Raw genomic sequence first — 55,101 nt, forward strand, 5'->3', positions numbered from 1 at the left:
TCAGGGTTTCGATATCGCCGGTCCAGATCAACTCGGAGAGCTTTTCGCCCAGAGCCTCGTCGACCTCGTCGAACACCGCCTTGGCGGCCGGATAGGCCTCTGCCAGGGCCTGTCCCATTCCGATCGCCTGGGCCCCCTGTCCGGGGAATACAAATGCGCGGCTCATGGCTCCTCCGTCGCGGTTCTGTGAACACTGGTTGCCCGTCGGGATAGCCCAGCGATGCAGGGCGCGCAATCCGGCAGACCCGCGCGCATCCCCGCAGGGGTCCTGTGCGGACAGCGCGGTTTTGGCCTGCACACAAATGCTCTAGCTTCCCCGGAAAGCTACCTGACGGAGATCGTTCATGTCCGACGCCACCCCCCTTGGCAATTCCGCCTACGCCTATGGCAATGTGACCAAGATGTTTCACTGGCTCACCGCGCTGTTGATCCTGACTGCCTTTCCCCTGGGCATGATCGCCAACAGCTGGCCCTACGACAGCTCGCAAGCCCTGCTGGTCAAGGGCGTGCTGTTCAGCCTGCACAAGACTGTCGGCGTGACCGTCTTCTTCGTGGCGCTGGCACGGATCCTCTGGGCGCTGACCCAGACCAAGCCGCACCCGCTGCATCCTGACCGCCGGATCGAGCATTTTATGGCCGAGCTTGTGCACTGGCTGCTGTATGCCGGGCTGATTCTGGTGCCGCTGTCGGGCTGGATTCACCATGCCGCAACCACCGGCTTCGCGCCGATCTGGTGGCCGTTCGGCCAGTCGCTGCCCTTCGTGCCCAAGGATGATGCCGTCGCGCATGTGTTCGAGGGCTGGCATCTGGTCTTCACCAAAGTCCTTGGTATCGCCGTGCTGCTGCACATTGTCGGCGCGGTGAAACATCAGGTCATCGACCGCGATCTGACGCTGGCACGGATGCTGCCGGGGCGGGTCGAGGCCGGGCGGGACAGCGGCGAACACAGCCGCAGCCCGTTCTGGATGGCGCTGATGATCTGGGCCGTGGCCATGACTGCCGGCACCGCCCTGGGCTGGCCCCGCGCGGCGCAGACCGAGACCCCCGCCATCGCACTGGCCCCGGCACCGGTTGCGCCCGCCGCCACCGGCTGGACCGTTCAAGGCGGCACCTTGGGGCTGAGCGTGGTGCAATTCGGCGCCGATGTGGAAGGCAGTTTTTCCGACTGGTCGGCCAGCATCGCGTTTGATCCCGAGGCGCCGGGTCCGGATCTGGGCACCGTCGCGGTCGATATCGCCATCGGCTCGGTCACCCTCGGCTCGGTCACGGCCGAAGCCGTGAAGCCCGAGTTCTTCGATGCCGCGCAATTCCCCACCGCACGGTTTACCGCCACCCTGCGCGCCGGCGACGACGGCAGGTATCTGGCCGAGGGCACGCTCAGCCTGAAAGGCGCCGACGTACCGGTCACCCTGCCCTTCGATCTGACCCTGACCGGCGATACTGCTGAAATGACAGGCCAGACGACGCTGGACCGCCGCGACTTCGACATCGGCACAGCCACCTACAAGGATGAGGCCACGCTGGGTTTCCCGGTTACCGTCTCGGTCAGCCTGACAGCACAGCGCAACTGACCCCCAGGCGCAATGGGGACGGCGGCGAAGGCCGCCGTCCCGAACCCGGCTTGCGTGGTGCGGGACCAGGCTGGCCGTGCGTCTGTACCGTATTGTGGTCCGGTCCCAGCAAGGCACGCTGGCCAGACGTCCGCGTCTGGGTCTGGTCGTCGGCATCAAGGCGGCCTCACCCGCGCCCCGGTCTTGCCGATGCTGAAACGAAAAGGGCCGCCCAAGGGCGGCCCGAAGTCGTCTGTCAGGAAGGCTTATTCGGCTTTCATCGCCTCGATCGAGATCTGCACGGCCACCTCGTCGCCCACGAAAGGCGCGAACTTGTCGACGCCGAAGTCCGACCGCTTCAGAACCGTCGTGGCATCGAACCCCAGCCAGGGCGTCTGGGCCATGGGATGCGCGCCTGCCTGGTTCAGGGTGGTGTCCAGAACGACCGCCTGGGTCACACCGTTCAGGGTCAGATCGCCGGTGATCAGCGCTGTGGCTTCGCCGGTGACCTCGATCCCGGTCGACACGAAGGTCACCAGATCGTCGTCATCAGCCCCGAAGAAATCACCCGACATCAGGTGCGCATCGCGCTCTTCCCAGCCGGTGAACATCGAGGTCACGGGCATCGACACCGACACGAAGGACGCCGCCGGGTTTTCCGCATCGAACTGGATCTCGCCTTCAAAGCCCGAGAACAGGCCATAGGTGGTCGAAAAGCCAAGGTGGTTGTAGCTGAACAGGATCTGGCTGTGGCTGGCATCCAGAACATAGGCCTCGGCATCGGCCAGAACCGGCGCGGCTAGGGTTGCAGTGGCAAGGCCAAGAGCGGCGGCGAAGGCGGTGGTTTTCATGGTCGATCCCTTGATGTGATTTCGGAACGAGCAACGTGCTCATGCCGCTAGACATCGGGTCGAAAGCCGGTTTCGGCAATTCCGCGCCAGTTCACAGACCCCGTTCGGGAATGAACAGACCCTGCGGGACCTATTCGCCGGGGCCGGGGCGCGCCAGGGCGATGTAAGCCGGATTGATGGCTGGAATGCCCCGCGCCTCGGCCAGACGCCCGAGCGTGGCCGAGGCCGCCCGTTGCAACAGGATCGGCACCGCGGCATCGTAATTGCGATACCGCCCGAAAGCCCGCCCCATCGCCGCAAAGGCCAGCAAGTCGCGCGGCATCCCACGCCGGTTCAGAAGGCCCGGCTTGGCCGCCATGCCGAACAGGGTCAGGATCACCCCGAAGGTTTCTTCGAAAGCACCCGGCTGTGGCGCCGGAAAGCGCGCGCGCTGGATATAGACCAATGGTTCGTCGCCGTCGTTCCACGGATGCACATGGCTTTGACGGGGCGGCATTTCCAGCGTGTCACCGGCAACGGCGGTATAGGCTTCGCCCTGTAGGCTGTAGGTGGCGTGCCCGGACAGGATTTCGAACGTCTCGTCCCAGTCCAGATGGACGTGTTCGGACACGTCGGGTGCGGCGCGCGGCTGGCAGGTAATCTTGATGCTGAACCCGCAAGACCCGGTTTCCGCCGCCCCTTCGAGAACCTCCCATCGGCTGCCGGTCAGCCTGTTTATGGCGATGGTGCCCCGTTCGATCATCTTTCCCCCTCCGGCTCGATGCGAACCCCGCGTGCATCCTAGCACGACCGGGCGACATTTGGGGCGCGGGGACTTGTCCCCATGGTCAAGAACTGTATAAGGGCGCGGTTCCGCAAACCATTATTCGGCGCAGCCTCTCGTGGACAGGGGCGGAACCTTGCGAGCCTGTCCTATGAAATGCGCCCTGACATAGGAGCTGATATGCCGCTTTACGAGCATGTCTTCATCTCTCGGCAGGATCTGTCGAACAGCCAGGCTGAAAGCCTGGTCGAGCACTTCTCCACCGTCCTCGCGGACAACGGCGGCAAGGTCGTCGAAAGCGAGTACTGGGGCGTGAAGACCATGGCCTACAAGATCAACAAGAACCGCAAGGGGCACTATGCCTTCCTGAAAACCGACGCTCCGTCGCCGGCCATTCAGGAAATGGAACGCCTGATGCGCCTGCATGACGACGTGATGCGCGTTCTGACCATCAAGGTCGACGAACATCCCGAAGGCCCGTCCATCCAGATGCAGAAGCGCGACGAACGCGGTGACCGCGGCGATCGCCGTCGTTGATCGGTTCAAAGAAAGGACACTAAGTCATGGCTGCAAAACCGTTTTTCCGTCGCCGCAAGGTGTGCCCGTTCTCTGGCGATAACGCGCCGAAGATCGACTACAAGGACACCCGCCTGCTGCAACGCTACATTTCCGAGCGCGGCAAGATCGTACCGTCGCGCATTACTGCCGTCTCGGCCAAGAAGCAGCGTGAACTGGCCCGTGCCATCAAACGCGCCCGCTTCCTCGCCCTGCTGCCCTACGCCGTGAAATAAGGAGACCGACCAATGGACGTTATCCTTCTCCAACGCGTGGCCAAACTGGGCCAGATGGGTGAAGTCGTTTCCGTCAAGGAAGGCTATGCCCGCAACTTCCTGCTGCCCCAGGGCAAGGCCCTGCGCGCGAACGAGGCGAACAAAGCCCGTTTCGAAGAGCAGAAAGCCCAGCTGGAAGCGCACAACCTGGAAACCAAGGCAGAAGCCGAAGCCATGGGTGAAAAGCTGGATGGCCAGCAGTTCATCGTGATTCGCTCTGCTTCCGACGCCGGCGCTCTGTACGGGTCGGTCAGCACGCGTGACGCCGCAGATGCGGCCACCGAAGCTGGCTTCACCGTGGATCGCAAGCAGGTCATTCTGGCCAAGCCGATCAAGGAACTGGGCCTGCACGACGTGCATGTGACCCTGCATCCGGAAGTCGACGTGACCATCCAGCTGAACGTGGCCCGTTCGCCGGAAGAAGCCGAACTTCAGGCCTCGGGCAAATCGATCCAGGATCTGGCCGCAGAAGAAGAAGCTGCCGCCGAATTCGAGATCGCCGAACTGTTCGACGACATCGGCTCGGCCGCTGTGGACGACGACGAATCCGGCGACAGCACGCCGCAACCGGACCTGTCCGGCGACGACGACAAAGCCTGATCACCAGATCGGACAAGACAAGAAAAGCCGCGCTTTCCAGCGCGGCTTTTTTCGTTTCGCCATGGGCGATTGTGGCTGGGCGTCGAACCCGACTTCGGGCGGCTGGGTCAGTTCATGGCCAGCCGCATCGGCTCTGACCGCTCTGCATGGCCGCCGCAGTCGCCGGCACAGTCCCGGGCGATTGTGTCCCCGCCCGCAGGCGCGGCAAGCCCGCCAGCGGCGCACAGCGCGCCTGGCTCAGGCGCAAGCGCGTAACGCAGGACCGTTGCCTTGCCGTAGCCATCAATCTCGATCTCGATCCAGCCCAACCGGATGCCGTCCGGCACCCGCAACCGCACCGGCATGTAGGCCCGTCGCGGCTCGGGCCCCTGGAACCAGTCGCCGCCGCTGCGTTCCATGTTCTGCTGGCGGCTGAAGCGGATCAGCGAGGCGCTGCGGCCGAATTCCAGGACGTTCGAGACCAGTTCGGCCTCTTCCAGCGGCGCGCCACCGGCAACCGCGGCATGCAGTGCGCTGGTCGCACGAACCCAGATATCGACCTCGTGATAGCCGAACATGTTGCGGCTTTCCCGGCGGATCAGTTCCAGCTTGATATCCTGCTCGCCGTTCTGATCCATGTCGATCCACAGGGCGTTGGAGTAATCATTGCTAAGGGTTGCATTGAGGGTGGTGATTTCGGCACGCGCCAGCCCCGCCGTTGCGAGCGACGCGACCAGGGCCATGAGGAGGGCAGACAGTCGCATAGGGTATCCAGAATGTATCTTTCGTTTGCGGGGGTCCTAACCCGCGTCCGGCCCTCCACGCAAATGCAGATGCATCGCCCTATACCAATGCAACGCAGCCCGGTTTTTACCTATCCGATTGGACACGGCCCCTACCCCAAAAATGAAAAAGGCCGCCCCTTGAGGGGCGGCCCAAACAGGCTAGCAGAGATGACGATTATTCGTCTTCAAGCGCTTTCACGGCTTCCTGCAGGTCATCCTTCGAGACTTCCTTTTCGGTCACCTCGGCCAATTCGAAGATGTAGTCGACGACCTTGTCTTCAAACAGCGGCGCGCGCAGTTGCTGCTGCATCTGCTGATTCTGCTGCACGAATTCGAAGAACTGACGTTCCTGACCCGGGTACTGACGCGCCTGGTTCATGATCGCCTGGGTCATCTCGGCGTCGGAAACCTCGACCTCGTTCTTCTGGCCAAGCTCGGCCAGGTACAGGCCAAGACGGACGCGACGCTCCCCCAGTTTGGTGTGCTCTTCGGTCGGCTCGACTTCCGGGTGGTCGTGGCCCTGCACGTCCGGGTTTTCGTCGTGCCACAGCTGGTGCGCGATCTGCTTGGCTTCGGCTTCCACCAGGCTCGGCGGCAGGTCGAAGCTGACCACGCCGTCCAGCTTGTCCAGCAGGGCGCGCTTCATCACGGCACGGGCCGCGCCGGCGTATTCGGCTTCAAGACGCTCGCCGATCTGGGTCTTCAGGGCGGCCAGATCCTCGGCGCCGAACTTCTTGGCCAGCTCGTCGTCGATTTCGGCCGCCTTGGGGGCCTTGACGGCCTTGATCTTGCATTCGAACACGGCGGCTTTGCCGGCCAGGTGCTCGGCCTGGTACTCCTCGGGGAAGGCCACCTCGACATTCACGTCGGTGCCGGCTACGGCGCCGATCAGCTGCTCCTCGAAGCCCGGAATGAACGAGTTCGACCCCAGAACCAGCGGGTAGTCCTCGGCTGCACCGCCTTCGAAAGCCTCGCCATCGACCTTGCCAAGGAAGTCGATCACGACCTGATCGTCCTTCTCGGCCGCAGCGCCTTCTTCACGATCTTCGAAATCCTGCGCGGTGGAGGCCAGGTTCGCCAGCGCTTCTTCCACGTCGGCTTCGGCGGCCTTGACCACCAGCTTTTCCAGCGAGATCGACTTGAGGTCGGCTTCCGGGATCTCGGGCAGCGCTTCGTAGTTCAGCGCCACGATCACGTCGTCGCCTTCTTTCCAGTCCTCGTTGGTCATCTTGACCTCGGGCTGCAGCGCCGGGCGATCGCCGGTTTCCTCGAAATGCGAGGACATGGCGCCATCAATGCTTTCCTGCATCGCTTCGCCCAGAACCCGCGGGCCGAACTGTTTCTTCAGCAGCGCCATGGGCACCTTGCCTTTGCGGAAGCCCTTCATTTCGATTTCGGGCTGCGCTTCGGCCAGTTTCTCGTTGACCTTACTGTCCAGCTCGGCAGCCGTCAGCGTGATCTCGTAGCCGCGCTTGAGGCCGTCCTTCAGGGTCTCGGTGACCTGCATGATGCTTTGTCCTTCATTCGTCTCATGGTGCGGGTGGAGGGACTTGAACCCCCACGCCTTGCGGCGCCAGAACCTAAATCTGGTGCGTCTACCAATTTCGCCACACCCGCGAAAATCCGCACGGGCCGCAGAGCGCGACCCGCAAGTTCCGGGCCTTCTAACAAAGGCGGAAAAGGGATGCGAGGGGGAATCGTGCGCGCGGGCGCCTTGTCAGACCCCCAATTGCGCAAAGATCGCCGGCAGCGCTTCGGGCAGGTCCTCGGCAATCAGCCCCGCCCCCAGATGACGGCCCGCCGCGCCATGCAGCCAGGCGGCGGTTTCGGCGGCCTGAAACGGCGAAAAGCCGCGCGCCAGAAGCCCCGTGACCAGCCCGGCCAGAACATCTCCCGAACCGGCGGTGGCCAGCCAGGGGGCGGCGGCCTTGCCGGTCAGATGCAGTTCGGCCAGGTGGCCCGTGGGATCGGCGATCAGCGTCACCTGGCCTTTCAGCAGCACCGTCGCCCCGCAGCGGGCCGCCGCCTGGGTGACCGCCGCTCGGCGCACTTCCAGACGGGATTCGCGGGGGTCGGCCTCCAACGCCCTGGCCAGATCCGGGAAAACCCGTGCGAATTCGCCCATGTGCGGGGTCAGCACCGCGTTCGGATGCAGCAGCGCAATAAAGGCGCGGGGGTCATCGGCAAAGGATGTCAGTGCATCGGCGTCCAGAACCACCGGGCGGCGGGTGGCCAGAGCCACGCGCACATGGTTGCGGCTGACCGTGGCAATGCCCAGCCCCGGCCCCATGCAGATGGCGTTCAGGCGGGGATCTTCCAGCACTTCTTCCAACCCGGCCGAACCCTCCAGCGGACGCAGCATGATCGCGGTCAGCTGGGCGGCATTCTCGGCCAGCGCCTCGGGCGGGCAAGCCAGCGTCACAAGCCCGGCCCCCACACGCAACGCCGCGCGGGCGGCCAGTCGTGCCGCGCCGCCCCGGCCCGGCCCGCCAGACAGGATCAACGCGTGGCCGTGATCGTACTTGTGATGATCGACCCGTTTCGACAGGCGCGCAATCAGGGCGGGGGACAATCCGGTACGCGGCATCCGGGTCAAAGCCCGATATCCGCAACGGCAATGGCCATCCCTGATTCGGCAAGCGCCTGATGCACCGGTTTGCGGCAATGGAAGGTTACGGCCAATTCCGCCGGAAAGGCGGCATCTGTGGTCAGGGTCTGGCCATCGGCCAGCACCCCGCTGGGCACATCGACCGAGACCCGGCGGGCCGTGCGCGGCACCCGGTCCATGACCTGGGCCACCTCGGGCGACAGGGGGCGGGTCAATCCGATCCCGAACAAGGCGTCGATCACCAGATCCACCCCGTCCATGGCCGAAGCCGCGGCCTGCCACGGCAGGACCTCGCCGCAAGACGTCCAGCGATCATGGTTGGCCTGCGCATCGGGGGGGAGCCTGTCGGTAGCGCCAAGCGCCGTCGCGGTCACGGCCCATCCCTGCCCCAGCAACAGGCGCGCGATGACATAGCCGTCCCCGCCGTTGTTGCCCGGACCGCACAAGATGCCGGCACGACCGGGGGCGGCCGTCAGGTCGGGCCAGTGTTGCGCGATGGCCTGCAGGACGCCTTCGCCGGCGCGCTCCATCAGTTCGAGCCCTGTGACCAATCCCGAGGCCATTGCCTGTTTTTCCAGCGCCAGCATCTGCGCGGCGGTCAGGATTTCGTCGTTTCCGCCTTCGGTCGAAGTTTTCATTATGCTCACTTGTTGTGCATTCCGCTCATTTTTTGACATCGCGACGGGGAATCCCGCAACGCGGGGAAACAGGGCGACCCTAGCCAATTGTGGCCCCCCGTTTAAAGTGTTCTCACGCTCGAAACACATTCCGGCGCGGGGGACTCAGGCATGAAAAAAATCGAAGCCATCATCAAGCCATTCAAACTTGATGAAGTGAAAGAAGCGCTGCAGGAGATCGGGGTGCAGGGCCTGTCGGTCATCGAGGTCAAGGGCTTCGGCCGTCAAAAAGGCCATACGGAACTGTACCGTGGCGCTGAATATGTCGTGGACTTCCTGCCCAAGGTGAAGATCGAGGTCGTCCTGTCGGACGACCAGCTGGATGGCGCCATCGAGGCCATTCTGAACGCCGCCAAGACCGACAAGATCGGGGACGGCAAGATCTTCGTATCGACCATCGAACAGGCGATCCGCATCCGTACCGGCGAAGACGGGGACGCGGCGCTGTAAGCCTTTCCATCAAAGACACCCCGCACGGCTGCCCCGTACGGGATCACACGTTCAACTAGCAGAGGGGAGATCCGGTCCATGAGCAAGGACGCAGTTCTCAAGATGATCAAGGATGAAGGCGTCGAGTACGTCGACATCCGTTTTACCGACCCGCGTGGCAAGCTGCAGCACGTCACCGTGATGGCCGACCAGGTGGATGAAGACTTCCTTGAAGAAGGCTTCATGTTCGACGGCTCGTCGATCGCCGGCTGGAAGTCGATCGAAGAATCCGACATGAAACTGATGGCGGACACCGACAGCGTCTACATGGATCCGTTCTATGCAGAAAAAACGCTGTGTATTCACCATTCGGTCGTGGAACCCGACACCGGCGAACCCTATTCCCGCGACCCGCGCGGCACCGCCGAAAAGGCCGAAGCCTACCTGAAGTCCAGTGGCATCGGTGACGTGTCCTACTGGGGCCCCGAAGCCGAATTCTTCCTGTTCGACGACGTGCGCTTCCAGGTCGACATCAACAAGGTGTCCTACCAGGTGGACGCGCAGGACGCGTCGTGGAACAGCGACACCGAGTACGAGATGGGCAACATGGGCCACCGTCCGGGCGTCAAGGGCGGTTACTTCCCGGTGAACCCGATCGACGATGCCCAGGACATCCGCAGCGAAATGCTGTCGACGATGAAACGCATGGGCATGAAGGTCGACAAGCACCACCACGAAGTGGCGTCGTGCCAGCACGAACTGGGCCTGATCTTCGGAAGCCTGGTTCATCAGGCGGACGAGCTGCAGAAGTACAAATACGTCATCCACAACGTGGCGCAGGCCTATGGCAAGTCGGCAACCTTCATGCCCAAGCCCATCGCCGGCGACAACGGCACCGGCATGCACGTCAACATGTCGATCTTCAAGGACGGCAAACCGCTGTTCGCAGGCGACCAATACGCCGACCTGTCGGAAGAGGCGTTGTACTACATCGGTGGCATCCTGAAGCACGCCAAGGCCCTGAACGCCTTCACCAACCCGTCGACCAACAGCTACAAGCGCCTGATCCCGGGCTTTGAAGCGCCGGTCTTGCGCGCCTATTCGGCACGCAACCGTTCGGGCTGTGTCCGTATTCCGTGGGCGGAATCGCCGAAAGCCAAGCGCGTGGAAGCCCGCTTCCCCGATCCCGCGGCCAACCCCTACCTGTGCTTCGCGGCGCTGCTTATGGCGGGCCTCGACGGCATCAAGAACAAGATCCATCCGGGCGAAGCCTCGGACAAGGACCTGTACGATCTGCCGCCGGAAGAACTGGCCGGGATCCCGACCGTCTGTGCCTCGCTGCGCGAAGCCCTGGACAGCCTTTCTGCCGATCACGATTTCCTGCTGGCCGGCGACGTGTTCACCAAGGACCAGATCGAAGGCTACATGGATCTCAAGTGGGAAGAGGTCTACGCCTACGAGCACACCCCGCACCCGGTCGAATTCAAGCTGTACTACAGCTGCTGAGTTCTGCGATGCGCAAGATTGGGGGCGTCCTTCGGGGCGCCCTTTTTCGTTGCGGGCCGGGCATGTGGCGGAAAGACCCGGCCGAACCGCACAAAGCAAAGGGGCGCCCCGAAGGACGCCCCTTGTTTTGTCTGCAATCCGGATCAGGCCGCCTTGCGCGGGCCCTTGCGGCGCGAGCGGCTGCGTGCCCCGGCAGGTTTGCCGCTGCCTTGCGGCTTGCCGCCGCCGCGCCCCGGACGCGGGCCGCCACGGCCCTTGCCGCCGCCGCCACGGGCGGGCGGGCTGACATCTTCCCACGGCGTGCCACCGGCCACCGGGATCGAGGTCTTCATGGTCCGCTCGATGTCGCGCAATTCGCCCATCTCGTCGGGCGCGCAGAAGGCCACGGCCCAGCCGTCGGCACCTGCACGGGCCGTCCGGCCGATGCGGTGGACATAGTTGTCGGCCACATTCGGCAGGTCATAATTGTAGACGTGGCGCACATCCGGAATATCAATGCCGCGCGCCGCCACATCGGTGGCGACCAGAACCTTGATCTGCCCCGCCTTGAAGGCGGTGATGGCGCGGTCGCGCTGGCCCTGGCTGCGGTTGCCATGAATGGCCGAGGTCGCAAACCCGGCTTTTTCCAGATGCCGGGCCAGACGGTCGGCGCCATGCTTGGTGCGCACGAAGACCAGCGCGCGATCTTCGTTGTGCTTGCGCATCAGGTCGATCAGCAGATCGGTCTTGGCCGCCTTGGCGACAAAATGGATCGACTGGTCCACCTTGTCGGCGGCCTTGCCCGGCGGGCTGACGGCCACGCGCACGGCGTCGGTCAGATAGGCATTGGACAGTTCGGCCATCTGCTTGGGCATGGTGGCCGAGAACAGCATGGTCTGCCGTTCGGGTGCCAGCAGCGGCGCGATCTTGCGCAGCGCGTGGATGAAGCCCAGGTCCAACATCTGGTCGGCCTCGTCCAGCACCAGGAACCGGGTCTGATCCAGGAACACGGCCTTGCGGTCGAGCAGGTCCAGAAGCCGCCCCGGCGTGGCGACCAGAATGTCGGTGCCGCGCTCAAGCCGCTTGATCTGGGCGTTGATGGACACGCCCCCCACCACCAGACCAATGCGGACATGGCCGCCGGCGGAATAGGCCATCAGGTTGTCGGCGATCTGCTTGGCCAGTTCCCGCGTGGGCGCCAGAACCAGGCCGCGCACGCTTTTGGGGGCCGGCTTCGAGCCCATGCCCGAAATCACATGCAGCAGCGGCAGGCCGAAGGCGGCGGTCTTGCCGGTGCCGGTCTGCGCCAGACCCATCACGTCGCGGCCGTTCATGGCATGCGGGATGGCCTGGGTTTGAATGGGTGTCGGGTCGGTGATGCCAAGGTCTTTCAGCTTGGCCACAAGGCGGGGCGCAAGGCCCAGCATGTCAAAATCCATGAAGGATCGTCCTTTCGGCAGGCACAACAACGCCTGCTTGTGCCGTCTGCCAGATGCAGCGGCGGTTGCAGTGGACGCCCGGATCGGCACGCGTTTCGCGCCGAATGGGGCCCTGACCCCTGCGTGAAATGGAACCAGAAAACGATGTCAGGCCTATGCCGTCGTCCCGATGCACGGGGCGGCTTACTGCTCACGCGGCAGTGGCCTTGAGGGGCAAGTGGGGCATCTGGGGGCAGATGTCAACATTTCTGCGTTCGGCCTCGCGAACTGTCACCCTTGCGTGACAGCACGGACACCGCCCTTGTCCACGGCCCAAGCCTGCCGCATCTTTAAAACATTCTTGAAACGACGGGGTCGTCATGGCGACAGAACGCTTCACTTTCGAAGGGCAGGACGGCTTGCACCTGGCGGCACGGCTGGATTTGCCGGATGGGCCGGTGCTGGCCACGGCGTTGTTTGCCCATTGCTTCACCTGCGGCAAGGACATCGCCGCAGCGCGCCGCATCGCCGGCCGCCTGTCGGCGATGGGCATCGCGGTGCTGCGATTCGACTTCACCGGGCTGGGCCACAGCGAAGGGGAATTCGAGAACACCACGTTTTCCTCGAACGTTGCCGATCTGGTGGCGGCATCGCGGGCGCTGAACGCGCGCGGCTTGCCCCCGGACCTGCTGATCGGCCATTCGCTGGGCGGGGCTGCCGTGTTGCGGGCCGCCGCACAGATCCCGTCAGCACGGGCCGTGGTGACCCTTGGCGCGCCCTTCGATCCCGGCCATGTCACCGAAAATTTCGGCGGCGCGCTGGATCGGATCACCGCTGAAGGCGTGGCCGAGGTTTCGCTGGGCGGCCGCCCCGTGCGCATCGGCAAGGGCTTTATCGAAGACATCTCGCACGCCTCGCTGACCGAGGCCATCGGCCATCTGCGCAAGGCGCTTTTGATCCTGCACGCCCCACGCGACGCCGTTGTGGGCATCGAAAACGCCGCGCAGATCTTCCAGGCCGCACGACATCCCAAAAGCTTCGTTACGCTGGACGAGGCCGATCACCTGATCTCGCAACCACAGGATGCCGAATACGCGGCCGAGGTCATCGCAGCCTGGGCCGGGCGCTATCTGGACCTGCGCCCGCCCGCGCCCCCGCCCGGCGTGCCCGAGGGAATCATCCGGGTGGCCGAGGCCGACCCGGACGGCTTCTTGCAGGATGTGTCGAGCGGCCCCAAGCATCACGCGCTGGCGGATGAACCGCTGGCCTATGGCGGCACCGACCGGGGCATGTCGCCCTACGGGTTCCTGGCTGCCGGGCTGGGTGCCTGCACCTCGATGACCATCCGCATGTACGCGCGGCGCAAGGGCTGGGATCTGGAACACGTGTCGGTGGATGTCTCGCACGACAAGATGCACGCACAGGATGCGAATGCCGGGGTGACCCCGCGCATTGACACCTTTCACCGGCTGATCCGGCTGGAGGGCGATCTGGATGACGCGCAACGCGCCAAATTGCTGGAGATCGCCGACAAATGCCCGGTGCACCGCACGCTGGAAACCGGCGCCAAGGTGGTCACCGAACTGGCCGGGGCTGGCGCCCGCGACTGATTATTCCGCCGCCAGCCGGCGCTTGGGATCCAGCATGCCCTTCAGATAGCGCCCGGTGTGGCTGCGGGCTTCCTGCGCGATCTTCTCGGGCGTGCCCTTGGCGACGATCTCGCCGCCGCCGTCGCCACCTTCGGGGCCAATGTCGATGATCCAGTCGGCGGTCTTGATGACGTCGAGGTTGTGTTCGATCACCACCACGGTGTTGCCCTGCTCCACCAGTTCGTGCAGCACTTCCAGCAGCTTGCGCACGTCTTCGAAGTGCAGGCCGGTGGTCGGCTCGTCAAGGATATACAGTGTCCGCCCGGTAGAGCGTTTGGACAGTTCCTTGGCCAGTTTGACCCGCTGTGCCTCGCCGCCCGACAGGGTGGTCGCCTGCTGGCCGACCTTGATGTAGCCCAGCCCGACCCGCATCAGCGCATCCATCTTGTCCCGGATCGACGGCACCGCCTTGAAGAACGCCTGCGCGTCCTCGACGGTCATGTCCAGCACGTCGGCGATGGACTTGCCCTTGAACTGCACCTCAAGCGTTTCGCGGTTGTAGCGCGCGCCGTGGCAGGTTTCGCAGGTCACATAGACGTCCGGCAGGAAGTGCATCTCGATCTTGATGACTCCGTCGCCCTGGCACGCTTCACAGCGACCGCCCTTGACGTTGAAGCTGAACCGGCCCGGCTTGTAGCCGCGGGTCTTGGCCTCGGGCAGCCCGGCGAACCAGTCGCGGATCGGGGTGAAGGCCCCGGTATAGGTGGCCGGGTTCGATCGCGGCGTGCGCCCGATCGGCCGCTGGTCGATGTCGATGACCTTGTCCAGATGCTCCAGCCCCTTGATGGTCTCGCAGGGGGCGGGCGTTTGACGGGCCCCGTTCAGCCGCATCGACGCGGTCTTGAACAGGGTCTCGATGGTCAGGGTCGACTTGCCGCCGCCCGACACGCCGCTGACACAGACGAAACGGCCCAGCGGAAACTCGGCGGTGACGTTTTTCAGGTTGTTGCCGATGGCCTTGACCACCTTGACCTTCTTGCCGTTGCCTTTTCGGCGCACGGCGGGCACCGCGATCTCGCGCCGTCCGGCCAGGTAGTCGCCGGTGACGCTGGTCTCGGTCGCCATGATCTGCGCGGGCGTGCCCTGGGCCACCACCTCGCCGCCATGCACCCCGGCGCCGGGACCGATGTCGAAGACATAGTCGGCCTCGCGGATGGCTTCCTCGTCATGTTCCACCACGATCACCGTGTTGCCCTGATCGCGCAGGTTCTTCAGCGTGGTCAGCAGGCGGTCGTTGTCGCGCTGGTGCAGGCCGATGGAGGGTTCATCCAGCACATAGAGCACCCCGGTCAGGCCCGAACCGATCTGGCTGGCCAGCCGGATCCGCTGGCTTTCGCCGCCCGACAGGGTGCCGGCATTGCGCGACAGTGTCAGGTATTCAAGGCCGACGTTGTTCAGAAAGCCCAGCCGTTCACGGATTTCCTTCAGGATGGCGCGGGCGATCTCGTTCTTCTGCTTGCTCAGGTGGTTCGGTGCGTCCTCGACCCAGTCCAGCGCCTGCCGGATCGACAGTTGCACCACCTCGCCCACATGCTTGCCCGCGATCTTGACCGCCAGCGCCTCGGCCCGCAGGCGGTAGCCTTCGCAGGTGTGGCAGGGGCGGTTGTTCTGGTAGCGTTCGAATTCCTCGCGCACCCAGTTGCTGTCGGTTTCGCGATAGCGGCGCTCCATGTTGGGGATGACCCCTTCGAACACGCGGGACACCTGATAGACCCGGCCGCCGTCGTCATAGCGGAACTCGATCTCTTCCTCGCCCGAGCCGTGCAGGAACACCTGCTGCACGTGCGCCGGCAGATCCTTCCACGGCGTCGCCTTGTCGAATTCATAGTGCCGGGCGATGGCCTCGATGGTTTGCAGGAAATAGGGCGACTTGCCCTTGCGCCAGGGCGCCAGGGCCCCGTCATACAATTGCAGGGTCTGGTCCGGCACCACCAGCCGTTCGTCGAAGAACAACTCCATCCCCAGCCCGTCGCAATCCGGGCAGGCCCCGAATGGCGCGTTGAAGGAAAACAGGCGCGGTTCGATTTCGGGGATGGTGAAGCCCGACACCGGGCAGGCGAAACGTTCCGAAAAGGTGATCCGTTCGGGATCCCCTTCTTTCGGGGCGGTTTCCAGAATGGCAATGCCATCGGCCAGATCCAGCGCGGTGCGCAGGCTGTCGGCCAGTCGGGTTTCCAGCCCTTCGCGCACGACGATCCGGTCGACGACCACGTCGATGTCATGGCGGAACTTCTTGTCCAGCTTCGGCGGCATGTCCAACTCGTAGAACTCGCCATCCACCTTGACGCGCTGGAAGCCCTGCTTGCGCAGCTCCAGCATTTCCTTGCGGTATTCACCCTTGCGGTCGCGGATGATCGGGGCCAGCAGGAAGCCGCGCGTGCCCTCTTCCATCTCCATGATCCGGTCGACCATATCCTGCACCTGCTGCGCCTCGATCGGCTTGCCGGTGGCGGGCGAATAGGGCGTGCCGGCACGCGCGAACAGCAGCCGCATGTAGTCGTAGATCTCGGTCACCGTGCCAACGGTCGAGCGCGGGTTCTTCGAAGTGGTCTTCTGTTCGATGGAGATCGCCGGGCTGAGGCCCGAGATGTGATCCACGTCGGGCTTTTCCATCATGTCGAGGAACTGCCGGGCATAGGCCGACAGGCTTTCCACATAGCGACGCTGCCCCTCGGCATAGACCGTGTCGAAAGCCAGCGAGGATTTTCCCGACCCCGAAAGCCCGGTGATGACCACCAGCTGATCGCGCGGAATATCCACGTCGATGCCCTTCAGGTTGTGCTCGCGCGCGCCGCGCACCTCGATGTTCTTCTGCTCGGCCATGACCCACCTCGACGATATCCGCATAACCTAGGGGATCGGCAGCGAGTCTCCAACGAGAAACTGTGAACAAAGGGTGAACTTCATGCGCAATTGCGCCACGGCGCGCCCCGTCAGCCCTTGTCGCGCCACCGGTTGACGATGGGATAGCGGCGATCCAGCCAGAAGGCGCGTTTTGACAGGCGCACGCCGGGGGCGGCCTGGTGGCGCTTGTATTCGCTGATGTAGAGCAGATGCTCGACCCGCTTGACGGTTTCGCGGTCAAAGCCTGCCGCCACCACCTCGGCGACCGAGGCATCCTCGTCCACCAGCATTTCCAGGATGCGGTCCAGCACCTCATAGGGGGGCAGGCTGTCCTCGTCCTTCTGGTCGTCGCGCAATTCGGCCGAGGGCGGCTTGTCGATGACGCGGGGCGGGATGACCTCGCCCGCCGGGGCCAGCATCCACGGCGCGTGGTTGGCATTGCGCCAGCGGCACATGGCAAAGACGCGGGTCTTGTAGAGATCCTTGATCGGGTTATAGCCGCCCGCCATGTCGCCATAGATCGTGGCATAGCCCACCGCGACCTCGGACTTGTTGCCGGTGGTCAGCAGCATTTCGCCGAACTTGTTGGACAGGGCCATCAGCAGCAGGCCGCGCATCCGCGATTGCAGGTTTTCCTCGGTCAGGTCGGGCTGGGTGCCTTCGAACAGCGGCATCAGCGTTTCGGTTGCCGCATCGACCGGGCCCGAGATCGGCAAGTCATCCAGACGACAGCCCAGCCCGGTCGCCACGCCCGCCGCATCCTGAAGCGAGGTCTGCGAGGTATAGCGCGACGGCAGCATCACGCAGCGCACGTTTTCGGGGCCAAGCGCATCGGCGGCGATGGCCGCGACCAGCGCCGAGTCGATGCCCCCCGACAGGCCCAGCAGCACCTTGGAAAAGCCGCTTTTGGCCAGATAGTCCCGCAGGCCGATGACCATGGCGTGGTAGTCCTGCGCAAGGCTGTCGGGCCGCGTCGGGCGGTCGCCTTCAAGGATGCGCCAGCCGGCGGGGGTTTCTTCCAGATCCACATGGGTGATCGAAGTGTCGAACAGCGGCATCTGGAAGGCCAGCACACCACCGGGGTTCAGCCCGAAGCTGCCGCCGTCGAAGACCTGGTCATCCTGCCCGCCGACCATGTTCAGATAGATGATCGGCAGCCCGGTCTCGATGGTGCGGGCCACCATGTGGTTCAGGCGTTCGTCATATTTTTCGCGATGATAGGGAGAGCCGTTGGGCACCAGCAGGATCTCGGCGCCGCTTTCGGCCTGGGCCTCGGCCACATCCGGGTGCCAGGCGTCCTCGCAGATGGGCGAGCCGATGCGCAGCGGTCCGATCCGGTAGGGGCCGGAAATCGCGCCCGAGGAATACAGCCGCATTTCGTCGAACACGGCCGAATTGGGCAGTTCGTGCTTGAACACCCGCGCCACAACGTGGCCGTCCTTCAGAACGTGATAGCCGTTATACAACTTGCCCTCGGCCATCCAGGGTGCCCCGATGGCCAGCGCCGGTCCGCCGGTCAGATCGCGTGCCAGCGTTTCAAGCGTGGCCATGCAATCGGCCACGAAGGCCGGTTTCTTCACCAGGTCCTGCGTCTGATAGCCCGACAGGAACATCTCGGGCAGCGCCACCATGTCGGCCCCCGCCTCGCAGCCGGCCTCCCACGCCTGCCGCGCAAGGGCGGCGTTGTCGTCCAGCGCGCCAAGGCTGGGGTTCATCTGGGCCAGGGTCAGGCGAAAGGTCTGCGGCATGGGCGGTCTCCTGCTCTTGCTCCTTCCTTAAATTGCCGGCGCGGTAAGGGGAAGCGCCTGATCCGGGCATGTTGCTCCACCCCGCGCGATGATCTAGCACTTGGGCACGAGAACCGGGAAGGCAGGCAGGTCATGATGGGGCGGAAACGCGCGGTACGGGCATTAGCGGCAACGGCACTGGCGGCACTGGTCGCAATTGCGGTCGCGGCGCAGGATCTGGGTCCGGTGGTGACGCAGCAGTATACCAACGGCGGCGTCTACGAAGGCACCATGAAAAATGGCAAGCCCCATGGACTGGGCCGCTATACCCTGCCCAACGGCTATGAGTACGACGGCAGCTGGGCCGATGGCGAGCGCACCGGCACCGGCACCACGAAATTCGTCGATGGCAGCATCTACGAGGGCGAGGTCGTCTCTGGCCTGCCGCAGGGCACCGGCCAGGTGGCGCTGCTGGACGGATCGGTCATTATCGGCACATGGGTCGAGGGCGCGCTCAGCGGCGAGGCCACGGCCACCTACGCTGACGGGTCGGTCTATATCGGCACCTTCGAGAACAACCAGCGCCACGGCACCGGCACCTGGACCCGCCCCGACGGCTATGTCTACGACGGCGGTTGGGAGGCGGGAAAGCGCAGCGGCAGCGCCACCATCACCTTCCCCGACGGCGCCCGCTATGAGGGCGAGATGCGGTCGGACAAGCGCAATGGCAGCGGGCTGCTGACCATGCCCGACGGGTTCACCTATGACGGCGCCTGGATCGATGACCAGATGAACGGCTTTGGCCGCGTCACCTATGTCAACGGCGACGTCTACGAAGGCGTGCTGGTGCAGGGCCAGCGGTCGGGCAACGGCAAGATGACCTATGCCAACAGCGACATCTACGAAGGTGCCTTCGTCGCGGACGAGCGCAACGGCACAGGCACCTTCATCGGCACCGATGGCTATCGCTACGATGGCGAATGGGTGGCGGGCACCCATCACGGCCAGGGTCGGCTGACCTATCCCGATGGCTCGGTCTATGAAGGGACGTTCGACAACAACCTGCCGCACGGCGCGGGCCGCGTCACCTATGCCAATGGCGATGTCTACGAGGGCGACTGGCGGGCAGGCGAGATCAACGGTCAGGGGGCCAGCCGCTATGCCAGCGGCGTGGTCTACGAGGGCAGCTTTCAGGCCGGTGTGCCGCAGGGCCAGGGAACCCTGACCGGCCCCGACGGCTATCGCTATGCCGGCGGCTGGGACGCCGGCGTGCGCGACGGCGCGGGCGAGGTCACCTATCCCGACGGCTCACGCTATTCCGGCACCTTCCGCAACGATCAGTTCCACGGTCCCGGCCGCTGGGAAAGCGCCGATGGCGTGATCTATGACGGGGTCTGGCAGGATGGCGCCATCACCGGCGAGGGCCGGGTGACCTATGCCTCGGGCGATGTCTATGAGGGCGCGCTGGTGGACGGCAAGCGCGAGGGACAGGGCACGCTGACCTACGCCTCGGGCGAGGTGCTGACCGGCCTGTGGCGCAACGGCGTGATGATCGAGGGCGAGACCCTTCCCGCGCCGGAGCCTGCGCCTGAGGCCACCCCTGCCCCCGACGCCGCACCCGACAGCACCCCCGTAACGGACCCGCAATAAAGCGCGCCGCGCCCGCGAAAGGACATCTCATGCCCATCACCACTGTCGTCTTCGACGCCTATGGCACGCTGTTCGACGTGACCGCCGCCGCCCGCACCGCCGCGCAGTCGCCCGAGTTCCCGCAACTGGCCCCGGTCTGGCAGGCGCTGGCCCGCGACTGGCGCGCCAAGCAGTTGGAGTATTCCTGGCTGCGCGCCGTCACCGGCAATCACACCCCATTCTGGGAGGTCACGCAGGACGGGTTGGACTGGGCGATGGAGGCCAACGGGCTGCAAGGCGAGGAACTGCGCGCCCGCCTGCTGGCCCTGTATTGGGAATTGGACGCCTACCCCGAGGTGCCGGACCTGCTGCAACGGCTCAAGGCCGAAGGGCTGACCACGGCGATCCTGTCCAACGGCTCCCCCGAGATGCTGGAGGGGGCGGTGAGCTCCGCCAGCCTTGAAGGCTTGCTGGACGGGGGGCTGTCGGTGGAAAGCTGCGGCGTCTTCAAGCCCGACGCGGCGGTCTATGACCTTGTGCGGGATCAACTGGGCACACGCGCCGACGAGGTGCTGTTCGTCTCGTCGAACGGCTGGGATGTGTGCAGTGCGACGGCCTATGGGTTCCAGACCCTCTGGGTCAACCGCATGGGCCAGCCGCTGGATCGGCTCCCTGAGCCGCCCGCCGCCATCGAGCCCGACCTGAGCCGCATTCCCGACCTGCTGGCCTCGGGCCGCTTCACCCGCCCCGACCTGCATCCCGAACCGCAATATTTCACCGCCTCGGACGGGCTGAAACTGGCCTATCGGGACGAGGGCGACGGCCCGGCCCTGTTGTGCCTGTGCGGGCTGACCCGCAACATGGCGGATTTTGACTTTGTCGCGCGCGACTTCGCGGATCGCGCCCGGATCATCCGGCTGGACACCCGCGGGCGCGGCCAGTCGGATCATGATCCGACCTATCTGAACTACAATCTTGGCCGCGAAGGGCAGGACGCGCTGGACCTGCTGGATCACCTTGGCCTCGACAAGGCGGCGATCCTGGGCACCTCGCGCGGGGGGCTGATCGCGCTGACGCTGGCCGTCACCCACAAGGACCGCCTGACCGGCGTCTGCCTGAACGACATCGGCCCCGAGATCGACCCCGAGGGGCTGGCTTTCATCTTCGGCTATCTCGGCATCGAACCCACGTTCCAGACCTATGACGAGGCCGCCGACGCGCTGGTCAAGACCACCGCCGCCCGGTTTCCCGGCGTGCCGCGCGCCCGCTGGCGGCTGCACGCCGAACGGATCTGGACCCAGACCGACGACGGGTTGCGCATCCGCTATGACGCCAAGCTGCGCGACGCGGTGATCGAGCAATCGGCCACCGGCGATGTGCAGGATCTATGGCCGTTCTTCGATGCCTTCGCCGATTTGCCGCTGGCCCTGATCCGGGGCGAGCATTCGGACATTCTGCCCGCCAAAACCGCCGCCGAAATGCGCCGTCGCCGCCCCGACATGATCCATGCCGAGGTGCCCCGGCGCGGCCATGTGCCGTTTCTGGATGAACCCGAAGCCCGGCGCGCCCTGTCCCAGTTCATCGACAGGTTGTCATGACCCCCGACGCCATTGCCGCCGCCGAGGCCCGCATCCGCCCGTTCCTGCGCCGCACCCCGCTGCTGGAATCGCCGCAGCTCAACGACCTGGCCGGTCGCCGGGTGCTGGTGAAGGCCGAATGCCTGCAACACACTGGCTCGTTCAAGTATCGGGGCGCAAAATCCGCCGTGACTGCCATCGCTGCCGAAGGCGGCTGTTCCGGCATTATCGCCTATTCCTCGGGCAACCATGCCCAGGGTGTGGCCCGCGCCGCGCAGGAAGCCGGGCTGCCGGCGGTGATCGTGATGCCTTCGGATGCTCCGCGCGCCAAGGTCGAGGGCACCCGCGCCTACGGGGCCGAGGTCGTGCTTTACGACCGCTGGAACGAAAGCCGCGAAGAGATCGGCGCGCATCTGGCCGCAACCCGCGACCTGCGGCTGGTGCGCCCTTATGACGAGCCCGAGGTAATCGCCGGACAGGGCACCTGCGGGCTGGAACTGGCCGAACAGGCGCGCGCGGCGGGCGTCACCACCGGCCAGGTTCTGGTGTGTTGCGGCGGCGGCGGGCTGACCTCGGGCATCGCGCTGGCGCTGGAACAGCAGGCCCCCAGCCTGCGCGTGCGCCCGGTCGAACCCGCGGCTTTCGACGATGTCACCCGGTCGCTGGCCGCTGGTGAAATCCTTGGCAATGCCCCCGGCAGCACCAGCATCTGTGATGCCATCGTCACACCCCAACCCGGCGACCTGACCTTCCCGATCCTGCAACGTCTGTGCGGACCCGGCCTGACGGTCAGCGATGCCGAGGCCCTGACCGCGATGGCGGTCGCCCTGCGGCACCTGAAGATCGTGGTGGAGCCAGGCGGCGCGGTGGCATTGGCCGCCGCCCTGCATCGCGGTGCAGATCTTGGCGCGGATCCGGTGATTGCGGTGGCCACGGGCGGCAATGCCGATCCGGAGATCCTGGCCCATGCGGTCGCGGCGATCCCCTGATCAGCCGCTGCCCAGCCCGTTGGGCGCAGTGATTGTCAAGTGGTCAAGAAGTGTTTATATTCACTTCGAGCGTTTTATACCGCTGCACCGATAGGTTTTTCCCGCGACCCATAGTTTCGAAAGAATGTGCCGTCAGGAATGCCTGCGGCAGGGCTGCCTGTCCAGATCGGACGTTCTGGCGAAGACCGTAAACGGGGCAGATCGGGCGGCGTGGTGGCGTATGTGCAGGAACAGAAAGGTCACGTGAGCGTTATGAACAAACTCGCGTCAGTCGAAATCGATATTGGCAACGGGGATCCGTTGCCGCCGGAAATGGCGACCCATTCCGCCCATGCTGCGGCTTTCCTCAAGGCGCTGGCCCATGAAGGCCGGCTGCTGATCCTGTGCCATCTCAATTCGGGCGAGAGATCGGTGACCGAGCTTGAAAAGCTCCTGGGCCAACGTCAGGCGGCGGTCAGCCAGCAATTGGCGCGCCTGCGGATGGAAGGGCTTGTGCGCTCGCGCCGGGATGGCAAGACCATCTACTATTCGCTGGGCGACGAACGGGCCGAGCGGATGATCGGGCTTCTCTACGACATGTTCTGCGCGTCGGACGCCGACTGACTTCGCCCGCGCGGCCCTGGATGACAACGACGCCCACCGTGTGAGGCGCCGCAGGAAAGATCGCATGCCATGTCGCCCTCCCCCCGGGACCTAGCCCAGACCATTGCCAACCGACTGCCGACGCCCGCCCGGGCGCAACGGTTGCTGGTGGCCATCGCCGGCCCGCCCGCATCCGGAAAATCCACGGTCTCCGAGGCGTTGGTGGACCATCTGGGGCCAGAGGCCATACTGGTGCCGATGGACGGGTTTCATCTGGACAACCGAGTGCTGGAACGTCGCGGATTGCTGCCCCGCAAGGGCGCGCCCGAGACCTTTGACGCGGCGGGGTTCTGCCACGCCATCGGGCGCCTGAAAACCGAGCCTTCGGTCATCCTGCCCAGCTTTGACCGGTCCCGTGACCTGTCGGTCGCCGGGGCGATCGAGGTGGAACCGCAGCATCGGATTGCCGTGGTCGAAGGCAACTACCTGCTGTTCGACGCCGACCCCTGGCGGGCGCTGACGGACCTGTGGGACTTTTCGGTCTGGACCGCCCCGGACGAAGCCGTCCTGCGCACCCGGCTGATCACGCGCTGGCGCGATCACGGTCTGGCCCCCGATGCCGCCGAGGCGCGGGCCGAGGCCAACGACCTGCCCAACGCCCGCCGCACACTCGCGTCCCGCCTGCCCGCCGATCTGGTGGTCTGAGGACCCTACTTCGGCCCGGCGAAATACCAGATGATCAGGCCGATGACAGGCAGGATCGCGACCACCAGCACCCAGATGATCTTTTGCAGGCCGGTGGCACCGGACTGGAGGATTTTCACGATCGCGTAAACATCCGCAATGAGGATGAGAAGGCCGAGAATGGCTTCCATGTGACGTCTCCCTTGGAAATTTCACCTTCAGTCTAGCGCTACACGGCCCGGCTGTCGCGGTCAGAAATCAGGCAACGCGCACCATCAGCAGCAGGGCGGCCAGCGCACAGCCGATGCCCGCCACTTCGCGCCAGGCCACAGGCTCGTCAAAGACCACTGCGCCGATGACGCAAAGCGCCAGCAGGCTGAACATGGCAAAAGCCACCCCCGCCTGCCCCAGCGATATCTGTTGCACGGCCAGAAACCAGAATATCCCCGACAGGACATAAAGCGACAGCCCGGCCAGTCCGGCCGGCGCGTGCAACGGTTGTCCCTGATCCGCAGTCAGCTTGATCAACGTGTCCCCGAAGATCACCACAAGCGCACAAAGCAGCGCGCTGCCGTAGCCAATGACGATCTGCATGGTGCCCCTCCCGCCTTGATGCCCTTTGACAGAGGTTAACATGCCCGGAGCATCGGGTCAGGGCGGGCATTCCGGAACCCGGATATCGACGGCGCGCGGGCCGGGACAGTCGGCTTGCGGCCTGCCGCCCCTAGCCCGGATTGAGCGGCGGCAGCGCCTCGACACGATGGCTGGCACCGGCAAGGCGTCGCTGGCGGTCGGCCTGGAAGGCCGACGACACCGCTAACCAGTCCCCGCCGGTGTCGGGCGCGTCACGATAGCGGCCCGCCCCGATCCCGGCCAAGGCGTTCTCAAGATCCTGCGCGGCGTGTCCCGGACATCGGTCGGCCCAGGTGGCAAGCGCACGATGGGTGGCGGCAAGATCCTTCTGCGCGATGGCCTGACGGACCTGCCGTGCGGCATAGGCTTCGCTGGCTTCCCACGCGGCCTTTCTCTTGTCCCGAAGGCGGCGCAGCGGCGGCAGCGCGTACAGGCGGATCCCCTGCGCCGCCAGCAGCAGCAGGATCGCCCCGCCCACCAGCAAGGCGATCTGGCGCGGCGAAAATCGTGCGGCCACCGGCGGTCCCGGCGCGTCCACTTCCAGGGTCACGCCCTCAAGCTGCGCGGTTTCCACCGTTCCGGTTTCGGTGTTGAACCAGTCGATCGAGATCGGCGGCAACTCGACACTGCCCCCGTATTGCGCGACATAGCTGACGGTTTCCGTCCGGCTGCCCGACAACACGCCCCGGTCAGAGGCCTTCGCGATGCTGGGATCCTTGGGATAGGCCCGCACCGCCTCGGACTCGACGGGCGGGATCAGCGAGGGGATGAACAGCGCCGAGGTGCCGGAGATTTTCGCCGTCACGCTGCGGCTGGCCGCATCGCCTTCGCTCAATGGGCCGTCCGCGCCTTCGATGTTCTGTTCCAGCGTCAGGCCGCTGGCAAGGATCAGGGGATCAAGCCCGGCGGCCCCCTCGGGTACGGTCGCGGTGAAACGGACCGGATCGAGGCTGGCCTCGAACGTCACAGGGGCCGAGGTGTCCGGGTCGGCGTAGGTCACCGTGATGGTCTGGGCCGGCAGGCTGACCTCGCCGGGCACCATGGGATAGAGCCGATAGGCGCGGCTGACGCCGGACCACGTTTCGCCCCCCACGGATTCGCTGATCGGCCCCGAAGCCCCCTCGGGCAGGCGCACGATCACATTGGGCACATCCAACGCCGGGAAACCGGGCGGATCGGGCAACCATGTCGGCACCAGCACCTTGATCCGCAGCACCAGAGGCTGTCCCACGACGGCAGTGTCCGGGGTCAGCTCTGCAGTGACCTGCGGTTGCACGGCCTCGGCGGGTGCCGGGACGGTGACCGTGTCATCTTGCGCAACCAGGGCGGTTGGAGACGCGAGAGCCAGCGCCACGGCGATCAAGGACAACAGGCGTCCCTGCGACCGGTGGCGGGGGAATGACGGCACAAGGATCATTCGCGCGCTCCCGCCGCGTTTTCCTGCAGGAATCGGGTTCGCAGGAAATCGCCCATGTCTGTATCGACCGACCGCATCCATTGCTCGGTGGTCTGGAACTCCGGCGCGGCGTCTTCCTCGGAAAAATCGGTCTGGGTGTCGGCACCCCGGTTGGCCTCGTTGTCGAAGACCACGTCGTCCGCCCCGATGCCGGAGTCCTCGCCCGTATCGCTTTCCTCGCGGGCGGTCTCGACAAACTCCAGAATGGCGCGTGTCACCGCGAGGTTCCATTCGGCCTGAGGAAAATCAGGGCGCAGTTGCAAGGCTTTCTCATAGGCCGCGATGGCGGGCCGGTATTCGCGGTTGCGGGTCCGCGCCATGCCCTCGGCAAAGGCCGCCTCGGGCGTGTCCAGCCGCGAATAGAGATCGGCGGCTTCCGGATACTGGCCCGCGCGGAACAGTGACAGGCCGCGCCACATCGGATTTTGGAACAGCGCGGCGGCGTCGGAAAACCGTGTGGCGCGATAGGCCTGCATCCCCTGCTGGTCGGGGGTGAAGAACCAGTCCACCACATCGGCCTGCGCCGGACCGGGGGCGGTCAGACCAGTGGCCAGCCCGACAACCAGCGCCCACCGCATGGTCCAGCCCCGCCGGAACCACAGCAGCAGAAGCGGCATCGCCAGCCATGCCAGAATCCAGCCGCGATCGTCCCAGTCCAACCGCTCGTCCCCCAGCAGGGCGGCGCGATAGGCCGAGGCCGCGGCGCTGTCGATGGCCTTCAGGTCCGTGTCATCAGCGGTCAGTTGCACGACCGTCGCGCCGTCCAGTTGATCCAGTGCGCCGCGCGGGCTGCCGTCTGGTGCGGCCACCAGGAACAGGATCGGCGTTTCCTCGGCCTGTGCGTCGCGGAAGGCGCTCACATCGGCCTCGCTCAACTCGTCCAGAACGAACAGAATGGCGCCGGGAGTTTCGGATTTCGCCAGTTCGGCGCCCGCCAGCGTCAGCGCCGCGGTGGCATTGTCGCCTTCTTCGGGCATGACTTCGGGCGTGAGCGACTCCAGCATCGACCGCAGGATATTCGGATCTTCGGTCAGCGGTGCGACACGATGGGCGGTGCCGGAATAGGCAATCAGCGCGGTGCGGGCCCCGGCGCGGCGTTCCACCAGATCGAGGATCTTGAACTTGGCCCGGTCCAGCCGGTTGGGCGGCAGATCCGGCGCCTCCATCGAGCGGCTGACCTCCAAGGCCACCACCATCGGCGCGGTCTGGGCCAGCAGCGGGTTCGGCACCCGGCTCCACGTCGGGCCGGCGGCCGCCAGCGTCAGCAGCACCAGACAGGCCGCGACCCCGTCGATGGGCTGCACCCGCCGTCGTCCGGTATCGCCCACAATCAGCGCCTCGGCCAGATGCGGGGCAATCCCGCGCGAGGGGGCGGTGGTGGTTGTCGCCGTCCCGCGTCGGGCGCGCCACCACAGCGCGGCGATGGGCAGCAGGGCCAGAAGCCACAGCGGGCGCAACAGGTGCAGCGCCGCAAGCGCATCGAGAAACGCCGCCATCACGCCGCCCTCCGCGATGTGGACAGTTGCAGCCAAAGCAGGGTCAGCGTGGCAATGACCACCGCCAGGGCAAAGGCGATCCAGGCCAGGGGTCGCTTGGGCTGGAAGTTGACGGTTTCCGTGACACGCGGGTTCAGACGGTCGATCTCGGCATAGATCTCCTGCAATCCGGCCCCGTCGGTGGCATAGTAGAAGGCCCCGTCGGCACGCTGCGCGATGTCTTCCAGGGCCTGAAGATCGACCTTGTCCTCGCCCGCGCCCTCGGGATTGCCAACGCCGATGGTAAAGATCCGCACCCCCTGCTGCTGCGCGATCTCGGCGGCGTTCACAGGCGACATGCGGCTGGAGGTATCGGCCCCGTCGGACAGCAGCACAAGCAGGCGCTGTTCAACCTCCGAGGTCTCGAAGGTGCGGATCGACAGGCCGATGGCATCGCCGATGGCCGTGTCCGGCCCGGCCATGCCCACGGTCGTACCGTCAAGCAATTCGCGCACCGAGACGAGATCCTCGGTGAAGGGCGTCTGAACGAAGGCGCGGCTGCCAAAGACGATCAGCGCGATACGATCTCCGTCGCGGGCTTCGATGAAGTCGCCGACCACATCCTTGACCACCTGCAGGCGCTGCGCCTGCGTGCCGTCCGGACCTTCCATGTCGCGGGCATCCATCGACCCGGAAATGTCCACGGCCAGCACCATGTCGCGCGCTGCCTTTTCCACGGTGATCTTCTGGCCCAACTGTTCGGGGCGGGCGAGGCCGAGCACCAACAGCCCCCAGCACAGGATCGCGGTGATCATCTGGATCCGGGCGCGCCGCAGCACCAACGCACCGGGCTTGGGGTCCAGCCCCGCCGCCTCGGTTATCTGCCGGAAGAACGGGATCCGAACCGCGGTCGTCTGGTGGCGATAGCGGGGCGCGAACCGCCAGACCAGCCAGGGCAGCGGCAGCAACAGAACCGCCCAGGGGAAGGCGAAGGAGTAGCTCATGCCGAGGCCTCCCGGCGATGCGCCTTCACCCAGTGCCGGGCCAGACCGGTCACGCGCGGATCGGGCGGCGTGTCCCGCCACGGTGCCTGCAGCAGGATTGCGCCCGCATCTCCTGAAAAGCTGGTCCCCGGACAGGTTTCGGACAGGAACGCCAGCCAGTCCTGCCCCAGCAACCCGACCACCTTGCGGCGGGGATAGGCGGCCAGCGCGGCGCGACGCAGGATGTCGGCCACCTTTGCCGGGTCATCGCCCGCAGCCTCCAGCTCGTTCAGCGCAGCACGACGATAGGCATTGGCCTGCCAGTGCCGCGCTGCCCGCCAACTCAGCCAGACAAGCGCGGCCAGCACCGCAAGCGACAGCCAGATCCAGCCCTGTGTCGCCGGGATCATCGAGATCGGTTCGGGTTCGGGGATCGGCTTGAGCATGTCGAGCATCTCGACAAGGTTCTTGCCCTCGGTGTCGGGGGTTTCTGCCATCAGCGTCGCCCTCCCGGCAGCCCCATGAGATCCAGCAGTTGCGGCAGGGTTTCGCGCCCCGCGCTCAGCGGCAGCACCGGGATGCCATAGGTGCGGGTCCAGCCGATCGCGCGGTTGACCCGCGCGCCGAAGGCCTCTTCCACCCGGTGCCTGATGTTGCTGTCCGCGCTGTCCAGCTCCACCTGCAACTGGCCATCCGAGGCAACGATGCGGAAATCGTCGGGCAGCCGGGTGCCGGTGGGATCGGTGACCGGGAACAGGATCACGTCGTTGTGCTGGGCCAGCCGCCGCACAAGCCGTTCGGTCTGATCATCCACCTCGCCAAAATCCGAGAACACGAGGATCAGGTTGCCCGTCGTGGCAATGCGCGCCGCCGCCTCCAGCGGACGGTTCAGCGGCATCGACACCGGCACATCCAGATCCGCCCGCAACCGGCAATTCGCCTCGGACAGGGTCGCGATGAAGCGGTTGAGCGCAAGGTTCGACGCCCGCGGCCGCAATTCGGCCACCGCATCATCCGAGAAGATGACGCCGCCGACCCGGTCGCCCTGCGCGCGGATCCGGTAGGCCGCCAGCGCCGCCGCTTCTGCCGCTGTCACCGATTTCATGTTGAGTTGCGTGCCATAGAACATCGACATGCGCTGATCGACCAGCAACAGCGCCGGGCGGTCGCGCTCTTCGGTGTAGACCCGCACATGCGGCTCGCCGGTGCGGGCGGTGACTTTCCAGTCGATGGTGCGCGGGTCGTCACCCACCTGGTAGTTGCGCAATTCCTCGAAGTTCAGCCCCCGGCCCCGCAGGCGCGAGGCATGGCGGCCGTTGAACGCGGATCGGGCCGGTTGGCGCGGCAGAAACGACAGCGCGCGCGCCGATCCTGCCAGCCGGCGCAAATGCTGCAGGTCCGTATGGATACGCGGGTCGGTCTTGCGCGGCACCTCGGGCATGATCCGGCCTCAGGGCAGCGCCACGAGGGACACGATTTCATCGACCACATCGTCGGTGGTCTTGCCTTCGCCCTGCGCCTCGAAAGACAGCGCAATCCGGTGGCGGAAGACGTCATGCACGATGGCGCGCACATCCGCCGGATCGACATAGTCGCGCTGCTTCAGCCAGGCATGGGCGCGGGCGCATTTGTCCAGCGCGAGGCTGCCGCGCGGACTGGCGCCGATCTCGATCCAGCGCGCCAGATCCTCGGACAGGGCGGCGGGCGTGCGGCTGGCCTGCACCAGGTCGGCCATGTAGCGATCCATCGCATCGGACACATGGATGCGCCCGATCTCGGCCCGCGCGTCGAACACCGCCTGCTGCGGGATGGCGTCCGGCGGGGTGGTGGCGTCTCCGGAAGATGCAGCCTGTTCCTCGCCGCGCACCAGGCGGATGACCTCCACCTCGTCCTCGACCGGCGGATACAGCACCTGCACATGCATCAGGAAACGGTCCATCTGCGCCTCGGGCAGCGGATAGGTGCCTTCCTGTTCGATCGGGTTCTGGGTCGCCATCACGATGAACAGCGGCGGCATCTTGTGGGTCGTGCCGGAAACGGTCACCTGCCGCTCTTCCATCGCTTCCAGCAGGGCGGCCTGCACCTTGGCCGGGGCGCGGTTGATCTCGTCCGCCAGCACGATGTTGGCGAAGATCGGCCCCTGTTCGAACCGGAACTGGCTGCCTTCGGGTCCCTGATGATACACCTCGGTGCCAGTGACATCCGACGGCAGCAGGTCCGGCGTGAACTGGATGCGCGAGAAATCGGCCTCCAGGTTCGTGGCCATCGCCTTGACCGCGCGGGTTTTTGCAAGGCCGGGCAGGCCCTCGATCAACAGGTTGCCATTGGCCAGAAGCCCGATCACCAACCGTTCGATCACGTCCGTCTGGCCGATGATGGACTGCCCCATGCGGTCCTGAAGGGCGGTGATCTGTTCTAGCGCGGTCATGGCCAAATCCTGCAATCGTCGTTTCGATGGAACACTGGTCGAACTAGCCCGCGAAGATTGCGTGACAAAATCACGACGGGCGTTTCCGCAGCATGGACCACCGCGCCTGACGGTTGCAACACCCTGAAGACCGGGGCAATCAGCCGTGCAGGCGTTTCGCCAGACGGTTCTGCCGTTCGATCACATTCGGCAGGTCGATGGTGACCATCTGACCGTCGCGGACGATCTGGCGGCCATCCACGAAGGAATGCTTGACCCGCGTCGGACCGGCCAGCAACAGTGCCGCCGGATCCCAACTGCCCGCGCTGTCGATGCCCGAGACATCCCAGACCGCGATATCGGCGCGTTTGCCCACGGCGATCTGGCCGCAATCGGGCCGGTTCAGCACCTCGGCCCCGCCACGCGTCGCGATCTCCAGCGCCTCGCGGGCCGACATCGCATCGGCGCCATTGGCCACCCGTTGCAACAGCATGGACTGGCGCGCCTCGAGGATCAGGTTGCCGGTGTCATTGCTGGCCGAGCCATCGACCCCCAGCCCGACCTTCACCCCGGCGTCGCGCATCTTGCGCACCGGTGCGATGCCGCTGCCCAGCCGGCAGTTGGAACAGGGGCAATGGGCGACACCGGTGCGGCTGCGCGCGAACAGGTCGATCTCTTGCCCGTCCAACTTGACGCAATGGGCGTGCCAGACGTCGGACCCGGTCCAGCCCAGATCCTCGGCGTATTGGCCCGGGCGGCAGCCGAATTTCTCCAGCGAATAGGCAATGTCCTCGTCATTCTCGGCCAGATGGGTGTGCAGCATCACGCCCTTGTCGCGCGCCAGCACCGCCGCGTCGCGCATCAGGTCGCGGCTGACCGAGAACGGCGAACAGGGCGCCAGCCCGACCCGCACCATCGCGCCCTCCGAGGCATCGTGGAACGCGTCGATCACACGGATGGAGTCCTCAAGGATCGCCGCTTCGCGCTCGACCAGACTGTCGGGGGGCAGGCCGCCGTCGCTTTCGCCGATGCTCATCGCCCCGCGCGTCGGATGAAACCGCAACCCGACCTCACCCGCCGCCGCAATGGTATCGTCCAGCCGCGCGCCGTTGGGATAGAGATACAGGTGATCCGAGGTCAGCGTACAGCCCGACAGCGCCAGTTCGGCCAGCCCCACCTGCGCCGACACGAACATCTCTTCCGGCCCAAAGCGCGCCCAGATCGGATAGAGCGTCTGAAGCCAGCCGAACAGCAGGGCATCCTGCCCCCCCGGCACCGCCTTGGTCAGCGACTGGTAGAGGTGATGATGGGTGTTCACCAGACCGGGCGTCACCACGCAGCCGCGCAGGTCGTGGGTTTCGCCGGTCGTTGTCAGCGCACTGCCGATCTCGACGATCACGCCGTCGCGCAGGCGCAGATCGGCCTGCGAAAGCTCGCGGCGGTCGTCGTCCAGCGTCAGGACGGTATCGGCATTTTTCAGAAGGATCTCGGTCATTCGGGTACATTCCTTGGCGACCGTCTCATCAGGGGAATGCCCGGCCGGTGGAAAACGGGTAAGAACCGACCGCTGGATTGATAGCGAACCGATCCTGCCCGGGTCAACGGATTTGTGGGCGACGGCAGAAGGAAGGGGCCTGTCCGGCCCGTACCCCTACCGCCCCCGCCGCTTCACCACCCCGCCGCGCTGCCCCGGACGACCGGCGGTGGACCGGCCCTTGCGCTTCATCGCGCTTTCGGCGGCGGCCTCGACGGCGCTTTGCCGGGCCAGCGGATCGTCGGCGATGGCCAGATCGACCGCTTCCAGCCGCTTGATCTCGTCGCGCAGGCGGGCAGCTTCCTCGAATTCCAGGTTCTCGGCGGCCTTGCGCATCTCGTCGCGCAGCCCGTCCAGATGGGCCTGCAGGTTCGCGCCGACCAGCGGCTTGTCCACCGTGGCGGTGACCCGCGCCATGTCGGTGTCGCCCTTGTAGAGCCCGGCCAGAACATCCTCGACGTTCTTCTTCACCGTCTCGGGGGTGATCCCGTGTTCCTCGTTATAGGCGATCTGCTTGGCGCGGCGGCGGTCGGTCTCGCCGATGGCCCGCTCCATCGAGCCGGTGACCCTGTCGGCATACATGATGACCTTGCCGTCGGCGTTGCGCGCGGCCCGCCCGATGGTCTGGATCAACGAGGTTTCGGAGCGCAGGAAGCCCTCCTTGTCGGCGTCCAGAATCGCCACCAGCCCGCATTCGGGAATGTCCAACCCCTCGCGCAACAGGTTGATGCCCACCAGCACGTCGAAGGCGCCCAACCGCAGGTCGCGCAGGATCTCGATACGTTCGATGGTGTCGATGTCCGAATGCATGTAACGCACCCGGATGCCCTGTTCGTGCAGGTATTCGGTCAGATCCTCGGCCATGCGCTTGGTCAGAACTGTGGCCAGCACCCGCTGGCCACGCTCGGCCACGCGCCGGATCTCGTCCAGCAGATCATCGACCTGGGTCTTGACCGGGCGGATCTCGACCTGCGGGTCCAGGAGGCCGGTGGGGCGGATCACCTGTTCGGTGAAGACGCCGCCGGATTGCTCCAGCTCCCAGCCCGCCGGAGTGGCCGAGACGAAGACCGATTGCGGGCGCATGGCATCCCATTCCTCGAACTTCAGGGGGCGGTTGTCCATGCAGGACGGCAGGCGGAATCCGTGTTCGGCCAATGTGAACTTGCGGCGGTAGTCGCCCTTGTACATGCCGCCGATCTGCGGCACCGACACATGGCTTTCGTCGGCAAAGACGATGGCGTTGTCGGGAATGAACTCGAACAACGTGGGCGGCGGCTCTCCCGGTGCGCGGCCGGTCAGATAGCGCGAATAGTTCTCGATCCCGTTGCAGACGCCGGTGGCCTCCAGCATCTCCAGATCGAAATTGGTGCGCTGCTCCAGCCGCTGGGCTTCCAGCAGCTTGCCCTCGGCGACCAGTTGATCCAGCCTGATGCGCAGTTCGGCCTTGATGCCGATGATTGCCTGTTTCATCGTCGGCTTCGGCGTGACGTAGTGCGAATTGGCGTAGATGCGGATCTTGTCGAACGTGTCGGTCTTTTCGCCGGTCAGCGGATCGAACTCGGTGATCGCTTCCAGTTCCTCGCCGAAGAAGGACAGCCGCCAGGCCCGGTCCTCAAGGTGCGCCGGCCAGATTTCCACCACATCACCGCGCACCCGGAAACTGCCGCGCTGGAAGCCTGCGTCATTGCGGCGGTACTGCTGGGCCACCAGATCGGCCATCACCTTGCGCTGGTCGTAGTCATTGCCCGTGTGCAGATCGACCGACATCGCCGAATAGGTCTCGACCGAGCCGATGCCATAGATGCACGACACCGAGGCCACGATGATCACGTCATCGCGTTCCAGCAGCGCCCGGGTGGCCGAGTGGCGCATCCGGTCAATCTGTTCGTTGATCTGCGATTCCTTCTCGATGTAGGTATCGCTGCGCGGAACATAGGCTTCGGGCTGGTAGTAGTCATAGTAGCTGACGAAGTATTCCACCGCGTTGTCGGGGAAGAAGCCCTTGAACTCGCCGTACAATTGCGCCGCCAGGGTCTTGTTGGGGGCCAGGATGATGGCGGGCCGCTGGGTTTCCTCGATCACCTTGGCCATTGTGAAGGTCTTGCCGGTGCCGGTGGCCCCCAGAAGCACCTGGTTCTGCTCCCCCTCGCGCACGCCTTGGGTCAGTTCCGCGATGGCCGTGGGCTGATCGCCGGCCGGCGAGAAGTCGGTATGCAGGATGAACTGCCGCCCGCCTTCCAGCTTTTCGCGGCCGCCGGTGCGGTCCACCGTGGGCGTCTTGTCGGAATGGGCATAGGGCATGGCGAGACTCGCTGACGGCTGCAACCTTGGAAACTTAGGGCCCCGCACCGGGTTGTGCCAGTGCCCGTGTCGGCCCTTCCTGACAGGAGGGTGTCAGGAGGTCACGCCCCTGTTTCCCGTCAGACAAGGATATTTCCCATCAGGCACGCTTGATTCTTGAGAGAATCAATTGAACACGATAGTGTCCCATGATTGAAGACGAATGCTGGTCGCCGCCTCTCTGTTACTCCGACACCTACGCGTGCGGCGACCGGCTTTCTTCCCTTTCCCGTCAACAGCGCCGCTTTGCCGCTTCCCGCCCGCGCCCCGGTCGTGGTATCGCACCGTAAAACACGGAGGCTGACATGCGCGCACGCATCTATCGTCCTGCCAAGACGGCAATGTCATCGGGAACCGCCAAGACCCACGACTGGGTGCTTGAATTCGCGGCCGCTTCGCAGCGCGAGGTCGATCCGCTGATGGGCTGGACCAGTTCCAGCGACACCCAAAGCCAGGTGCGGCTGCGGTTTGCCACCAAGGAAGCCGCCAAGAAGTACGCGCAGGATCGCGGCATCGACGCCGAGATCAGCGAACCCAAGACCCGCAAGCCCAACATCCGCCCGCGCGGCTATGGTGAAAACTTCGTGCCGGACCGTCGCGGCGCCTGGACCCACTGATCCGGTCCCGATCCCGCCGGGCGCCCGTCAGACGCGCCCGGACCCCCAGCTTTGCACCATTTTCCGCGCCGTGGTGAATTGCGCCAGCAGCCTGCTGTGATCAGCCTGCGGCGTCAGGATGGTCTCAGGCGCGGTCACGGCCACATCCCCCCCGGACGCCCGCGCCGCCAGCCGCGCCACGCCAAGCGCCGTGCGTTCGGGATATTCCGACAGGCGCAGGGACTTCCCCGTCACATCGGCAAGAAACTGGCAAAAGCCGCGATTGCGGGCCATGCCGCCATCGACACCGATGGGGCTGGCGATGGGACCGTGACGTTCGAACTCCTGCAATATCTCGGCCATGCGCAGGGCAACCCCTTCGAACACCGCCTGCACCATGTCCTGCGGGCGGGTGTCCAGCGTCAGCCCCAGCCAGCCACCCTTGGCCGCCTCGTCCCAATGCGGGCAGCCCAGCCCGGACAGCGATGGCACGAAGGCCAGACCACGCGCCAGAATCGGCAGGCCTTCGGGTGCGGCCAGATCCGAAAAATTGCGAAACAGACCCAGGTCGCGCGCCCAGTTCAGCGCGCTTGAGGCGGTGAAAATCCCCCCGTCCAGCGCGTAGTGCAGCATCTGCCCGGCCTCCCGCCAGGCCACGGTCGGCAGGGCAGCGGTATTGCCGGCGGGCGGGGTTGAACCCAGAAGGGTCAGCGCGAAGGCGCCGGTGCCGAAGGTGACCTTGGTATCCCCGGCCTTTTCGACACCATGGCCGAACAGGGCCGCCTGCTGATCGACGATGGCGCTTTGGCAGGCCAGCCCCTCGGCCTGCCCCAGATCGCCGTTGCAATCGGTGATCGCGGGCAGGCAGCTTTCCGGCACCCCGAACAGCGCACAAAGGTCCGCGTCCCACGTTCCGCTGTGCAGGTTCATCAGCGAGGTGCGCGAAGCCGTGGCCACATCGGTTTCGAACCGTCCGGTCAGAACGTCGCGGAAATAGGCGTCGCTGGTGCCCAGCCGCAGACGCCCTGCCTCCAGCAGCGCGCGGGCATCGGGCAGATGGGCAAGGCACCATGCCAGCTTGGCGGCAGAGAAATAGGGCGACAGCTGCAGCCCGGCGCGATCGCGCACCAAGGCCGCGTGCCCCGCCGCTTTCAGCGCCGCACAGGTGTCGGTGGTGCGGGTGTCCTGCCAGACGATGATCGGGCCCAGCGGTACCCTGGTGTCCGCGTCCCACGCCAGACAGCTTTCGCCCTGGTTGCCCAGCCCAAAGATCGTGGCCCCGGCGGCCTTGCCCACGCGCAGGGCGGCGCGGATGTTGCCGACGATCTCGCCGGCATCATGTTCCACCCATCCCGGTTGAGGATAGAGTTGCCGGTGGTCGCGGGCAAAGACCCTTTCGGACGTGCCATCGGGGCGGTACAGGAAGGCCGAGGTCGAGGTCGTGCTCTGGTCGATGGCAAGAACAGTCATTCTGCCTCCGGAGTCGGGTGCAGTGGCAGGGTGATGCGGCGTTCGGGGCGCGAGGCGATCCAGTGGCTCTGGCCCGCGACCCGCACCTGTCCCGAAAAAGGTTGACGCAGCCGCATCTGCACGCGGTCGAAGGCGGGCGGAACCTGTGGTGCCGGGGCACAAAGCTCCTGCGGCAGGGCGTAGGCAAGCGCGTCGCCTTGCGTCACCCCATCGACAGCCAGCGGCTCAGCGGTATCTCGGGGCGGAAGCGCGCCGTTCAGTGCGGCCGCCATGCAACGCGCCACCCTGCGGCCCTCCTCCCAGCACCAACCAGCGGTTTCTATGGGGTGCAGCACATTGCCTGCCGAGAAATACGCGGGATCTGTCAGGCGTCCGTATTGATCGACGCGCGGCCCGAGGCTGCCGGGGTCCAGCGCCAGACCGGCGGCCCGCAGCAGTGCGTTTTCCGGTCGGAACCCGCCGGTCACCACCACCCCGTCACAAGCGATGTCGCGCTGCACACCATTGCTCTCCACGGTGATGCCGTCCACTTGCGCGCGCCCGTGGATCGCCGTGATCCGGGTATTGCGGTACAGCGGTACGCCCAGCGCACGCGGGGCGGCGGCGAACACTCCGCGCGCGGTGATTTCCGGACCAGGCTCCAGCATCGCCACCGGGCGCGCGCCCAGCGTTCGGCAGGTCAGCAGCGCCGAGAAGGCGACCAGCTCGGTGCCGAGGATGACAGGCTTGTGGAACGGGCGATGCTTCGAGAAGGCCGCGAAGCTTTGCAAGGTGGCGGTGTTCATCACACCGCCGGGCTTGGTGCCGCCGATCAGGCGCGCGGCGCGCGGGGTTTCGCGGGCGCCAAGGGCCAGCAGAACCACCCGCCCGCGGATCCGGCGCGGGCCATCGGGGGTGCTGACGTCGACCTCGCCACCTGGATGCAGCGCGGTGACGGTGGTCTGACATCGGATCTCGACACCCGCGCCTTTTGCCTCCTGCACCAGCCGCTTGGCATAGGCGGGACCGAACATGAGCCGTTTCCACTCGCGCAGGCCATAGGGCGAATGCAGGCAGTGCCGGGGGATGCCGCCGGCTGTGGCTTCGCGCTCCAGCACGACAACCCGGCCGCCCCCCTGACGGCGCAACTCGGTCGCCGCCGACAGGCCTGCCGGACCGGCCCCGATGATCAGTGCATCGACGGTATCAGGAGGATCGCTCATGTGTCGGTACTTTCGGCCAGAAGATCCTGCACCGCCTGCCCGCAATAAAAGCCCTGACAACGGCCCATGGTGGCGCGAGTGCGGCGCTTCAGACCGGCCAGCGTTTTGGGTGCCAAAGGATCATCCAAGGCGGCGCGCACCTCGCGCCATGTTACCCGCTCGCAATGACACAACATGCCGTCGTTGCCGGATGCCTGCCAGTCACGCGCACCCTCTTCGGCCAGCATCGCCATGCGGGGCACCTGCGGGGCAGACAGCGGTGCGGGCGCATGCCCCTGCCCCTGTAACAGCCGCGCCACATGTGCCGCCGTGCCCAGGGCCGAGCTCAACCCGGTCGAGCGGATCGCCCCGACCGTGACCATGTTGCGTCCGGCATGGGCGCGGATCTGGTAGTCCTTGTGTTCGCACGCAGGGCGCAGGCCGGCGTAGATGCTGGTCACTTCCTCCTGCGCCAGTGCGGGCAAAATCTCGGCCCCCTTGGCGTGCAGCATTCGCAGGGTCTCGGCCTCAAGACCGGCGGTTTCGCGATCATCCTGTTCCTCGGCGGTGGGACCGACCAGCAGGTTGCCCCAGACCGTGCGGCAGACAACGATGCCCTTGGTGGTGGCGGTGGGCACCGGCAGCAGGATGTGCCGCGCCAGACCGGCGGCCATCTTGTCGAAGACCACGAATTGTCCCTTGCGCGGGCGGATGGTGAACTGCGTCTGCCCCAGAAGGGCCGCGTCGATCCGGTCGCCGAAAAGGCCCGCGGCATTGACAACATGGCGTGCCCGCAGCGGCCCCTGCGTGGTGTCCAGCGTCCAGACCGCGCCGTCGAATTCGCCGCCCGAGACGGCACAATTCCGCTTCAGACTGGCGCCGTTCAATAGCGCCTGCAGCAGATAGGCATGGGGCGCCGACCACGGATCGATCAGGCTTTCGCGCGGCACCCGGAACGCGGCACGCACGTCCGGGTTCAGGTTCGGTTCCAGCGCAAGGGTTTCGGTTCGGGTCAGGGGCACGACGTCGCTCACCGCGTTGGCGCGGGCCTGCTCCATCAGGACCGGCAGGCGCGCCTCCTGCTCGGCGCTCCAGGCCAGCACAAGCGCGCCGCAGCGATCCAGCGGCAGGTTGAATTGCGCGTGCAGCGCCTCGTACTCGCGGTAGCCTTCTTGCACGCAGGCCAGCTCCAGCGAGCCCTCGGGGGCATCGAAGCCGGTGTGCAGGATCGCGCTGTTGGCCTTTGATGCGCCGTCAAGAATGTCGGCGGCCTTTTCCAGTACCACCACCCGCGCCCCGTCCAGCGTCAGACGGCGGGCAATGGCGCAGCCGATGACCCCGGCACCGATCACCGCGATGTCATAGGTCTGGACCGGCTGGGTCATGGGCAGGGGTTTCCGATTCCTGAACGCACGCTGCCACCTTTCTGACCACAGATGACCGACCAGTCAATCCGAGGCAGAAAATTTGACTGTTCGGTCACAAATCATTTGACAGCGGCGCTCAAGCCTTGTGCAAATGGGCGGCACGGGGGTTTGATGCGCGAATGTCGGCGATGAAGAGCACACAGCGCCAGGATCGGATGGCGGCCTTCGTGGCCAGCGAGGGCGAGGTCACGGTTGACGCCCTTGCCGCGCGCTTTGACGTATCGGTGGAAACCGTGCGCCGCGATCTGGCCAAGCTGGAGGATCAGGGTCGTCTGCGCAAGTTTCACGGTGGCGCCCGCCCGGTGCCAGCCCAGCAAAGGCTGCACGTGGAGGCCTCGTTCGAGGCCCGCATGAACGAAGAACGCGCGGCCAAACAGGCCATCGCCGCCAAGCTGACCCAGATCGTGCATCCCGGCGACACGCTGTTTCTGGACACAGGCTCCACCACGCTGGTCGCTTGTTCGGTGCTGGCGGAACTGCGCGGGCTGACCGTCATCACCAATTCCGTAGCCGCCGCCGAGAAACTCAGCCTCGGCGGTCAGGGTCAGGTCTATCTGCTGGGTGGCGCCTATGCCCGAGGCAACAGCCAGACCGTCGGCGCGATGGTGCTGGAGCAGATCGGCCGGTTCCGCGCCGATCACGCGGTGCTGACCCCGACCGGGGTGGATGCCGAGGCCGGTGTCACGGACGCCAATGCGGACGAGGCCGAAATTGCCCGAGCAATGATCAATTCCGCCCAAAGCGTCACATTCTTGACCGTTCCGTCAAAATTTGGCCGCAAGGCCGCCTTTCACGTTTGTGGGCTGACTCAAATTCAGACCGTTCTTGCGGCGGGACCACCCGACGACACGCATCTCAAGGCCCTGGGCACCGCCGGCGTGGCGCTCCCCTGAGGCAGACGACAGGAAGAAACGAAGGACAGCATGCCCAAAGCACTGCAATTATACGTCAGGATCATTGATCGGATTTCCGACTATGTCGGCATTGTGGCGATGTACCTGATCTTCGCCATGATCGGCATCCTGCTGATGGATGCGATCACCCGCAATGTTCTGGAAATACCGGTGCACTGGGGCATCGAGGCGGCGCAGTTCACGCTGGCGGCCTATTACTTCATGGGCGGGGCCAAGACCATGAAGGAAGGCGACCATGTGCGCATGGACCTGCTGTACGATCGCCTGTCCGAGCGCGGCAAGCATCGGCTGGATGCGATCACCGCTGCCTGCTTGCTGTTCTATCTGGTGGTGCTGTTCATCGGGTCGATCTCCTCGCTGGAATACGCCATCCAGACCGACGAACGCCGGTTCTCCATGTGGAACCCGTCGATGATCCCGATCAAGACGCTGATGGTGGGCTGTATTGCCCTGATGATCCTGCAAACCGTTTCCGAGTTCTTCAAACACATCGCCGCCCTGCGCGGGGAGGTTCTTTCATGAGTCCTGAACTCATCGCGTTGACGATGTTCGGCACCACCATGGTGCTGCTTCTGACCGGCCAGCGGGTGTTCGGCGCCATCGGCTGCGTTGGCGCGGGCATGGTGTTGATGCTGTACGGCACCGGCGGGGTCGAGATCCCCTTCTCGGCGGCCTTCAAGCTGTTCAACTGGTTCCCGATGCTGACGCTGCCCCTGTTCATCTACATGGGCTATGTGCTGTCCGAAGCCGGCATCGCCGAAGACCTGTACAAGATGCTGCACGTCTGGTTCGGGCGGGTCGGCGGCGGGCTGGCCATCGGCACGATCTTCCTGATGGTCATCATCTCGGCCATGAACGGGCTGTCGGTGGCAGGCATGGCCATCGGCGCCACCATCGCCCTGCCCGAGATGCTGCGACGCGGTTATGACAAGGTGCTGATCACCGGCGTGGTTCAGGGCGGCTCGTCGCTGGGCATCCTGGTGCCGCCGTCGGTGGTGATGGTGCTGTTCGGCATGATCGCGCGCCAGCCGGTGTCGCAGCTTTGGCTGGCAGGCGTGTTTCCCGGCCTGCTGATGGCCACCTTCTTCGTGATCTACGTGATAATCCGCACCAAGATCAATCCTGACCTCGCCCCCGTGGTATCGGACGAGGAATTGAACATGCCCCTGCGCGAAAAGCTGAAACTGCTGCGCGCCGGCATCATCCCCTTCCTGATCTTCTTTGCCATGACCGGCCTGTTCATCATGGGCATCACTTCGCTGGTGGAAAGTTCGGCGGTGGGGGCCACGGCGGCGACGCTGGCGGCCATTGCCAAGGGGCGGTTCTCGTTGCGGATGATCCATGACACGGCGCGCAAGACGCTGGGCGTGTCCTGCATGTTCCTGTGGCTGATCCTTGCTGCCCTGGCTTTCGGCGCGGTGTTCGACGGTATCGGCGCGGTCCGGGCCATCGAAAGCCTGTTCATCACCCGGTGGGAACTGACGCCCTGGCAGGTTATCATCATGATGCAATTGTCGTTCATCGTGATGGGAATGTTCCTGGACGACACCGCGATGCTGGTCATCGTGGCGCCACTGTACGTGCCGCTGGTCAAGACCCTGGACCTGGGCTTTGACAACCAGCTGATCTGGTTCGGTGTGCTCTATACGATGACCTGCCAGATCGCCTATATCACGCCACCCTTCGGCTATAACCTGTTCCTGATGCGCTCCATGGCGCCAAAGGACATCACCCTGCCCGACATTTACCGGTCGATCTGGCCGTTCGTCCTGATGATGACGTTCACCATCGTGCTGGTAATGCTGTTCCCGCAGATCGCGCTTTGGCTGCCCGAAGCTGTGCGGAACTGATCACCTGAAGAAAAAACCAGAACCAACAGAGAGAGAGGTCACCATGACAAAAGACAACAAACCGGCCCCGTCCAGCAAGATCCTGTCCACCCGTCGCAAGTTCCTGGCAGGCTCGGCCATCGGCGCGGCCTCGACCCTGGCCGCCCCGGCGGTGATCGCCCAGCAGGGCCCGATCAAGTGGCGGCTGCAAACCTATTCCGGTGCACCGCTGGGGGCGCATGTGATCAAGCCGCAGATCGAGGCGTTCAACACCGCCGCCAACGGCGAGATGGAGATCGAACTGTACTACGCCGACCAGCTGGTCCCCACGGGCGAGCTGTTCCGCGCCCTGCAGAACGGCACGCTGGACGCGGTGCAGTCGGACGAAGCCACCATGGCCTCGCCCGTCGATATCTCGGTCTTCGGCGGCTATTTCCCCTTTGCCACGCGCTACTCGCTCGATGTGCCGGCGCTGTTCAACTACTATGGGCTGAACGAGATCTGGAAAGAGGCCTATGACGAGGTCGACAATGTGACCTGGCTGTCGGCCGGGGCCTGGGATCCGCTGCACATCTTCACCAAGGAACCGATCCGCTCGCTCGCCGACATGCGCGGCAAGCGCGTCTTCGGCGTGCCGACCGCGGGCCGTTTCCTGTCGCAATACGGCCTGATCCCGGTGACGGTGCCGTGGGACGATGTGGAAGTCGCCCTGCAAACCGGCGAGCTGGACGGCGTGGCCTGGTGCGGCTTCACCGAAGCCTATGAGGTTGGTTGGGCCGACATCTGCAACTACGCCCTGACCAACTCGGTCACCGGCGCGTGGTTCGGCTCGTATTTCGCCAACACCGCCAGCTGGGACAAGGTGCCGCCGCACCTGCAGGAGCTGTTCAGGATCACCATCGACCAGTCGCACTATTATCGCGCGACCTGGTACTGGGGCGGCGAGGCCAAGCTGCGCGTGGAAGGCGAGAAGATGGAACTGACCTCGCTTCCGCCGGAAGAATGGGCCCAGGTCGTGGCGGATTCCGAAACGTTCTGGGACAGCGTCGCCGACAAGGGCGGCCGTCCGCAGCGCGTGGTGGAAGCGTTCAAGACCTACGCCGCAACCATGGAAAAAGCGGGCTACCCCTACCGCTGATCAATCCGATCGCGACAGGCGGGACATCCTGCCTGTCGCCCCTTGGCCACGGCCAACGACGTTTCGACGCGCAATGCCAGAGCGCCTTGGAACCAATGTCGAAAACTTGGGGGAAAGTGGTGGGCGACCCTGGAATCGAACCAGGCGTGGGTCTCCCCGGCGGAGTTACAGTCCGCTGCCGCACCTTGCAGCCCGTCGCCCGTCTGCGATGCGCTGCACCGTCTGACGTGGGCCGCTGGATAGCCGCCCGCCAAGAAGCCGTCAACCGGAAAATAACACCGCCGCGCCTTGCCCGAAGAACAAGTTTCGCGCATGGTGCCGCCCTTGCCACAGCGAGGAAGCGGACCCGTGAAAAAACCGAAATGGGTGATCGAAAAGGAACAGTCTCGCCGGGCCTCGGCGCAGGAAACCGTGTGGCTGTTCGGGCTGCATGCGGTGCGCGATGCCCTGCAGAACCCGGCCCGCGACCGGCTGCGGCTGGTGGTCACCAAGAACGCCGCCGACAAGCTGGCCGAGGCCATCGCCCTGTCCGGGATGGAACCGGAAATCGCCGATCCGCGCCGCTTTCCGGTGCCGCTGGATCCCGGCTCGGTGCATCAGGGGGCAGCCCTTGAGGTCAAGCCGCTGGACTGGGGCGGGTTGTCAGACTGCTGTGCACCGCGCAAGGACACCAATGCGCTGGTGGTTCTGCTGGACCGCGTGACCGACCCGCACAACGTGGGCGCCATTCTGCGCTCGGCCGAGGTGTTCGGCGCCCGGGCGGTCATCGGCCCGCAACGCCATTCGGCGCCCGAGACTGGCGCGCTGGCCAAGACCGCCTCGGGGGCGCTGGAACGGCAGCCCTATCTGCGGGTGCGCAACCTGGCCACCACGATGGAGGAGCTGCGCAACATGGGCTACCTGCTGCTGGGACTGGCCGGCGAGGCCGAGCACAGCATCGAGGACACCCTGCAACCGCTGCCCCCCGGCCCGGTGGCGCTGGTGCTGGGCGCCGAGGGCCCCGGCCTGCGCGAAAAGACCCGCGACACCTGCGACAGTCTGGTCAATATCCCGGCATTGGGTGAATTTGGCTCGCTCAACGTCTCCAACGCGGCCGCCGTTGCCCTATATGCTGCAAGGCACGTCCACCGGAGCTGACCCTTGCCGCACGGAACCAAGATTGCCACCTGCTGCTATTGCGGCACCCGCGCCGCGCTGGTGCTGACCGGGCGCGATGGCCATGAGCTGGCCTGCGCCTCTTGCGGGGCGCCGCTGCACGATCTCAAGGCGCTGAAGACGCAACCGGCACCGGCCAAACCGGGGAAAACCCGGATGAAGCCTTCGAAGCCGAAAAAGAAGAAGCGCAAGAAGTCGCTGTCGCGCAAGCTGATGGGCGAAGCCTTCGATCTTCTGGACGACATCTTCGACTGACCGCTTCACAAGTTTGTCACCGGGAGCGCAACAACTCTTCCAAATCGCGATTTGCACCCTACATATATTGCGTCGGCAAGCTGGAACTCTTGCCCTTTCAAACTGTCCCTCGTTCCACGACTTCAGCGCCCGGTTTGTCCCGGGCGCTTTTTTCTGCGGGAATCTGCCATGACCCTTACCGACGACAAGCTGCGCCAGATCTGGACCGACACCAAGGTGATTGCCTGCATCGGCGCCTCGCCCAATCCGGCGCGGCCCAGTCACTATGTCTCGCAGTTCCTGCGCGAACGCGGATATCGCGTGATCCCGGTCAATCCGGGCCAGGCTGGCGTGCAGTTGTTCGGCGAAACCGTGGTCGCGACGATTGCCGATCTGCCCGCAGAGGTCGACATGATCGACGTGTTCCGAAACTCGGCCCATGTGGCCGGGGTTGTCGAGGCGGCGCTGGCCCATCTTCCGGCCCTGCGCACTATCTGGACCCAACTGGGCGTGCAGGATGATGCAGCAGCGGCCAAGGCGCGCGCGCAGGGGATTCGCGTGGTTCAGAATCGCTGCCCGATGATCGAGCTCCCCCGCCTGTTCGGCTCCGGACCGGTGTAATCCCGGCACAGATTACCGAGATTTGCCTGCGTGCCGGGCAAGATGCGGAACATTTTGGGAACATTTAAGTGAATCCCTGCAAGACCTTGGGGGCCTGCCAAGGAAAACGCTGCCATGTTTCAAACCCAATCCGCTCCGCCGCCCCGCCCGCACCCGTCGCTGATCGAAGCCGAGGTTTCCGCGGCCCTTGAAGACAACCGGATTACGCTGGCGTTTCAGCCAGTGGTCCTGGGGGCCGACACGGCAATGGTCGCCTTTCACGAAGGCCTGCTGCGCCTGCGCCGTCCGCACGGCGGGCTTGTGTCTGCGGGCGCTTTCATGCCGGCGGTGGAAGACCGCCCGCTGGGCCGCCAACTGGATGTGCGCGCCCTGCAACTGGGCCTTGCGGAACTGGGTCGCCGCCCGACCCTGCGACTGGCGGTGAACGCCACGCCCCAATCCCTGCGCACCCCGCAATGGTGGCACGCGCTGACCACCGGACTGGCCGCCGCGCCCGATCTGGCCGAACGCCTGATCGTCGAGGTTACCGAATGCAGCCGCCTGACCACGCCGGACATGCCCGCGATCTTCGACCGGCTGCGCGGGTTGGGCCTGTCGCTGGCGCTGGACGATTTCGGCGCGGGCAGCACCTGTTTCAGCACCCTGCGCGCCCTGCGTTTCGACATCCTGAAGATCGACGGTCAGTATTCCCGCGATGTCGAGCGTGATCGCGACAACCAGGTGCTGTTCGACGCGCTGCTGGGACTGGCCCGGCACTTCGACCTGCTGACCGTTGCAGAATCGGTCGAAAGCCATGCGCAAGCCGCATACCTCGCCTCCCGTGGCGTCGACTGCCTGCAGGGCTATGCCTTCGGGCGGCCCGGCCCCAGGCCCAGTTGGCCGATTGCCCCCTCCGTCCCCTGTTCTCTCGGAACCCCGCTGGCACGCTGAGACACAAAGTCAGTTGCTCCGCCGGGGTCCACCGCCTATCCAAGGCGGGTCAGGCGGTTCCCCCCGAAACCGGAATGCGCCGCCTGTCGAGAGACAACGGAAGGAATACCCATGACCGACGTCGTAATCGCATCGGCTGGCCGCACAGCGGTTGGAAGCTTCCTCGGATCGTTTGCGAATACCCCCGCGCACGACCTTGGCGCCGCCATGCTGGAGGGTCTTGTCGCCCGCGCCGGAATTGACAAATCGGACGTATCCGAAACCATCCTCGGTCAGGTGCTGACCGCGGCCCAGGGCCAGAACCCGGCCCGTCAGGCGCATATCAATGCCGGCCTGCCGCAGGAAAGCGCAGCCTGGAGCATCAACCAGGTGTGCGGCTCGGGTCTGCGCGCCGTCGCTCTGGGTGCCCAGCACATCATGCTCGGCGATGCCTCGATCGTCGCCGCCGGCGGCCAGGAGAACATGTCCATGAGCCCCCATGCCGCCGCCCTGCGCGCGGGTCAGAAGATGGGCGACATGAAGTACATCGACACGATGATCAAGGACGGCCTGTGGGATGCCTTCAACGGCTACCACATGGGCCAGACCGCCGAGAACGTGGCGAACCAGTGGCAGATCACCCGCGAACAGCAGGATGAATTCGCCGTGGCCTCGCAGAACAAGGCCGAAGCCGCCCAGAAGGCCGGCAAGTTCGTCGATGAAATCATCCCCTTCACCGTGAAGACCCGCAAGGGCGAGATCGTGGTGGACGCGGATGAATACATCCGCCACGGCGCCACCATGGAAGCCATGCAGAAACTGCGTCCGGCCTTTACCAAGGACGGATCGGTCACCGCCGCCAACGCCTCGGGCCTGAACGACGGTGCCGCCGGCGTGCTGCTGATGTCCGCCGCCGAAGCCGAAAAGCGCGGGATCACCCCGCTGGCCCGCATCGCGTCCTACGCCACTGCCGGCCTGGACCCGACCATCATGGGTGTTGGCCCGATCTACGCCTCGCGCAAGGCGCTGGACAAGGCCGGCTGGTCGGTCGACGATCTGGACCTGGTCGAAGCCAACGAAGCCTTCGCCGCGCAGGCCTGCGCCGTGAACAAGGACATGGGCTGGGATCCGTCGATCGTGAACGTGAACGGCGGTGCCATTGCCATCGGTCACCCGATCGGCGCTTCGGGCGCGCGGGTGCTGAACACGCTTCTGTTCGAAATGCAGCGCCGCGATGCCAAGAAGGGCCTCGCCACGTTGTGCATCGGCGGCGGCATGGGCGTTGCGCTCTGCGTGGAGCGTCCCTGATCCGCGAAAACACACGACTAAAAGGGTGCCCGCAAGGCACCCTTTTTTTCAAAAGGCTCCGTGCAGCCGGCAGGTTGCGTCAATTTACCAAGCGCAACAATGTTGCTCAGGACAGATCAACTTCGTAACAGAGTTACAAGATTTTAAGCCAAACTGGAGGGACAACCATGGCAAGAGTAGCACTCGTCACCGGCGGATCGCGCGGCATCGGCGCCGCAATCTCGAAAGCACTGCAAGCGGCGGGATATCAGGTCGCAGCCACCTATGCGGGCAACGACGAGAAGGCCGCCGCCTTCACCGCCGAAACCGGCGTCAAGACCTACAAGTGGGACGTGGCCGACTATGAGGCCTGCAAGGCTGGCATCGCACAGATCGAAGCCGATCTCGGCCCGGTCGAGATTCTGGTGAACAACGCCGGCATCACCCGCGACGCGCCTTTCCACAAGATGGCGCCCGAGCAGTGGTCGCAGGTCATCAACACCAACCTGACGGGCGTGTTCAACATGACCCACAACGTCTGGCCCGGCATGCGCGAGCGCAAGTTCGGCCGCATCATCAACATCTCGTCGGTGAACGGCCAGAAGGGCCAGTTCGCACAGGTCAACTATGCCGCGGCGAAAGCCGGCGATCTGGGCTTCACCAAGGCGCTGGCCCAGGAAGGTGCCCGCGCCAACATCACCGTGAACGCCATCTGCCCCGGCTACATCAACACCGACATGATGAGCACCATCCCCGAGAAGGTGATGGACGGCGTGATCCTGCCGCAGATCCCGGTGGGCCGTCTGGGCGAGCCGGAAGAAATCGCACGCTGCGTGACCTTCCTGGCTTCGGATGACGCAGCCTTCATCACCGGTTCGACCCTCTCGGCAAACGGCGGTCAGCTGATGACCTGAGCCAAGACGGCTTTGGCAGATTGGGGGCTGACCCGGCCGGGTCGGCCCCTTTTTTGTGCTCAGCCGCGCCCGAACAGTGCAGCAACCAGCGCGCGGAAGACTGCGGAACGGGCGGCATGCGCGCGGCGGAAGGCCAGGCGGCTTTGGCAGGTCGGCGTGGTTTCAAACATGGCCATGACAATCTCCTTTGGGGGTGCACTCAAGGTGATCTTATCCACGCCACCATACAAACGAGACTTTTCATGCTTACAGATTAGTTTTACTTAACTGTATGTCCGACCGACTTCCGCCCCTGACTGCCCTGCGCGCCTTCGAGGCCGCCGCCCGTCACCTGAGTTTTGCCCGCGCGGCAGACGAGTTGAACGTCACCCCCGCCGCGCTGAGTTTTCAGATCAAGTCGCTGGAAAGCCACCTTGGCCAGCCGGTGTTTCATCGCCTGACCCGCGCCGTTGCCCTGACCGAGGCCGGCGCGCGCCTGCAGCCCGGTGTTGCCGATGGCTTCGCCGCCCTTCACAGCGCTTGGGCCGCCGCCGGGCGGGTTCAGGATGAAAACGTGCTGACAGTGACCGCCGGTCCGGCCTTCACCTCCACCTGGCTGGCGCCCCGCATGTATGACTTTGCCCAGGCCCATCCCGAGGTCGAGCTGCGGCTTCTGGCCACGCTGCGTCTGGCCGATCTCGTGCGGGACGGCGTGGATGTGGCCATCCGATACGGGGTCGCGGCCCCGCCGGGCGTGCACAGCACCGATCTGACGACAGACTGGCTCACGCCGATGATGGCGCCGCATCTGGCCCGGCAAGTGACACAGCCATCTGACTTGCTGCGTTTCCCTCTGGCACGGCAGGAGGACACGCTGCAACTGGAGCCGATGATGAACTGGCCCGCCTACCTGAAGGCCGTGGGCGTCACCGACGCCCCGACGCCCGGCCCGTCGTTCTCGCACGCAGATCACGCGTCCAATGCGGCAATTGCCGGGGCCTGCATCATTCTTGGCCGCGTCACCCTGACCGCACCGGCCCTGCGCGACGGCCACCTTGTGGCGCCACTGAAGGACACGTTTGCCACGCGGTCCCGGTTTCGGTTCCTCTGCGTGCCCGGCACGGAAGACCGCCCCCCGATCCGGGCCTTTCTGACCTGGCTGCGGGCGGAACTGGCGCAGATCGAAAACCTGACGGCGCATCGGACGATCCATCCCGCGACACCATGAAAAAAGCATGCCCAGGGGCATGCTTTCAATCTTGAACCCGATGTCCCGCCAGGCGGGACGGACTGTCTAGTCCTGACCGGACAGGCGGTGGATTTCTTCCTTGATCTGAAGCTTCTGCTTCTTGAGGGCCGCCACCTGAAGGTCGTCGATGCTGGGACTTCGTTGGGCGCGCTCCACTTCACTGGAGAGGACCTGGTGCTTTCTGCGAAGCTCCTGAAGATGCGCATTCATCGACATCGAATTCTCCCTTTCATGTTTGAACGTGATCAGACGACCACAGAATTCAGCGGCTGTCACGAAAAACAGACACCGCTCGTATAGATTTAGGAATTGCGCCCGCAATTCACCCGTTTGAATCGCTGGAAAACCCGGGCAAAGGTGCGACATTTCGGAACACGTCGGCCACCTCGGCGCGGTAATCCTCGGCATCGCTCAGATGCCGGGGCCCCGCGTGCAGCACCAGCGGCGCCCGAAGCGAAAACGGCGTACGCCGGCCCTTGATCGCCCGCAGCAGCACCAGATGCGCCGGACGCCCCTCACGCGGGGCCAGGGGCAGCACCTCGACCGCACCAAGGCGCCGGTCCAGCGCTGCCAGAAGGTCAGGCAGACGGTCGGCCTGCTGGATCATCGTCAGGCAGCCGCCGGGGGTCAGCCGACGCGTCGCTGCCTCGACCCAGGCCGCCAGCGGCGTGTCGCCAGCCAGCGCGATGTCGCGCCCCGCGTCTTCAGAAGCCGGCCCCTGACTGCGTTGATAATACGGCGGATTGGCCAACACATGATCGAAGCTGCGGTTGCGCAGATCGGCAGGCAGCGCCGCAATATCCGCGGTGGCAACGGTCAGATCGACGCCGGTCTCGGTGGCATTGCGCCGGGCCAGATCGGCATAGGCGGGCTGAAGCTCCACACCGAACACCGCCAGATCCGGCACACGGGTGGCAAGGCACAGGCTGGCGGTTCCGACACCGCAGCCCAGTTCCAGCACCGACTGGCCGGGCCGTGCCGGCACCGCCGCGGCCAGAAGCACCGCGTCCACCCCGGCCCGAAAGCCCTTTCGGGGCTGCCAGATCACCACGCGCCCGCCCAGCAGCAGATCGCGGGTCAGATCGTCGGTCATGGTCTTACCCTTCGGGATCGATGCCATTGTCCACAAGGATTGCACGGGCGCGGAAGTGATCAGCCGCCCGCACCATGATTCGGCGCGGCAGGATGCCCACCGAACCTTCCAGCACGCTCATGTGGACGTCGATGGGAAAGCAGTCTATATCCTCACCTCGAAGGAGTGCCGAGGCGAAGGCCAGCACCGTTGGATCGTTGGTACGCAGAAGCTCCTTCATATCAGACAGTTATGACAGGCCACCCGGCTTGTCGAGACAGCATACGGAACCGTGATGAGCCTCGATACCGCCTCTGTGAAACCGATGGAGCGCCTGAGCGCGGAACTGGCCGACGACATGGAGCGGGTGAATGCGCTGATCCGGGCCCGAATGGTGTCCGAACACGCGCCCCGCATTCCCGAAATCACCGCCCATCTTGTCGAGGCCGGGGGCAAGCGCCTGCGGCCGATGCTGACCCTGGCCACCGCACGCATGTGCGACTACCAGGGCGAGGATCACCTGCTGCTGGCGGCCACGGTGGAGTTCATTCACACCGCGACCCTGCTGCACGATGACGTGGTGGACGAAAGCGACCAGCGGCGCGGACGGCCCACGGCCAACCTGCTGTGGGACAACAAGTCCTCGGTACTGGTGGGCGATTACCTTTTCGCGCGCTCGTTCAAGCTGATGGTCGAAACCGGTTCGCTGCGGGTGCTGGACATCCTGTCCAGCGCGGCGGCCACCATCGCCGAGGGCGAGGTGCTGCAACTGACCGCCGCCCAGAACCTTGCCACCACCGAAGAGATCTACACGAAGGTCATTCGCGGCAAGACGGCGGCGCTGTTTTCCGCCGCGACCGAGGTCGGCGGCGTGATTGCCGGGGCGGATGAGGCCATCGTGCGCGACCTGCACACCTATGGCGATGCGCTGGGGATGGCCTTCCAGATCGTCGATGACCTGCTCGACTATGGCGGCAGCACCGCCACCATCGGCAAGAACGTCGGCGACGACTTCCGCGAGCGCAAGCTGACGCTACCGGTCATCAAGGCCGTGGCCAAGGCCGATGACGAAGAGCGCGCCTTCTGGCGCCGGGTGATCGAGAAGGGCGACCAGCGCGACGGCGATCTGGACCACGCCCTGTCCCTGCTGGACAAGCATGGTGCCATGGCCGCCGCCCGCGACGATGCGCTGGCCTGGGCCGCGACCGCGAAGGCCGCGCTGGCGCAGGTCCCGCAAACCGCCCTGCGCGAAATGCTGGAAGACCTTGCCGACTATGTGGTGGCGCGGATCAACTGATCCGGCGCGCGGCCCAGCACCGGGGCCGCCGTGACCCACCAGTCCGGCTGCGCGCGGGCCAGCGCCCCGGCGGCGGCGTCGGCTGCGGCAGCCATGGCAAACAGCCCGAAACAGGTGGCCCCCGATCCCGACATGCGCGCCAATCCGCACCCCGGCTGCGCGGCCAGTGCCGCAAGCACGGTGTCGATGACCGGCGCCTGCGCGCGGGCCGGGGCCTCAAGATCATTGCGCTGCGCCGCGAGCCACGCCAGAATCGCCTTTGCATCGCGGAAAGACGGAATATCCGGCATCGGCGGGTTGGTCTTGCTTGTCAGGGCGCGGAACACCGCCGGGGTCGGCACGTCAACACCGGGATTGACCAGAACCAGCCAGAGCGGCGGCAGCTCCGACACCGGCGACAGCGCCTCGCCAATCCCCGCCATCCGCAGGGGATCGCCCGCAAGGCATACCGGCACATCGGCTCCAAGGCGCAACTGATCGGCCTCTGACGGCAACGCCCGCGTGCCCAGATGGGCCAACAGGCGCAGGCAGGCCGCCGCGTCAGACGATCCGCCGCCGATCCCGGCAGCGGCGGGAAGGTGCTTTTCCAGGGTCAGAGAAGCCGGCACCTCGGGACGGAACAGGCGCGCCGCCTTCAGAACCAGATTGCTGCCATCGGTGGGCACCCCCGCCGCACGCGGACCGGTCACACGCAGCCGCGTTTCCGGGGCCAACTGCCCGCGCAGACGGTCGCCCACGCCCGCGAAGACCACCAGCGAATCAAGCAGGTGATAGCCATCGGCCCGCTGTCCGGTGACATGCAGTGTCAGGTTGACCTTGGCCGGCGCAAAAGCCTCAGCCGTCTTCGACAACGCCAAGGGGGGCGGCTCCCTCGTCTTCCAGAACCTGATCCAGCCCGACTTCCAGCTTGCGGCGAATGCGGTCGGCCTCGTCTTCTTCGGGGTCGAAGGACAAGGCCCGGCGCCACTGGAATTGCGCCTCGATCTGGCGGCCCACCGACCAATAGACATCGCCCAGATGGTCGTTGATGATCGGATCCGTGGGCATCAGCGCGGCGGCGCGTTCCATATGGCCGACTGCTTCGTCATAGCGGCCCATCCGGTACAGCACCCACCCCAGCGAGTCGGTGATATAGCCATCGTTGGGCCGCCCGGCGACGGCGCGTTCGATCATGTCGAGCGCCTCGTCAAGGTTGGTCTGCATCTCGACCAGGCTGTAACCAAGGTAGTTCAGGACCTGCGGTTGTTCGGGCTGCAATTCCAGCGCCTTGCGGAAATCGACCTCGGCGGCCTCCCATTGTCCGATACGTTCCAGCGTGATCCCGCGTGAGAAAAACACCGGCCAGCTGTTGGCCTCGGGGGTCTCGATCAGGGCGATGGCGCGATCATAGACCGGCTGCGCCTCTTCGAACCGATCCAGACGGCGCAGGGTGTCGCCCAGCTTGTTCTGCACTTGCAGCAGCTCCGGATGCGCCTTGGCCAGCTGCTTGAGCACCTCGACGGCGGCATCGTCACGGCCAGCGGCCAGCAGCGCGTCGGCGCGGCCGATTTCGGCGGTGACGAAGGCCGCATGATCGTGCGGAACGGCGTCGTAAGCGCGGGTGGCCAGATCGTATTGCTCAAGATCCTCCAGCAGCGCCGCGATCAGCAGAAGCGAGTCGACGTTGCCGGGGTTCAGGTGCGACGCCAGCCGGGCATAGACCAGCGTGTAGCCATCGGCGGCCTCGCCCACCAGTGCCGAGGCGATGGAATGGAACACCTCGCCAATGCCTTGGGTGGCATCGGTGGCCAGCGTGAAGGGCACTTGCTGGCCGGTGGCCAGGTCTTCCAGAAGCTGCGCGAAGATCGGTGCGGGATTGGCGCCGAATGCCTGTTCGATCAGATCGATGGAGCCTTCGTTGCGATCCAGTTGGCTAAGCACCTGCACATGGGCCAGAACGCCCCGGCGCGAGACCTGCAACGGCCCTTCGGCGCGGCCCGAGAAGATATCGTCCGCACCTTCGAAATCCCCGACCGAGGCCAGCGCGAGCGCCTTGTGATACAGCGCGAAGGACTTCAGCCCCTGCTGGCTGGCGACTTCGTCGAATTTCTCCAGCGCCAGGCTCACCTGCCCGGCCCCCAGCATTGCCCAGGCGGCGGTCAGACCGTCCACCAGCGCGCCGACGGATCGGCCGCTTTCGAAGCTTTCGACGATCTGGGAAAACTCGCCCTGCGCCGCCATGTCGGCCAGAACGACCATGGCGGCCACCTGGCTGGGCATCTCGGAATCGATCATGACCCTTGCCACCGGCACGGCCCGATCGATCCAGCCGGCGTTGACGTTGACCGTCACCACGTTGTCCATCAGCCCCGGATTGTTGGGATCACGGGACAGGGCGCGGGTGAAATACTCCGCCGCCGCCACATAGTCGTTGTTGATGCCCGCGTGGCGGGCCGCAAGATAGGCGCCGGAAGACCCGGCAGCCGCCGCCGAGGCGGTCAGTTGCGCGGCCAGGGCCAGGGCGAACAGGGGGCGTGTCAGGCGCAAGGGGGTACTCCGTCAGACGTCTTCATCCGGAAAGGCTAGTGCGCGCCCGCCCCATTGGCAATGCGGGCCGGGGCTGTCGCCCCGGCCACACCATCACATGTTCGGGTAATTCGGCCCGTCGCCCCCCTGCGGCGTGGTCCAGGTGATGTTCTGGGCCGGATCCTTGATGTCGCAGGTCTTGCAGTGCACGCAGTTCTGGAAGTTGATGACAAAGCGCGGCTGCGCGGCCCCTTCGTCCTGCACGAATTCATAGACACCCGCCGGGCAATAGCGGGTCGACGGACCTGCATACTTGTTCCAGTCGACCGTCACCGCCAGATCCGGATCGGTCAGTTTCAGATGCGCGGGCTGGCTTTCCTCGTGGTTGGTCGCCGCGAAGCTGACATTGGTCAGCCGGTCGAAGCTGAGCGTGCCATCGGGCTTGGGATAGTCGATGGGCGTGTGCCGGATCGACCGCTCGGTGGCTTCCGCATCGGTTTTTCCGTGGCCCAGCGTGCCCAGAACCGAAAAGCCCAGCGTGTTGGTCCACATGTCCATACCGCCAACCATCAGCGATGTCGTCAGCCCGTATTTCGACCACAGCGGCTTGACGTTGCGCACTTTCTTCAGGTCCTTGGCGATCGGCCCCGACCGCACGTCGGCGTCGTATCCGTCCAGCGTGTCGCCCGACCGGCCCTCGGCCAGGGCGGCATGGGCGGCTTCGGCAGCAGCCATGCCCGACAGCATCGCGTTGTGGTTGCCCTTGATGCGCGGCACGTTGACCATACCCGCCGAACAGCCCAGCAGCGCCCCGCCAGGGAACGCCAGCTTCGGCAGCGA

At 65.4% G+C, this 55,101-nt stretch carries 54 protein-coding genes and 2 tRNA genes (2 of these 56 only partly in view); 25 read left to right on the top strand and 31 right to left on the bottom strand.

The window, feature by feature from the left end; genetic code table 11:
• On the bottom strand, positions 1–166 hold the 5' portion of the coding sequence (gene fabD / locus ACP15K_RS03535) for an ACP S-malonyltransferase (RefSeq protein ID WP_424989822.1). It extends 764 nt beyond the left edge of the window; only the first 166 of its 930 coding nucleotides appear in the window; the start codon lies at positions 164–166; its stop codon lies off the left edge, out of view.
• Between the two features lie 178 nt (positions 167–344).
• Here fabD and ACP15K_RS03540 point away from each other — a divergent pair, with 178 nt between their 5' ends.
• Positions 345–1,571 (top strand): cytochrome b/b6 domain-containing protein, encoded by a 1,227-nt coding sequence (locus tag ACP15K_RS03540; protein WP_424989823.1) that lies wholly within the window; start codon positions 345–347, stop codon positions 1,569–1,571.
• Between the two features lie 245 nt (positions 1,572–1,816).
• Here ACP15K_RS03540 and ACP15K_RS03545 read toward each other — a convergent pair whose 3' ends face one another.
• Together ACP15K_RS03545 and ACP15K_RS03550 are read right to left on the bottom strand one after the other, a co-directional pair.
• Complete coding sequence (locus ACP15K_RS03545) at positions 1,817–2,401, bottom strand: YceI family protein (protein WP_424989824.1); 585 nt, start codon at positions 2,399–2,401, stop codon at positions 1,817–1,819.
• A 130-nt stretch (positions 2,402–2,531) separates the two neighbouring features.
• Complete coding sequence (locus ACP15K_RS03550) at positions 2,532–3,143, bottom strand: cupin domain-containing protein (protein ID WP_424989825.1); 612 nt, start codon at positions 3,141–3,143, stop codon at positions 2,532–2,534.
• A gap of 201 nt (positions 3,144–3,344) precedes the next feature.
• Between ACP15K_RS03550 and rpsF the strand changes: the two genes are divergently transcribed.
• The 3 genes from rpsF to rplI are packed head-to-tail and all read left to right on the top strand — an operon-like array spanning position 3,345 to position 4,594.
• Entirely contained in the window at positions 3,345–3,701 is a 357-nt protein-coding gene (gene rpsF / locus ACP15K_RS03555) for a 30S ribosomal protein S6 (RefSeq protein WP_193140687.1), read from the top strand.
• Between the two features lie 26 nt (positions 3,702–3,727).
• A complete protein-coding gene (rpsR, locus tag ACP15K_RS03560; protein WP_005982441.1) occupies positions 3,728–3,955 on the top strand; it encodes a 30S ribosomal protein S18 in 228 nt (75 codons plus the stop codon).
• Positions 3,956–3,967: 12 nt separating this feature from the next.
• Entirely contained in the window at positions 3,968–4,594 is a 627-nt protein-coding gene (gene rplI, locus ACP15K_RS03565) for a 50S ribosomal protein L9 (protein WP_193140686.1), read from the top strand.
• Positions 4,595–4,701: 107 nt separating this feature from the next.
• Here the strand turns inward: rplI and ACP15K_RS03570 are convergent, their stop codons facing one another.
• The 5 genes from ACP15K_RS03570 to ACP15K_RS03590 form a co-directional block, all read right to left on the bottom strand.
• On the bottom strand, positions 4,702–5,316 hold the full coding sequence (locus ACP15K_RS03570; RefSeq protein ID WP_424989826.1) for a hypothetical protein: 615 nt from the start codon (positions 5,314–5,316) through the stop codon (positions 4,702–4,704).
• A gap of 217 nt (positions 5,317–5,533) precedes the next feature.
• Positions 5,534–6,865, bottom strand: a complete 1,332-nt coding sequence (gene tig / locus ACP15K_RS03575) for a trigger factor (RefSeq protein ID WP_193140684.1) — start codon at positions 6,863–6,865, stop codon at positions 5,534–5,536.
• Between the two features lie 25 nt (positions 6,866–6,890).
• A tRNA-Leu gene (locus ACP15K_RS03580) sits at positions 6,891–6,975 on the bottom strand.
• 100 nt (positions 6,976–7,075) lie between these two features.
• Positions 7,076–7,945 carry an NAD(P)H-hydrate dehydratase gene (locus ACP15K_RS03585; RefSeq protein ID WP_193140771.1) on the bottom strand — a complete coding sequence of 290 codons (870 nt, stop codon included), beginning with the start codon at positions 7,943–7,945 and terminating at the stop codon, positions 7,076–7,078.
• Positions 7,946–7,950: 5 nt separating this feature from the next.
• The gene (locus tag ACP15K_RS03590; protein WP_424989827.1) at positions 7,951–8,604 is read right to left on the bottom strand and encodes an NAD(P)H-hydrate epimerase; all 654 of its coding nucleotides are present in this window, start codon (positions 8,602–8,604) and stop codon (positions 7,951–7,953) included.
• 150 nt (positions 8,605–8,754) lie between these two features.
• Here ACP15K_RS03590 and ACP15K_RS03595 point away from each other — a divergent pair, with 150 nt between their 5' ends.
• The gene (locus ACP15K_RS03595) at positions 8,755–9,093 is read left to right on the top strand and encodes a P-II family nitrogen regulator (RefSeq protein WP_193140682.1); all 339 of its coding nucleotides are present in this window, start codon (positions 8,755–8,757) and stop codon (positions 9,091–9,093) included.
• A gap of 78 nt (positions 9,094–9,171) precedes the next feature.
• The gene (gene glnA, locus ACP15K_RS03600; protein WP_193140681.1) at positions 9,172–10,578 is read left to right on the top strand and encodes a type I glutamate--ammonia ligase; all 1,407 of its coding nucleotides are present in this window, start codon (positions 9,172–9,174) and stop codon (positions 10,576–10,578) included.
• Positions 10,579–10,721: 143 nt separating this feature from the next.
• Here the strand turns inward: glnA and ACP15K_RS03605 are convergent, their stop codons facing one another.
• Entirely contained in the window at positions 10,722–11,996 is a 1,275-nt protein-coding gene (locus tag ACP15K_RS03605; RefSeq protein ID WP_193140680.1) for a DEAD/DEAH box helicase, read from the bottom strand.
• Positions 11,997–12,355: 359 nt separating this feature from the next.
• On the opposite strand from ACP15K_RS03605, the gene ACP15K_RS03610 reads away from it, so the two are divergent.
• Positions 12,356–13,585, top strand: a complete 1,230-nt coding sequence (locus tag ACP15K_RS03610; protein WP_424989828.1) for an alpha/beta fold hydrolase — start codon at positions 12,356–12,358, stop codon at positions 13,583–13,585.
• Here the strand turns inward: ACP15K_RS03610 and uvrA are convergent, their stop codons facing one another.
• Together uvrA and ACP15K_RS03620 are read right to left on the bottom strand one after the other, a co-directional pair.
• Complete coding sequence (uvrA, locus tag ACP15K_RS03615; RefSeq protein WP_193140678.1) at positions 13,586–16,447, bottom strand: excinuclease ABC subunit UvrA; 2,862 nt, start codon at positions 16,445–16,447, stop codon at positions 13,586–13,588.
• Positions 16,448–16,557: 110 nt separating this feature from the next.
• Complete coding sequence (locus tag ACP15K_RS03620) at positions 16,558–18,216, bottom strand: NAD+ synthase (RefSeq protein WP_424989829.1); 1,659 nt, start codon at positions 18,214–18,216, stop codon at positions 16,558–16,560.
• 135 nt (positions 18,217–18,351) lie between these two features.
• Here ACP15K_RS03620 and ACP15K_RS03625 point away from each other — a divergent pair, with 135 nt between their 5' ends.
• The 5 genes from ACP15K_RS03625 (at position 18,352) to ACP15K_RS03645 (ending at position 23,677) form a co-directional block, all read left to right on the top strand.
• Positions 18,352–19,845, top strand: coding sequence for a 2-isopropylmalate synthase (locus tag ACP15K_RS03625; protein WP_424989830.1), 1,494 nt, complete (start codon positions 18,352–18,354; stop codon positions 19,843–19,845).
• Between the two features lie 29 nt (positions 19,846–19,874).
• A complete protein-coding gene (locus ACP15K_RS03630) occupies positions 19,875–21,422 on the top strand; it encodes a haloacid dehalogenase type II (RefSeq protein ID WP_424989831.1) in 1,548 nt (515 codons plus the stop codon).
• Positions 21,419–22,390, top strand: a complete 972-nt coding sequence (locus ACP15K_RS03635; protein WP_193140676.1) for a threonine ammonia-lyase — start codon at positions 21,419–21,421, stop codon at positions 22,388–22,390. The genes ACP15K_RS03630 and ACP15K_RS03635 overlap by 4 nt, the downstream gene beginning before the upstream one ends.
• Positions 22,391–22,642: 252 nt before the next feature.
• A complete protein-coding gene (locus ACP15K_RS03640) occupies positions 22,643–22,993 on the top strand; it encodes an ArsR/SmtB family transcription factor (RefSeq protein ID WP_193140768.1) in 351 nt (116 codons plus the stop codon).
• Positions 22,994–23,062: 69 nt separating this feature from the next.
• Entirely contained in the window at positions 23,063–23,677 is a 615-nt protein-coding gene (locus ACP15K_RS03645; RefSeq protein WP_193140675.1) for a nucleoside triphosphate hydrolase, read from the top strand.
• 5 nt (positions 23,678–23,682) lie between these two features.
• On the opposite strand, the gene ACP15K_RS03650 is transcribed toward ACP15K_RS03645, so the two are convergent.
• The 10 genes from ACP15K_RS03650 to uvrB form a co-directional block, all read right to left on the bottom strand.
• Complete coding sequence (locus ACP15K_RS03650) at positions 23,683–23,847, bottom strand: PLDc N-terminal domain-containing protein (protein ID WP_193140674.1); 165 nt, start codon at positions 23,845–23,847, stop codon at positions 23,683–23,685.
• 67 nt (positions 23,848–23,914) lie between these two features.
• Positions 23,915–24,250: a hypothetical protein gene (locus ACP15K_RS03655; RefSeq protein ID WP_193140673.1), complete on the bottom strand. Its 336-nt coding sequence runs from the start codon at positions 24,248–24,250 to the stop codon at positions 23,915–23,917.
• A 130-nt stretch (positions 24,251–24,380) separates the two neighbouring features.
• Complete coding sequence (locus ACP15K_RS03660; RefSeq protein ID WP_424989832.1) at positions 24,381–25,658, bottom strand: hypothetical protein; 1,278 nt, start codon at positions 25,656–25,658, stop codon at positions 24,381–24,383.
• Between the two features lie 44 nt (positions 25,659–25,702).
• The gene (locus tag ACP15K_RS03665) at positions 25,703–27,241 is read right to left on the bottom strand and encodes a VWA domain-containing protein (protein WP_424989833.1); all 1,539 of its coding nucleotides are present in this window, start codon (positions 27,239–27,241) and stop codon (positions 25,703–25,705) included.
• Positions 27,241–28,224, bottom strand: a complete 984-nt coding sequence (locus ACP15K_RS03670) for a VWA domain-containing protein (RefSeq protein ID WP_193140670.1) — start codon at positions 28,222–28,224, stop codon at positions 27,241–27,243. The genes ACP15K_RS03665 and ACP15K_RS03670 overlap by 1 nt, the downstream gene beginning before the upstream one ends.
• Positions 28,221–28,700 (bottom strand): DUF4381 domain-containing protein, encoded by a 480-nt coding sequence (locus tag ACP15K_RS03675; RefSeq protein WP_193140669.1) that lies wholly within the window; start codon positions 28,698–28,700, stop codon positions 28,221–28,223. Before ACP15K_RS03675 ends, ACP15K_RS03670 begins: the two co-directional genes overlap by 4 nt.
• On the bottom strand, positions 28,700–29,644 hold the full coding sequence (locus ACP15K_RS03680) for a DUF58 domain-containing protein (protein WP_193140668.1): 945 nt from the start codon (positions 29,642–29,644) through the stop codon (positions 28,700–28,702). Before ACP15K_RS03680 ends, ACP15K_RS03675 begins: the two co-directional genes overlap by 1 nt.
• Before the next feature lie 9 nt (positions 29,645–29,653).
• Entirely contained in the window at positions 29,654–30,631 is a 978-nt protein-coding gene (locus ACP15K_RS03685) for an AAA family ATPase (RefSeq protein ID WP_424989834.1), read from the bottom strand.
• 139 nt (positions 30,632–30,770) lie between these two features.
• Positions 30,771–32,105 carry an 8-oxoguanine deaminase gene (locus ACP15K_RS03690; RefSeq protein WP_424989835.1) on the bottom strand — a complete coding sequence of 445 codons (1,335 nt, stop codon included), beginning with the start codon at positions 32,103–32,105 and terminating at the stop codon, positions 30,771–30,773.
• Positions 32,106–32,261: 156 nt separating this feature from the next.
• Positions 32,262–34,445, bottom strand: a complete 2,184-nt coding sequence (uvrB, locus tag ACP15K_RS03695) for an excinuclease ABC subunit UvrB (protein ID WP_193140665.1) — start codon at positions 34,443–34,445, stop codon at positions 32,262–32,264.
• Positions 34,446–34,789: 344 nt separating this feature from the next.
• On the opposite strand from uvrB, the gene ACP15K_RS03700 reads away from it, so the two are divergent.
• Entirely contained in the window at positions 34,790–35,101 is a 312-nt protein-coding gene (locus tag ACP15K_RS03700) for an ETC complex I subunit (RefSeq protein ID WP_193140664.1), read from the top strand.
• A 27-nt stretch (positions 35,102–35,128) separates the two neighbouring features.
• Here ACP15K_RS03700 and ACP15K_RS03705 read toward each other — a convergent pair whose 3' ends face one another.
• From ACP15K_RS03705 to ACP15K_RS03715, 3 genes are read right to left on the bottom strand one after another with little or no spacing between them, the layout of a single operon-like run.
• The gene (locus ACP15K_RS03705) at positions 35,129–36,550 is read right to left on the bottom strand and encodes an FGGY family carbohydrate kinase (protein ID WP_424989836.1); all 1,422 of its coding nucleotides are present in this window, start codon (positions 36,548–36,550) and stop codon (positions 35,129–35,131) included.
• Positions 36,547–37,752: an FAD-dependent oxidoreductase gene (locus ACP15K_RS03710; protein ID WP_424989837.1), complete on the bottom strand. Its 1,206-nt coding sequence runs from the start codon at positions 37,750–37,752 to the stop codon at positions 36,547–36,549. The genes ACP15K_RS03705 and ACP15K_RS03710 overlap by 4 nt, the downstream gene beginning before the upstream one ends.
• Positions 37,749–39,116 (bottom strand): NAD(P)/FAD-dependent oxidoreductase, encoded by a 1,368-nt coding sequence (locus tag ACP15K_RS03715; RefSeq protein WP_424989838.1) that lies wholly within the window; start codon positions 39,114–39,116, stop codon positions 37,749–37,751. The genes ACP15K_RS03710 and ACP15K_RS03715 overlap by 4 nt, the downstream gene beginning before the upstream one ends.
• A 170-nt stretch (positions 39,117–39,286) precedes the next feature.
• Between ACP15K_RS03715 and ACP15K_RS03720 the strand changes: the two genes are divergently transcribed.
• The 4 genes from ACP15K_RS03720 to dctP all read left to right on the top strand — a co-directional run bounded on the left by ACP15K_RS03720 (position 39,287) and on the right by dctP (position 43,039).
• Positions 39,287–40,051 (top strand): DeoR/GlpR family DNA-binding transcription regulator, encoded by a 765-nt coding sequence (locus tag ACP15K_RS03720; RefSeq protein WP_424989839.1) that lies wholly within the window; start codon positions 39,287–39,289, stop codon positions 40,049–40,051.
• A 30-nt stretch (positions 40,052–40,081) separates the two neighbouring features.
• Positions 40,082–40,594 carry a TRAP transporter small permease subunit gene (locus ACP15K_RS03725; RefSeq protein WP_193140659.1) on the top strand — a complete coding sequence of 171 codons (513 nt, stop codon included), beginning with the start codon at positions 40,082–40,084 and terminating at the stop codon, positions 40,592–40,594.
• Positions 40,591–41,922: a TRAP transporter large permease gene (locus ACP15K_RS03730; RefSeq protein WP_424989840.1), complete on the top strand. Its 1,332-nt coding sequence runs from the start codon at positions 40,591–40,593 to the stop codon at positions 41,920–41,922. Before ACP15K_RS03725 ends, ACP15K_RS03730 begins: the two co-directional genes overlap by 4 nt.
• A gap of 82 nt (positions 41,923–42,004) precedes the next feature.
• Positions 42,005–43,039 (top strand): TRAP transporter substrate-binding protein DctP, encoded by a 1,035-nt coding sequence (dctP, locus tag ACP15K_RS03735; protein WP_226925732.1) that lies wholly within the window; start codon positions 42,005–42,007, stop codon positions 43,037–43,039.
• Positions 43,040–43,156: 117 nt separating this feature from the next.
• Here dctP and ACP15K_RS03740 read toward each other — a convergent pair.
• Positions 43,157–43,240, bottom strand: a tRNA-Tyr gene (locus tag ACP15K_RS03740).
• Between the two features lie 111 nt (positions 43,241–43,351).
• Between ACP15K_RS03740 and rlmB the strand changes: the two genes are divergently transcribed.
• From rlmB to gcvA, 7 genes are all read left to right on the top strand, one after another.
• The gene (gene rlmB, locus ACP15K_RS03745; protein ID WP_193140656.1) at positions 43,352–44,176 is read left to right on the top strand and encodes a 23S rRNA (guanosine(2251)-2'-O)-methyltransferase RlmB; all 825 of its coding nucleotides are present in this window, start codon (positions 43,352–43,354) and stop codon (positions 44,174–44,176) included.
• A gap of 3 nt (positions 44,177–44,179) precedes the next feature.
• Positions 44,180–44,449 carry a hypothetical protein gene (locus ACP15K_RS03750; protein WP_424989841.1) on the top strand — a complete coding sequence of 90 codons (270 nt, stop codon included), beginning with the start codon at positions 44,180–44,182 and terminating at the stop codon, positions 44,447–44,449.
• Positions 44,450–44,617: 168 nt separating this feature from the next.
• Positions 44,618–45,049: a CoA-binding protein gene (locus ACP15K_RS03755; RefSeq protein WP_424989842.1), complete on the top strand. Its 432-nt coding sequence runs from the start codon at positions 44,618–44,620 to the stop codon at positions 45,047–45,049.
• 114 nt (positions 45,050–45,163) lie between these two features.
• Entirely contained in the window at positions 45,164–45,979 is an 816-nt protein-coding gene (locus ACP15K_RS03760) for an EAL domain-containing protein (RefSeq protein ID WP_424989843.1), read from the top strand.
• Between the two features lie 111 nt (positions 45,980–46,090).
• Positions 46,091–47,266 carry an acetyl-CoA C-acetyltransferase gene (locus ACP15K_RS03765; RefSeq protein ID WP_193140652.1) on the top strand — a complete coding sequence of 392 codons (1,176 nt, stop codon included), beginning with the start codon at positions 46,091–46,093 and terminating at the stop codon, positions 47,264–47,266.
• Between the two features lie 167 nt (positions 47,267–47,433).
• Positions 47,434–48,159, top strand: a complete 726-nt coding sequence (gene phbB, locus ACP15K_RS03770; protein ID WP_193140651.1) for an acetoacetyl-CoA reductase — start codon at positions 47,434–47,436, stop codon at positions 48,157–48,159.
• Positions 48,160–48,430: 271 nt separating this feature from the next.
• Positions 48,431–49,366: a transcriptional regulator GcvA gene (gcvA, locus tag ACP15K_RS03775; RefSeq protein WP_424989844.1), complete on the top strand. Its 936-nt coding sequence runs from the start codon at positions 48,431–48,433 to the stop codon at positions 49,364–49,366.
• A 66-nt stretch (positions 49,367–49,432) separates the two neighbouring features.
• On the opposite strand, the gene ACP15K_RS03780 is transcribed toward gcvA, so the two are convergent.
• From ACP15K_RS03780 to ACP15K_RS03790, 3 genes are all read right to left on the bottom strand, one after another.
• Positions 49,433–49,603 carry a YdcH family protein gene (locus ACP15K_RS03780; RefSeq protein WP_193140649.1) on the bottom strand — a complete coding sequence of 57 codons (171 nt, stop codon included), beginning with the start codon at positions 49,601–49,603 and terminating at the stop codon, positions 49,433–49,435.
• Positions 49,604–49,709: 106 nt separating this feature from the next.
• On the bottom strand, positions 49,710–50,480 hold the full coding sequence (locus tag ACP15K_RS03785; RefSeq protein WP_193140648.1) for a tRNA1(Val) (adenine(37)-N6)-methyltransferase: 771 nt from the start codon (positions 50,478–50,480) through the stop codon (positions 49,710–49,712).
• 4 nt (positions 50,481–50,484) lie between these two features.
• Positions 50,485–50,700, bottom strand: a complete 216-nt coding sequence (locus ACP15K_RS03790) for a DUF2007 domain-containing protein (protein ID WP_193140647.1) — start codon at positions 50,698–50,700, stop codon at positions 50,485–50,487.
• A 54-nt stretch (positions 50,701–50,754) separates the two neighbouring features.
• Here ACP15K_RS03790 and ACP15K_RS03795 point away from each other — a divergent pair, with 54 nt between their 5' ends.
• On the top strand, positions 50,755–51,756 hold the full coding sequence (locus tag ACP15K_RS03795) for a polyprenyl synthetase family protein (RefSeq protein ID WP_424989845.1): 1,002 nt from the start codon (positions 50,755–50,757) through the stop codon (positions 51,754–51,756).
• On the opposite strand, the gene ACP15K_RS03800 is transcribed toward ACP15K_RS03795, so the two are convergent.
• The 3 genes from ACP15K_RS03800 to ACP15K_RS03810 all read right to left on the bottom strand — a co-directional run.
• Positions 51,732–52,607 (bottom strand): 4-(cytidine 5'-diphospho)-2-C-methyl-D-erythritol kinase, encoded by an 876-nt coding sequence (locus ACP15K_RS03800; RefSeq protein WP_424989903.1) that lies wholly within the window; start codon positions 52,605–52,607, stop codon positions 51,732–51,734. The two genes, ACP15K_RS03795 and ACP15K_RS03800, sit on opposite strands and share 25 nt — an antisense overlap.
• Entirely contained in the window at positions 52,591–54,282 is a 1,692-nt protein-coding gene (locus ACP15K_RS03805) for a tetratricopeptide repeat protein (protein ID WP_226925696.1), read from the bottom strand. Before ACP15K_RS03805 ends, ACP15K_RS03800 begins: the two co-directional genes overlap by 17 nt.
• A 93-nt stretch (positions 54,283–54,375) precedes the next feature.
• Positions 54,376–55,101: the end of a 4Fe-4S dicluster domain-containing protein gene (locus ACP15K_RS03810; protein ID WP_424989846.1), read on the bottom strand. 927 nt of this gene lie beyond the right edge of the window; 726 of the gene's 1,653 nt are visible here — the last part of the coding sequence; the start codon falls outside the window, past its right edge — the gene reads right to left on this strand; it ends in the stop codon at positions 54,376–54,378.

The organism is Fluviibacterium sp. S390 (assembly GCF_049800695.1).
Lineage (GTDB): Bacteria > Pseudomonadota > Alphaproteobacteria > Rhodobacterales > Rhodobacteraceae > Meridianimarinicoccus.

What these genes read in the sequence shown, in the direction of transcription:
- ACP15K_RS03540 (WP_424989823.1), top strand. Translation starts at nt 345, where the DNA reads ATGTCCGACGCCACCCCCCTTGGCAATTCCGCCTACGCCTATGGCAAT.
- ACP15K_RS03545 (WP_424989824.1), bottom strand. Translation starts at nt 2,401, where the DNA reads ATGAAAACCACCGCCTTCGCCGCCGCTCTTGGCCTTGCCACTGCAACC.
- ACP15K_RS03550 (WP_424989825.1), bottom strand. Translation starts at nt 3,143, where the DNA reads ATGATCGAACGGGGCACCATCGCCATAAACAGGCTGACCGGCAGCCGA.
- rpsF (WP_193140687.1), top strand. Translation starts at nt 3,345, where the DNA reads ATGCCGCTTTACGAGCATGTCTTCATCTCTCGGCAGGATCTGTCGAAC.
- rpsR (WP_005982441.1), top strand. Translation starts at nt 3,728, where the DNA reads ATGGCTGCAAAACCGTTTTTCCGTCGCCGCAAGGTGTGCCCGTTCTCT.
- rplI (WP_193140686.1), top strand. Translation starts at nt 3,968, where the DNA reads ATGGACGTTATCCTTCTCCAACGCGTGGCCAAACTGGGCCAGATGGGT.
- ACP15K_RS03570 (WP_424989826.1), bottom strand. Translation starts at nt 5,316, where the DNA reads ATGGCCCTGGTCGCGTCGCTCGCAACGGCGGGGCTGGCGCGTGCCGAA.
- tig (WP_193140684.1), bottom strand. Translation starts at nt 6,865, where the DNA reads ATGCAGGTCACCGAGACCCTGAAGGACGGCCTCAAGCGCGGCTACGAG.
- ACP15K_RS03585 (WP_193140771.1), bottom strand. Translation starts at nt 7,945, where the DNA reads ATGCCGCGTACCGGATTGTCCCCCGCCCTGATTGCGCGCCTGTCGAAA.
- ACP15K_RS03590 (WP_424989827.1), bottom strand. Translation starts at nt 8,604, where the DNA reads ATGAAAACTTCGACCGAAGGCGGAAACGACGAAATCCTGACCGCCGCG.
- ACP15K_RS03595 (WP_193140682.1), top strand. Translation starts at nt 8,755, where the DNA reads ATGAAAAAAATCGAAGCCATCATCAAGCCATTCAAACTTGATGAAGTG.
- glnA (WP_193140681.1), top strand. Translation starts at nt 9,172, where the DNA reads ATGAGCAAGGACGCAGTTCTCAAGATGATCAAGGATGAAGGCGTCGAG.
- ACP15K_RS03605 (WP_193140680.1), bottom strand. Translation starts at nt 11,996, where the DNA reads ATGGATTTTGACATGCTGGGCCTTGCGCCCCGCCTTGTGGCCAAGCTG.
- ACP15K_RS03610 (WP_424989828.1), top strand. Translation starts at nt 12,356, where the DNA reads ATGGCGACAGAACGCTTCACTTTCGAAGGGCAGGACGGCTTGCACCTG.
- uvrA (WP_193140678.1), bottom strand. Translation starts at nt 16,447, where the DNA reads ATGGCCGAGCAGAAGAACATCGAGGTGCGCGGCGCGCGCGAGCACAAC.
- ACP15K_RS03620 (WP_424989829.1), bottom strand. Translation starts at nt 18,216, where the DNA reads ATGCCGCAGACCTTTCGCCTGACCCTGGCCCAGATGAACCCCAGCCTT.
- ACP15K_RS03625 (WP_424989830.1), top strand. Translation starts at nt 18,352, where the DNA reads ATGGGGCGGAAACGCGCGGTACGGGCATTAGCGGCAACGGCACTGGCG.
- ACP15K_RS03630 (WP_424989831.1), top strand. Translation starts at nt 19,875, where the DNA reads ATGCCCATCACCACTGTCGTCTTCGACGCCTATGGCACGCTGTTCGAC.
- ACP15K_RS03635 (WP_193140676.1), top strand. Translation starts at nt 21,419, where the DNA reads ATGACCCCCGACGCCATTGCCGCCGCCGAGGCCCGCATCCGCCCGTTC.
- ACP15K_RS03640 (WP_193140768.1), top strand. Translation starts at nt 22,643, where the DNA reads ATGAACAAACTCGCGTCAGTCGAAATCGATATTGGCAACGGGGATCCG.
- ACP15K_RS03645 (WP_193140675.1), top strand. Translation starts at nt 23,063, where the DNA reads ATGTCGCCCTCCCCCCGGGACCTAGCCCAGACCATTGCCAACCGACTG.
- ACP15K_RS03650 (WP_193140674.1), bottom strand. Translation starts at nt 23,847, where the DNA reads ATGGAAGCCATTCTCGGCCTTCTCATCCTCATTGCGGATGTTTACGCG.
- ACP15K_RS03655 (WP_193140673.1), bottom strand. Translation starts at nt 24,250, where the DNA reads ATGCAGATCGTCATTGGCTACGGCAGCGCGCTGCTTTGTGCGCTTGTG.
- ACP15K_RS03665 (WP_424989833.1), bottom strand. Translation starts at nt 27,241, where the DNA reads ATGGCGGCGTTTCTCGATGCGCTTGCGGCGCTGCACCTGTTGCGCCCG.
- ACP15K_RS03670 (WP_193140670.1), bottom strand. Translation starts at nt 28,224, where the DNA reads ATGAGCTACTCCTTCGCCTTCCCCTGGGCGGTTCTGTTGCTGCCGCTG.
- ACP15K_RS03675 (WP_193140669.1), bottom strand. Translation starts at nt 28,700, where the DNA reads ATGGCAGAAACCCCCGACACCGAGGGCAAGAACCTTGTCGAGATGCTC.
- ACP15K_RS03680 (WP_193140668.1), bottom strand. Translation starts at nt 29,644, where the DNA reads ATGCCCGAGGTGCCGCGCAAGACCGACCCGCGTATCCATACGGACCTG.
- ACP15K_RS03685 (WP_424989834.1), bottom strand. Translation starts at nt 30,631, where the DNA reads ATGACCGCGCTAGAACAGATCACCGCCCTTCAGGACCGCATGGGGCAG.
- ACP15K_RS03690 (WP_424989835.1), bottom strand. Translation starts at nt 32,105, where the DNA reads ATGACCGAGATCCTTCTGAAAAATGCCGATACCGTCCTGACGCTGGAC.
- uvrB (WP_193140665.1), bottom strand. Translation starts at nt 34,445, where the DNA reads ATGCCCTATGCCCATTCCGACAAGACGCCCACGGTGGACCGCACCGGC.
- ACP15K_RS03700 (WP_193140664.1), top strand. Translation starts at nt 34,790, where the DNA reads ATGCGCGCACGCATCTATCGTCCTGCCAAGACGGCAATGTCATCGGGA.
- ACP15K_RS03705 (WP_424989836.1), bottom strand. Translation starts at nt 36,550, where the DNA reads ATGACTGTTCTTGCCATCGACCAGAGCACGACCTCGACCTCGGCCTTC.
- ACP15K_RS03710 (WP_424989837.1), bottom strand. Translation starts at nt 37,752, where the DNA reads ATGAGCGATCCTCCTGATACCGTCGATGCACTGATCATCGGGGCCGGT.
- ACP15K_RS03715 (WP_424989838.1), bottom strand. Translation starts at nt 39,116, where the DNA reads ATGACCCAGCCGGTCCAGACCTATGACATCGCGGTGATCGGTGCCGGG.
- ACP15K_RS03720 (WP_424989839.1), top strand. Translation starts at nt 39,287, where the DNA reads ATGAAGAGCACACAGCGCCAGGATCGGATGGCGGCCTTCGTGGCCAGC.
- ACP15K_RS03725 (WP_193140659.1), top strand. Translation starts at nt 40,082, where the DNA reads ATGCCCAAAGCACTGCAATTATACGTCAGGATCATTGATCGGATTTCC.
- ACP15K_RS03730 (WP_424989840.1), top strand. Translation starts at nt 40,591, where the DNA reads ATGAGTCCTGAACTCATCGCGTTGACGATGTTCGGCACCACCATGGTG.
- rlmB (WP_193140656.1), top strand. Translation starts at nt 43,352, where the DNA reads ATGGTGCCGCCCTTGCCACAGCGAGGAAGCGGACCCGTGAAAAAACCG.
- ACP15K_RS03755 (WP_424989842.1), top strand. Translation starts at nt 44,618, where the DNA reads ATGACCCTTACCGACGACAAGCTGCGCCAGATCTGGACCGACACCAAG.
- ACP15K_RS03760 (WP_424989843.1), top strand. Translation starts at nt 45,164, where the DNA reads ATGTTTCAAACCCAATCCGCTCCGCCGCCCCGCCCGCACCCGTCGCTG.
- ACP15K_RS03765 (WP_193140652.1), top strand. Translation starts at nt 46,091, where the DNA reads ATGACCGACGTCGTAATCGCATCGGCTGGCCGCACAGCGGTTGGAAGC.
- phbB (WP_193140651.1), top strand. Translation starts at nt 47,434, where the DNA reads ATGGCAAGAGTAGCACTCGTCACCGGCGGATCGCGCGGCATCGGCGCC.
- gcvA (WP_424989844.1), top strand. Translation starts at nt 48,431, where the DNA reads ATGTCCGACCGACTTCCGCCCCTGACTGCCCTGCGCGCCTTCGAGGCC.
- ACP15K_RS03780 (WP_193140649.1), bottom strand. Translation starts at nt 49,603, where the DNA reads ATGTCGATGAATGCGCATCTTCAGGAGCTTCGCAGAAAGCACCAGGTC.
- ACP15K_RS03785 (WP_193140648.1), bottom strand. Translation starts at nt 50,480, where the DNA reads ATGACCGACGATCTGACCCGCGATCTGCTGCTGGGCGGGCGCGTGGTG.
- ACP15K_RS03790 (WP_193140647.1), bottom strand. Translation starts at nt 50,700, where the DNA reads ATGAAGGAGCTTCTGCGTACCAACGATCCAACGGTGCTGGCCTTCGCC.
- ACP15K_RS03795 (WP_424989845.1), top strand. Translation starts at nt 50,755, where the DNA reads ATGAGCCTCGATACCGCCTCTGTGAAACCGATGGAGCGCCTGAGCGCG.